This is a genomic window from Spiroplasma kunkelii CR2-3x, from assembly GCF_001274875.1.
In the GTDB taxonomy this organism is placed as follows: domain Bacteria; phylum Bacillota_I; class Bacilli_A; order Mycoplasmatales; family Mycoplasmataceae; genus Spiroplasma; species Spiroplasma kunkelii.
The window spans coordinates 980,412-1,038,082 of the sequence record NZ_CP010899.1 but is presented as its reverse complement, the minus strand read 5'-3'; the positions used below and the strand labels follow the sequence as shown (position 1 = coordinate 1,038,082).

The following is a 57,671-nucleotide window of genomic DNA, read 5'->3' as shown; positions in this document are numbered from 1 at the left end:
AATATGGATATTCTTAAAAAATCTAATAGTAATTATTTTGTTAATGATGTTAAACAAAATTTTTATTCGTTGGATAATTTATTTTTAATTTTAGATTATTTTTATTTTAATGTTTTAAGAGTTATATTTGATATTTCTAATTTTAGAGAATGTATTTATTTTACATCTGATAATGGTAGTTTAGGTTTTGTATTTTTTGTAAAAAATGGTTTTTTATTATATCCAAAATCAATGGTTTTTAATATTTTAAGATTTACTGATACAAATATTTATTATTTAAAACCACAAGTGCAGTTGTATAATGCCTATACGATAAATAGTACTAATGATTATTTTTCTTATTATTCAAATTGAGATTATAAGACTGATATTTTACCTTCTAATAATGATAAATGAACTCAATCAATAAAATTATTAGATATGACAGATAGAACAAAATATCAAGGTTTTAATGTAATTAGATTTAATACAACTAGATTAACAGAGGATAGGTCTATTTCAATTAATGGTTTTAATTTTAGTCTTTATAATGCCACTGATTGAAATAATGAAATTAATAGTGGTAATATTTGAAAAATACCTTATAAAATTTGTAGTTGATATAATATTGCTTGTCATATTCAAAATGCAGCAATTTGGATTGTAAATAATTTGCCTGGTATGAAAGAAATTTATAAATTTGTTAATGGGATAGTACATGTGTTTATTAATGTACCTGAATTGTTTAATAATATTGGTAATTTGTTTGCTTTTGATATTACATTTAAGATTATGTTAAGTTCTATATTGGTTTTAGCAATGGTTAACGGACTTTTACGCTATTTTTAGTAGTAGTAAAATGTATTTTGTTAAGAAAAAAAGTAAGGTGGTTCGTGGATAAACCACCACACCACCTTACTTAAAGGGGTAAAAGTTGCGGAGCGACTTAGGGGCGAAGCCCCTTTTACTTGAATTAAGTAACACAACTGCCCCAAAGTAAAAATAAGTAAATTTGACAAAAGAAAAATAATAAAATATAGTTAAATTATGTATAGCAAATACATATAAATAAAAAAAAGAAAGGAATAATATATTATGAATATAAAAAAAATATTAAGTTTAATAGGAGCAACAGCTATAACAACAAGTGGAGCAGCACCTTTAATGGCAATGATGCCAAATAATAAAAGTTCAAATTTTTCAACAGCAGAAAGTAGCAGTTCTGTTACTGGTGGAGAAGATAAAATATTGAAAGATTCTTTATATAGAGATAATGAAAAACAAGAAACTTTTATTGCAGATTGAATTATTTATTTGTCTTCAAAAACAATTAAAAATTTAAATAAATTTTTAATTGATACAAGAGTACCATTTCTTGATATAAGAATTATTAATATGGTTAATTTTTTAAAATTAAAATTAAAAGAAATTAATGATAATAATGAACTTATTTTTGTGTCAAAAATAGAAGAAAATAGTATTTTTTATAGTAATCTTCTTGCTACATTTGGCAATATTTTTTCTAGTCCTTTAATAAATAGTATAAATGGTGTAATATTTACTGTAGATGATTTTGGAAATTTAGTTCATTTATTTAATCAATAGTATTTTAAATTTATTTTTAAACCGAAAAATTAATTAACAATATAAAAAACTAAAAATATAATCTAAATTAAAATAAAAAAACATTTATCAAAATGTTTAATGTATTTAAACCAATAAAAGTTTTCTTGAACGAAACTTTAAATATAAATAAATGTTTTTTATTTTTGTTTTAGAAAAGAAAATAAAAAATGAATGTAAATATCAATCCTTATAATTGTTTAACAGGAGAAAATTTGTATAGACCTTATATTGATAATAGTAATTTTGTTAATCAAAAATATTATGTTAAAAAAGTATATTATGGTCCTTATATTAAAACAGTTGTTTTACCGTTAGAATATATTAATAAATTTGGTAAGAGCAATCTAACTGGGATTAAAAATAGTTGTAAAAATCAAACTAAATTATTAAATAGTCGTATTCGTTCCCAAGCAAATTGTATTCGTAAAGCAATTCATAATTTTAGTGGTTGTAAAAATATGGGTTTTTTAACTTTAACTTATGATGAAAATGTCCAAGATATTAAAAAAGCAAATTATCATTTTAGATTATTTATTCGAAGGTTAAATTATTATTTTTCTAAATATAAGAAAAATAAATATAAAGATTTAAAATATCTTGTTGCTTATGAATATCAAAATCGCGGAACAGTTCATTTTCATATCATATTTAGTGAATATATCCCTAATAAAGTAGTTAGAAAATGTTGGCCTTATGGATATAATAAAAATTTACCAGTTGAAACCGGTACAAATGAATTTATTAGTAAATATGTTGTTAAATATATTGTCAAAGTCCAAAGTAATGAAAAAAAGCAAAAATATTTATGACTTAAATACCAAAGCATATTGTTTTAGTGCCAATTGTGTTGACTCAATTATTAAAGTTGGTGTTATTGAAATGTGTGAAATGGAATTAATCGCTTCATTAAAAGGTACAAAACATAATTTTATGTTTAATAATAAAGATGGTTATTTAATGGGTGTTAGCATTGATAGTGATTGAAATAAAGACTATTTTTGACAAATGAAAAAATATATTCCATATGATAAAAAACAATATCAACATTGAAAGGAACAAAAATTATTCTTTGAAAATTATAAAAAACGACATAAAAAAATTATTAGTTTAAACAACAATTTACTAATATAATAAAAATTTTAAAATTAAACATTTACATTTAGAATTATACATCTAAAAGTAATTTTTGTCATTAATATTTTAATAAATATTAATTTTTCAGTGTGTTTAAATAACTAAAACTGATATAATAAAAAAGTAGAGTTCTTGTTGATTGGGTACTCTACACTTTTATTTTATAGTAATTTTAGAAATATTTGACTTTAATTTAGTTATAGTATATAGGTAAGTTATTAAGTCATTAAAAGAGATAATGGTTTAATATTTAAATTGATAAACAACTTCATCCAATCAAAAATAATTAAATAATTTTCTCTTTTTTTAATTTATTTTTATTTTTTAAATTAAATTATAATTTTTTTGTTATTTAAGTTTGTTTATCAGTAGAACAGATAATATTTTTTATTAATTTTATTAAAAACAAATAATTTATATAAATGTGTGCGTCTTAGCAAATTATTTGTATTGTAAAAAAATAAACACTATTTATAAGTCTGATTATTATATTATTCAAAAATAGAAATGTGGTGAATAAATAATATGAACGACATTAGAAAAAAGATTAATATTTCTGAATATAAATAAATTTTTAAAATTGATGAAAACTTTAAAGACAAAAATATTATATCGTTTTACTTACCAATGTCTTTAAAACATTATTCTAAAATAATTCAAATAAGAGATAAGATTAAAATTTGGTCTTTTTCTGAAACAGTAAGATATTTAATTGATAATTGAGAAATTAACGATGTCTTAGAAATTGATAAGTCATTTTATAAAAAATTAGTTTCTAAAACAATAAAAATAACTCCTATTCAATATAATAAATTGCTGCATTTACAAGATACTTATAATTTACAATCTTTATCTAGTGTAATGTGTCAATTAGTAAACAATTAAAATATATAATTTAACATAAAAATTAAAAAAAATAATAATGGTTAGAATAATATAAAAATGTTGCTTCTCTATCACTGTTAAATATTGACTTGTCAAATGATATTTAATAAAGCAAAATGTACGATAAATAAATGTGTGTGAATCTTGTTGATTGGGATTTTTTAATTATTGATTAAATAAATGTAAATTAATTTAATGAATAGTTGGAAAAAGGAAAATATGATATATAATAAAATCATAAAAACTAAATTATGCTTTGTACTAGTCCTATAAAGTGTTATAATTTTCACGATAATAAACATCAAAAAAATATCAATATTAAGACATAGATTAGATGATTAATAATCTATGTCTTTTTTGTTTATATAAAGCGTTTTAAGGGGCAAATTAGACCTTAAAAGTAAGCAGTTATATTTATTTTTATAATTATTATTATAAAAAATAAAATTAAAATCAGATACAAATACAAGCAAATAAATACAGACACAGACAGAGACAAACAGATAGGCAAACAACACACGGGGAGGACATAAAGTCCCTCCTCCGTGTGTTGTTTGCGGGGTACAGGTAGCGAAGCGACCTAGGGGCGAAGTCCCTTTTACTTGATTAATTAAGTAACACAACAGTCCCAAAGATTTTTTAAAGAAATTTGACAAAAGAAAAATAATTAAATATAGTTAAATTATGTATATTAAATACATAAAAATAAAAAAAGAAAGGAATAATATATTTATGAATATAAAAAAATTATTAAGTTTAATCGGAGCAACGGCTATAACAGCAAGTGGAGGAGTGTCATTAATGGCAATGAGTCCATATCCTTCTTTTTCAAGTAGTAGCATCATTAATAAAAATGCTACTATAGATTTTAATACAAAGGATTTTTGTATTAAACATTCTATTCTTGAAGATGAATTATTATTTGACTGTAAAATTAATTTTACAGAAGAATTAGGTATTAATTCTTTAGATGAATTAAAAGAAAATTTTACTGGTTTTTATTTTAAAAATTTTAATATGTTTTTCTCTGTTTTAGACCAAGATTTAAATCAAGATACATATAAAGTTATTTTTCAAAAACCTAACGGATATTATCATTTTATTAGTCTTTCAGATAAAGAAAAAGATAACTTTAATTTAAAATTTTATAAATATAATCCAAATATAAATTATGAGGTAGAAATTATTTATAATTTAAATTTTATAGAAAAAAATGGTAACTTTTATTTGAATATGTCCTTTAGAGTAGAAGGATATTCAGAAAATAATAATTCAATTAAATTATTTATAGAACCAGAAAAAATACTAACTTTTATAAAAAATGTTTAGTTTTATAAATATTAATTTTAAAAAATGTATCGTGTATATTCAAGTTCCAAATTTATATCTCTTGTTAATTTGATGATAACATCATTTAAAATAAATGCAACTATTTTTTAAAAAATTAAAATATTTTATAAATATAACTTAATTTAATCATATTTAAGCACACTAAAAAGGATTTATTAAGAATTTTAATAAATTTATTTAATATTTTGTAAAAACATTTCTTTTGCACTTATTCAATTTAAACAGGGCCGTAATTTTTCATTAATTACATCATTAATTACTCAATTTAATCGTTTCTGACTAACTTTATTAAAATCAGTTCTCCTATGAAATCAATGTCTCAATTCACTATTCATATATTCAATTAAAGGTTTTTGACGAGGTTTACCAGCTTCACAAAAATATACTTGTGTTTCAACAAACATTTCTATTTTTCTTCATTTATAAAATTCTCTTCCTCTATCAGTTATTACGCCTTTTATTTTACCCATTAAATTATTTACTTTAACTAATTCTTTAAACTTTTTAAAAACCTCATTAGCAGTATGATTTTCTAATTTTATTGCAAAATATTTTCTACTTGATTGTTCTACTAAAACTAAAAGAAAAGATTGATGATTTTTACCAACCACCGTATCCATTTCAAATCATCCAAAATTAGAAAGTTTATTTTCAATATCTCAAATTGATTTAAAATTAGTTAATTTACCACGATTATCAACTTTTCCTTTTGTTTTATATTTTTTACCACGATGTCGCAAATTCTGTTTTAAAAAACCATAAAAACCTAAACGAATTCATTTATACAATGTTTTAACACAGGCAGGAAATTTAACACCAAATTTTAAAAAATAACGATAAATTAATTCTCTTGGAGAATCATGATATTTATTAAATCTAATTTGAATAAAATTAATCTGTTCTTCTGTAAATTCAGGTAGTTTTTTAATACATTTTTTTCGTTTTTTATAATAATCTTTATGTGCTACAACTGCTGTATAATCTTCTATTTTTTTAAATCTATTAATTTCTCTTTTAACAGTATTAATATCTCTTCCCGTTTGCCTTGATATTTCAGATAAATTAATTGTTCCATTTTTCTTTTTACAAGCATTAGAAGATAATAAATCTTTAAAAAATCTTCGTTCATCAAATTTTACATGTGTATAATCTTTCATATATTGTATCTCCAATCTTTTAAAGTTATTTATACACTATTTTTTAAAAAACTATTGACAATTATTTTTAAAGTTATAAAATTAAAGTATAAAAAGTTTCAAATTTGTATCTCTAAAAACTTGTTTTACAAAAAAGACTTGAAAAAGTCTTTTTTTAATTTTAAAATAAATATAATAAAAATAATATTAAGTTCTTTAATACATTTTGCTACGTTTTTAGTTCTTGATAAGTTTGTTATTACTCTTTTATTTAAACATTATGATTAAATAATAGCAATTTTAATATGCAAAAAGGAGTAAAAAATGAAAGAATTTAATCCAAAAACAGCAAGTTTAGCAACTTTTTATCGTAAAATAGAGCAATTTTGAGAAAATAAATCATCTGATAAACCATATACTTTAAATGATTTAACCAATGAATTCAATCTTTCTCGTCATTGAAGACAAGAAATTTATCGGAGCGAAAAGATAGTTCCTTTGCTTGAACGACAAGTTGATAAAATTGAAAGTGAATTAATTAAAGCAATGGTTAAAACACCTGATGGAGTAAAAACATATTGACAACGAGCATTTAATTATAAATATTCACTACAAGAAAAACAATTAGAACAAGAATTAAACTTAAATAATCAACAGCCAATAATAGTTAATTTACAAACTGATATTAGAGATATTAAAAAAGAGAGTGATAATGATGCTTAATCATTTTACTTATTTGTTAGAAACTCCTTATTGGTTATTACAAAATAGTAGTATTGGTAATAAATATCCCTTTGCTAAAAAATATGAATTAGTTAATGAAATTAATCAAATTGGAACACGATATAGTGGTAAGACTATTTCAAATATTAAAATGTTTGGTGAATTATTAAAAATTAGTTTATTAATTAAACAACGAATTTGTATCATTGCTAGCATGTATTGGAGTAAAGATTTAAAAGATAGTGTATTTCAAAATATATGAAATATGTTAGATGAAAATCATATTCCTTATACTATTAATTTATCAAATTTTACTTTTACTTTATCAAATGGTAGCAAAATATATTGTAAAGGTTTACATTCACCAAGTCGAAAAGAAAAATTAAAAGCTTTTGCTGATTTGAATAAATATAAATTAGTTATTGATTGAAGAGAAGAATGTGACCAATTTCAACAAAAAGATTTAAGTGATTTAGAATTTGCTATTCGTGGTTATCAAAATAAAATAACAATTAATACTTGTAATCTTGAAAGTTTAAAAAGATATATTGTTGGTTATTGTAATGAATTATTACCTTTTAATGAAGAAATAATGCGTAGTAAATATGAACAAATTAAATACATCGAAAAATGAAATATGAAGATTATTATTCATTATTCTAGTTGAAGACTTAATTATGAATTACCACAAGATAAAGTTAATGAACAATTAAGATTAGAACAATTAGATATTGAAAGAGCAAGAGTATGAAGTTGAGGTTTACCAGGTAATACTAGTGGTTCAATTTTTGCAAGATATATTTATATTATGCAAGCAACAGATATTATTCAACCAACAAAATTATTGGGTGGAGTTGACTTAGCAAACTCTACTAGTCCAAAAGGACATACAACAGCAGCTATTTTTTGACTATATAATTTATTTGATAAAAAAGCATATAAAGTCGCAGAATATACTCATTCAAATGCTACACAACAATTTAAAGGACCATTAGAACAAGTAAAAGATATTTTAGAGTTTTATAATAATCAATTAAATCAATATTTTAATTTAATACAACAAGGTATATCAATTAATGTTGATGATAGTGCTTATGCAATATTATAAAGTTTAAATCGAGAAAAATATAATTATAGTTTTGGTCAATATATGACATTTAAACCAGCACAAAAACAAAAATTTAAAGTAAAGCATCGTATTGAAGCATTTACAATGTTAATAAATACTAATCAATTAAAATGATTATGAGAAAAATGTCCTGTAAGTAAAAATCAATATGAATTAATTCAATGAGAAGATAAAGAAGATTCAAGGGAAGAAAGAATGCTAGACTTATATGATGATACATTTGATAGTTATTTTTATGCTTTACACTTTGAATTAATACCAATGGTTAAACATAATAATTCACCAGATTATAAATTATGGCAACAAAGGGAGTGAATAACTTAATGAAAAAAGATATTTATGTAATACATGATGAGCGTGTAATAAATGCAAAAAGACCATATATGTCTGTTTGTGGACAAGTTAAAAAAAGACTTTGTCAAGAATTAAAAAAAGATAATATTGCAATATGTAAATTAAATTTATATAACGAATATATTAAAAAATATAAAAAAGTTAAAGTATGTGTAAAAGTTTTATCAAATGAACCTAGTTTATTAACTGTAAATATAATTAATTATGGACTTATTTTAAAATTAAAGGAGCAAAATAATAATGAATAATAGTACATACCCTTCTTTACCAAACTTAAATGATATTAATAGTGTTTTAAAATATTATAATTATGATTGAACAATTAATTTAGCAAATATTATTGCTCGCCATCAAATGCGTTTAGTAAATGGTAAAGATATATTATTTAAGTCTCATCGTAAAGACATTTTAGAAAAATTAAATTGATGATATGAAACTTATAAAATAAAAGAGAAATTAGATAAAAATGAATTAACAGCAAGTTTAATGGGTAAAACTATTTTTGGTTTATCAGAAACTAGTGATGGTAATATTGATTTATGAATTAATCCATTTAACTTTACTTCAAGAGTAAGTAAAATAAATGAAATTGAACAAGGTGCTGATATTTGATTAAATTATCATCAATCAGATAGTGGTTTTATTTTAAATTTAATTTGTACTAAAGATAAAATAATTATTAAAGGTTGACCTAAAAATAATGAAGTAGTTGTTGGTCAAAGTAAAACAGAAATTAAAGATGATGTTAAACCTATTTTAGTACAAGAATTTAAAAATAAATTAGGTATTATTCCTTTTTGAGAAATGATAAATGAACCTAATCCATTATTTTTATCAACATCAACTACATTAAATCCATGACCTACAATGTCAAATTGTTATAAATTACAATTTGATTTAGAAGATAGTTTTAATATTAAATCAAAAGAAAGATATGCAAATCGTACACACTGATATGGTCAATTAGATGATAATTTAATGACTGCTTATAATAATGGTAATAAAAAAGTATTACAAGATGTATTTGGTGATATTTTTATTCAATCAGGTCAAACAGCAGCAGATGGAACATCATCTCAATCTTTACAAGTAGTACAAGGTACACCAATTTTAGAAACATATACACAAGACTAAAAATCTATTATTGAACAAGTATATATAGCATCTAATTTTTCTAGTCCTTTTGGCGATGCTTCAGATAGTGAAGAAAATAAAACACAATCATTAATAAAAAAAACAAAAGACTTAGAAAAACAAGCATATTTACAATCATATCGTAAACAATATTATACTAAGATGTTTGATATTGTTTTAAAATATTATGGTTTATGAGATGGTAATGGTGAACGGCCTTATGGTTTTGATTTTGTTAGTGCTAGTTTAGTTGACCAAATGCGACAAAATGAATTAATTACTGCTAGATTTAGACAATGGAACAATGGAACCAATAAGAGCAATTACTGAATATGATAATATTGATGAATTAGAAGCAACTAAATATTATGAAAAAATTGAAAAATGACAAGATAAAATGCAAACCAAAGAAATAGAACATAATAATAAATTACTAGAATATGATGAAACTGGTAATAATCAAAATGCCTTACAAGGTAGAACAGAAATTAAGGAGGATTAAAAAATGAGTAGAATTAACCCAGGTGTTATGGAAGAATTAAGAAGACAAGCCCATGATACTTTAATAGATATTAGAGAAAATATACGAGATAATAGACATTGAATGGTATTTCCTTTTAATGTTTATAGTTCATATATTCCTGATACAGAAACAGGCTGAAAACCTAATAATGCAAAACCAAGTGATTATGGTAGTTATTCACGCATATTTGATAATATGGAAAGTACGATTGCTCAATGACAAGGTAGTTTAAAAATAGTTCAAAAATATAAAGGTAAAGAAATTAATATTTTAAATATTGATGATTTTAAAAAGCAACCAGTTGACTCAACAATATGAGCCAATTAAGGAAACACCTTTTGCGATAAAATTAAAAGATGAAAATGAAAATAATTATTGAAAATTAATTGATGGTGAAAATATTTATGATATTAATAGAATGTTAGAATATTTAAAACAATATAAATTAAGTTATTTTATAAATAATGATAATAAAGCAGATAATTTTTATACAAAAGAAGTTAAAGTTGGTAAATATTGAGATGCTTATATGATTGATGATAGAAGTTCAATTCAATTTGGTGAAGCCAAATTTGAACAAGTATTTACTCAGCAATCAACAGAAAGACAATATACTTTATTAATTTTAGATGAAGATTCTGAAAAATTAAATATTAATGATTATTATAATTTTTATACTGTATTTAATGACCGTGGTTTAAATATTGGTGGTGGTGATATTAATTCTGCCCCACAAGATAGACAATGATTATATCCATCAAATGTTATTAATTATTATTCACCTTATGATGGTAGTTTTTTATGACAAGAAATTACTTTTTCAAGTATTAATGACAAAATTAGTCATAGTGGTTTATCAGTACGACAATTTATACAAACAAGTGCTCCTGGTGAAGGTTATTGTTTTCCTAAAATAACTTATGATGAAAAACTAAATAAAGGTATTGTTGAATTAGATAATATTTTATTAAAAGACCCTGGTGTTAGAGCAATGGCAGTTAAATTTTATGGTAATCCTATTTTATTTGATATGCTTGTTATTGGTCGACCAATTATTAAAGGTGAATTTAATAAAAAAGTAATGAATTCTCGTGATTTATTAATGTATAACATGTATCCTGCTCCACCTGATAAAATAAATACTTATGCATTACCCGAAGTAAGTTGATATAATATTTAAGGTATACAACCAACAATTATTACTGGTTATAAAGATTGAAAAGAACATATACAATCAATGTCTGATTTTTGAATTGAAAAAAATAATGAAGGTATGGTAATAACTGATAAAACAACATCAACTGCAACTAATCCAACCGTTGGAACAACTATTAATGAAGAAGGTGCAAATTCTAAACCTTATTGGTCTAAACATTGAAAAATAACACCACCAGCAAAAGTAAAAGTAAATAGTGGTAATGTTGATAATATAATTAGTACACATAATTAGTACACAAGCATCATCATATTTTAGAAGAAAAGATGAATTTGGTAATACAGTAGGACAAGTTCAAATTGAATATAATAAAATGGGCTCATGTAATATTTGAGATATTTTAAATATGAATAATTTTATTAATCGTCAAATTACTACATTACCTTTAAACTATACACAAAAATTAGTATTTAATCCTTTTACTATTCCTGCTGTTGGTAAATTCTTAAATTTTGTTTCATTTGGTATTCCATGAGATTGAATTGGTAATTTAACAATTACTCAAGATGATAAATGACCTAATTTTCCATGACTTAATGGGTTTATGAGTGGCGCTAATGTTTATAGTTTTTATAATGATGCTTTTTGAGGGTCTAAATCTGCTGCTGCTGGTTATTTACCTTTTGAAATATTTAGAGAACAAGGTAATGATAAAATTGGTGCTTTAATTGGTGCTAATGCTACTAGTTTTAGTTTTACAACTTTATTAACTGATAAATTTAAAGGTACTGTTTTAAATAAAGATTGTACACCAACTAGTGAATTAGTTTATTCAACTTATAATTTAAAACAATTAAATAAAAAAACTAATAGAGTTTATTTAATTAATGAACAAACCAAAGCAGTTGATGCTCAAACACCAGTTAGTGATAGTGAAAAAGATAATGATTTAGAATTTTTACAAACACCAAATGGTGTAAATTGTAGTTATATATCAGTGATTGTTGAAGCAAAGTTATCACATTATTATTGGAGTATTTCACCATACAGAATGAGCAAAAGAATTACAACAACAATTTCCTGAACAAACAATTGTTTCTTTATCATATGATTTGTCTGTTCCCGAAAATTGTTATGCTTTATTTGAAGAAATAAAACAGTATCATATTGTTTTATTTATTAATAATGCTGGTTTTGGGAAAAAAGGTCTTTTTATAACAATTCCTTTAGCAGATGAATTAAAAATGATTAATCTAAATATTAAAGCAGTCCATATTTTAACTAAACTTTTTACGCAATATTTTATTGAGCAGAAAAAAGGGCAAATTATTAATATTTCTTTCCTTATATGCTTTAGCATATATTTTAAGTTTATCTGTTGCTATTAATAATGAATTAAAGAAAACAAAATTACCAGTTCGTGTAGTTACTATTTGTATTGGAGCCACACAAAAACTGCGTTTTTTAAAAATTCTGATTTTAAAAATAAAAAAACCTTGCCAGGTTTAATGTCATTAGAACGATTTATTAAAAAATTTTTACCAAAAGCATTAAGAATAAAAAGAAAAAAATATTTAATTATTGGTTAAAAAAATCGTTCTTTGAAACGTTTATTTCGTATTATTCCACAAAAATCTACATTAAATTATACATATTTAATTCAAACTAAAGATTAAAATTTTATATATGGATTAATTTATGCCATAAATTAGAAATTCTTTCGGATTAAAAAATATATTTTAAAATTATTGTTAACCCCCTTGATTTTTTTTTTTTTTTTTAATAACATAAAAGATATTTCGAATATATATGATATTAAAATATATATAAGATATTTGGGGTATAGTTATTTTTAAAAGGATGGATTTAAAGACTATGAAAAAGCTATTAGCAATGTTGGGAGTTGCAATTTTTAGTGTGGTTAGTGTTGGTTCTGTTATTAGTTGTAAAAATGCTTTAAACAATAATCACGATAATAATGAAAATGAAATTGACTATAATGGAGATTTAAAAATTTTAAATGATATAACAAAAGCAGCATCAAATGAGATTCAAAAATACACAGCAGAAAAAACTTTAATTGATACTAATTCTTACTCAAATATTGATTTTGAAAACTTATTTTCAATGGTAATAAATGATCACCAAAAGGAAATATTAGAGGAAGAAGATGATAAGGTTGCACCATTTTTAGCAACTCTTAAAACTGGTTTTATGGCAGTTTTTAATAATATTAATCAAGAAATTACTAATAAATATTTAAACTATTATCCAAATAGTTTTCCGCTGAATATTGAAGCAGATAGTGTAAACTTTATTTTAAATTTTATTGATATTGAAAAATTAGGTAAACTAGCATATATTAATACGGAAGGTTTAAAAGCTGTTCGTTTAGATTTTAAATTTAATGTTAACATCAAATTTAAAAAATTAGAAACAGTTGTACCATTTTTAATTCAATATACTATTACCAATGATATTGATAAAATGCAAAAAATTTTAAAAGCAGTAGTAGAACAAATATCAAAGTCAATCATTAAATTTTTTAATGAGAAGATGTCCGATGATATTATTGTTGATAAAAATGAAACTTTCAAAAGTATTTATGATAATTTTGATTTAAATTATGCTTATGATCACAGTATGTTAGATACAATTGTCCAAAAAGAATTAGAAAAAGGATTAAAAGAAGATGATACGTTGGGAGAACTTGGAGAAAATATCACTTATGCTAGTGATGAAAAAATCTTAATTTTATTAAATTCAATTATTAATCCAGATACAAACGGTGTGATACCAGTCTTGCCATATGATGAAAAATATTCCTGGGTTAATACTGGGTATGCTCCAGACAAATTAACACCTGAAAATTTCTTAGAATTTTATGGTGAAAAATTAAATATTTTAACTGCTTCAACTGCTGAAAAATTACAGTTAGGACAGTTTAAAATTAATTTAGCAAAAATTTTAGTTGCTGGATTACCGTTATCAGGAATTTCAGTAAATGACAATAAACCAATTTATATTAATGTAGGAATAACACGAGCAGGAATGATCAAAAAGATTGAGAACTTTGGACGAATTATTGCTGCGTTTTATAAATATTTCCAAATTACATGAGATATTATTGTTCATATGGAAGGGGTTATTTTCTTACCAATTAAAAAATGAGAAACATTAAATAATCAATTTGCAAAAAATCCTGATTTATCGCTTCAAACAATTTGAAACAATTATTTAAGAGAATTTAAGGAACAACCTGAAATTAAAATTTTACCTGATATTGAAAAGTTCTGAGTTACAGCTCATAACAAATTTAATGTTGACATTGGTACAGATCGTGCATTTACTTGACATTATGGATGATATAATGAACTTAAATTTCGTTTTGGTGTTAATCAAACAACGAATAATATTTATTATACACCTTGACCAATTGATAAATATCGAATTTCGTTTAAACCAGAAGACTATGTTTATCCATCATCATAAGATGTTAATTATGATAGGTTAAGAACAATAAAGTTTACTTTATTGTTTTTTATTTATAAATTATTGAATTATGTAAAATGAAGTGCAACAAATTTTTATTAATTTAATTAAATAATATAATAAAAATTTGTTGCACTTCATTTTACATAATTCAATAATATTTTACCCAATAAAACAATAACTTATGATCCTACTAATACTACTAATACTATTGAAAAAAATAAATATTCAATGAAAGATTTAATTAAAGAGCCTAATTTAGTTGAGATTCCATCTAATTCAATAAATGATATTCGTAATGCGCTATATTATAAAAATCCGACTTTAAATCAAGTTTTAATAAACCTTGGAAATATTAACAGACAATAATGAAACAACATTACATAGAGTATTAAAAGAAAAAAAACATTATGCTAAATATTGATTGAATTAAGTTTCAAGATATTAAGAAAGATTATGCTGTTATAGTGCCTGATTCTAGTAAAAAAGATAATAATTATATTGGAAGAAGAATTAAAGTATTTTTTAAATTAATCTAAATTTTGTAAATTTGTTTTAAAAAAATTATATTAATTAAAAGTAATAATGCAGTGTTTATCATATTATACATTAGTACTTTTTTTAAAAAATGTCCTTGTTTTTTTTCTTAAAAAAAGTTATAAATAGAGTAAGCAGTTGTATTGTTATAAAAATTTATTTACCAAAATTTTATCAAAAAGATGGATATATAAATTATCAAAATAATATTATAAATTTTGTTTATTAAATAATATAGTTAAAAGAATCAGGGAATTAACTAGAAGTTAAACGATAATTAGAAGTTTATTATTTTCGTGTTTTCAAATTTTATTATTCTGAATATATAACACATAATTTTACTACTTGATTTAAAAAAATATTATTTTTAAATATTTAAGAAATAAGATAAAACTATGAAATCATTATTTCTTAAATCTATTAATTATTAATAGTTAGTAATTCCTTTTATATTATCTATTTTTACAAAACTATAAACAATAATTTTAAAGTAAACGAAATAATATAATAACTAGTTAGCACTAATCAAAATGTTAATTAAGAAAATATGATATTTTAGAAATTATTAAAAATTGATTTAAATACTAAAACAAAAAAGAAAGTCATTTAAGTTTCTAACCTTTGTATAATTCTATTATCTCTTAATCATTTTTGTTGCTAATTAAATTGGTACAAGTAAATTTTTAGCAATTGCGGTATTAAAACCATCTTAGTTTTATTACTAAGTTATCACAAAATAAAATTATAAATTTAGTAATAAAATAAAATTAAATTTAGTAACAAAAAAAGTATTACTCCCTATTGGACTTAAATAATATTTCTAACTTTTAAAAATAATAATAAATTTAAAAATTTCCTTTTAAAAATAGAAAAAATATTAATTTTCCATTCCCTTTATATATATAACTTCATATATAACTTCAGATAAGAAAGAAATAATATTTAAGTCCTTATTTTATATTGATTAATTTAATGTTTAAGAAAGGATAGAAAAAACATGAAGGTTACACCAATTATTTTAGGAACATTAGGAGCTATTAGTAGTGCAATACCTGCAATTAATACATTTAATACAAGTAAAAATCCAACTACCGTTGAAGTAAGTAGTATAAAATCAAATAGTGATAATTTATGAAATGATTCATTCCGTGATCAAATTGAAAATATTAAAAATAAACTTGATAATATGGATAGTTCACTTACTAATTCAAGCAAAATATTAGAAGATCTTAATCAAGAATCATCAATAATTTCAATGGATGATTTGCAAGAAATTTTTAATGCAATAATGGGTGAAAATGATAGAGAAGATATTATTGAAGAAACAATTCAAAGTGCTTTTGCAGAAGCGAGTTATGACAGTATTACCGTTGGAGAAACAATTGAAAGTGGTCTTTTAACTGGTTCATTAGGAACAGTTGTAACAGCATTAGGGTTAGCAACAGCCATTGCATTAGTAATATATGGTGGATATTATACTTACACAAATTGAGATGATATTAAATCTTTTTCAAATAAAGCTGTTAATAATGCTAAACATTATATTTCAACAACAACAGATTATTTAAAAAGTTAACTATCTTTTTAACATAACAATTTTTAAAACATGATAATTTTATATAAGAAAGGATAATTAAATATGAAAAAACTAATAGTTATTTTTGGGGCATTAGGACTTAGCATCAGTGGCTTAAATGGGGCATTAATGGCAATTCCTGCTTTAAATCCTTCAAATCAAACTGTATCACAAGAATTTATTATTAAAGATATTATGGGGGATATATCAAATTCAGAATTATTATCATCAAATATTTACCCGTTATTAAATTCAGATAAGAAACCATCTAAAGTTAAAACTAATTCTGGTTTTAAAATGTTGAAAAAATTTCAGAATTTTACTAAAAAAGTATATAAAGAATTTAAAGCAGATGCTAAAAGTCTTGTTAAGAATGGGAAAAAGATTAAACCGATTGAAAAAACTGTTGTAAACAAAATTGTTGCAACTGAAAAAATCATTGGTAAAAAAATTATCCCGCCTAAAGCTATTGAAACAGGGCTAGATAAAGTTGAAAAAATATCGGAAATTGGTATTAAAGATATTGTAAAAAGAAACCATGGGATTAAAAACTTTTTTACAAAAAAAAGTAATAAAGTAAAAAAAGTTGTTTTTAAAATATTTCCAAAAAAAGATGTTGTGAAGAATTTTAAAATTTTTCTAGAAACTCACGGTAAAAATATTAAGACAGGAATTAAAAAAGGACCACGAATATTAGGGCAAGTAGTAGGTCAATTTACTAATGGTTTAGTATGTTCTTTATTTGGACTTGCGCCAGGATCAATAAGAATAGCATTAGGTTCAGCAATCATTGGCGCAGTTGGCTACTATGCTTACAATCATCCTGATGAAGCAAAAAGTTTTGCTAGTTCAGTATTTGATACAACAAAGAATACTGCATCTTCAACGGTTCAGTTTTTAAAAACTTGATGACCATTTTAAGATTTTTATCTAAAAATAAATAAAAAAAGCAATTTATGAATAGGCATCGTGTACGATGAAGCGGCAAAAAAGCAACTCTTGTTAGAGTTGTTTTTTATTTGAAATAAAACAATTCCTAAAAGGAAGTAATTATAATTAAAGAACAAAAAATATGTGATGTTAATGATTGTTATCAAATAATATCATTCATTACTGAATAATTTTTATCAAATAAAGTTTTATGAATTTGTGAAAAACATAGAAATTTATTGAATAAAGTAAAAGAAAAAACACAAAAGTGGTTTTATAAACGCTTAGAAAATTCAAAAATTATCTTTGATTATGAAACTGGTTTGTTAAAAATTTGATTTTATAAAACTTAATGCAGAGTGGGACGTTTATTTAAAATAACTAAGTGCTTCCATAAGAACATGAGTTTATACTCATTCCCACAGCCGGCCGAGGCAAGTACTGAAATAATGTATGAGAAAAAAGGTAAATCGGGTCTGGATATTATTTTTAATAACTTGCGATAGTCGTGATAAGTTCAGGGTTAATATCAAACGACAATAAAAATAGAGATAGTAACTTTACAATTAAATCTGCGAAAGATTTACTTCTTAGAAATGGCGAGGGTTAAAACAACAAAACCAACATTTGGCTCTTCAAGGTGTGAGTAAATTTAATTTAAAAACTGAACGCTTTGATCTGAAAATGGTGCAAATGAAGAGAGACATATTTTCTGGCGTCAAACAAATAAAAATAGTTGTATATTTACAAAATACGAAATATAGAACAACAAATTAAGGAGGTAAAATGAAAAAATTAAATAAAACTTGTATTAAAAAAAGATATTGAGCATATTACTTTAAATGTAATCAAGAAAATAAATTAAATGAATTAATGCGTAAAAGTTACCTGGTTTCACAAGATGAAATTACTGATGAACATTGAGCATTAGGTAAAAAAAATTAGGATTAAAAAATCTATGAAATGTCAAAGAATTAATTGTAATAATAAAAATGCTTATTTTGGAAATAATTATATTGAAAAAATTGGTGATAAATTAGAGTGAAATTTAGGTTATAAAAAAGAAATTATATTATGTTAAGAACATTGATTACAAACTTATCAATTAGAAAATTTAATTATAAATAAAAAAATATGAGGAATTAAATTATGGAAAAAAGATACTTATTAGTAATGAAATATGAAAATGAAGTTATAACTAAATCATTTTATAAATTAGAAGAGGCAAAAATTACTGCTAATGTTGAAAATCAACAAGAATGATTAACAACTATTATTGATTTAGAAGATGAAAATATTAAATGACAAAGGATGTGAATAATATGTGAAAAGATGAAGATGGCAAAGTTTATACTGAAGAAGATTTATTTAATGAAGCATTAGAAGAATGCTTGCTATTCAGAAGAGAGTGCTTATTACTATATTGAAAAATTAATTATGGAAAAGAATTTGGAGGAATTATAAAATGAAAACATTACAATATATGATTAAAGATTTAACAGGAGTTACTGTTGAAGAACAAAAAATAAATGAATATTTAGATTTACAAGATGCTGATTTATTTTATGCTAAATTACAATATATTGTTTTACGTAGGGCTGATTTAAAAAATATTGAAATTACAAAAAACAATTAGAACAATTAACTTTTATTAAGGAGGAATAATAATGACTAAAATAATTAAAGAATTAATTATAAAAATAAAACAAGAAATTAAATTGTGTAATAGTTCTTTAGCATTAAGAACATTAGAAGATTTAATAAATAAATATGAAAATGAGCTTGTTGAAAAAGAAAGAAAAATTGATTTGTTATTAATAGCAAATAGAGAAATTACTTACTCAACTAAAAGTAGAGAATATAATCAACAACAATTATATAAAGAAGATTTTGAAATTATATATTGATGTAAAATTCACGATGTACCACATGTATTACCGGGCAATATTCAACTCCATACTCTTGCTCTTTCAATATCTAATTGTTTTAATCTTTCTATCTTATTTTTTCTTCTTGTGGTAATAAATAATTTAATCTTCAATTTGTATAATGAATAATAATTTTAATATTTCATTTTTAAATATACTTAATTTGCTCATATTTACTACGCATTATTTCTTCATTAAAAGGTAATAATTCATTACAATAACCAACAATATATCTTTTAAATTTTCAGGATTACAAGTATTAATTGTTATTTTATTTTGATAACCACGAATGGCAAACTCTAAATCACTTAAATCTTTTTGTTGAAATTGATCACATTCTTCTCTTCAATCAATAACTAATTTATATTTATTCAAATCAGCAAAAGCTTTTAATTTTTCTTTCCGACTTGGTGAATGTAAACCTTTACAATATATTTTGCTACCATTTGATAAAAAATAATTTATGACTGCTTACTTTTAATGTCTAATTTGACCTTTAAAACGTTTTACACAAACAAAAAAGACACAGATTATTAGTCCTAATCTATGTCTTATATTGAGATTTTTTTGATGTTTATTCTCGTGAAAATTATAACACTTTATAGGACTAGTACAAAGCATAATTTAATTTTTATGATTTTATTATATATCATATTTTCCTTTTTCCAACTATTCATTAAATTAATTTACATTTATTTAATCAATAATTAAAAAAATCCCAATCAACAAGATTCACACACATTTATTTATCGTGCATTTTGCTTAAATATCATTTGACAAGTCAATATTTAACAGTGATAGAGAAGCAACATTTTTATATTATTCTAACCATTATTATTTTGTTTAATTTTTATGTTAAATTATATATTGTAATTGTTTACTGATTAACACATTACACTAGATAAAAATTGTAAATTATAAGTATCTTGTAAATGCAGAAATTTATTATATTGAATAGGAGTTATTTTTATTGTTTTAGAAACTAATTTTTTATAAAATGACTTATCAATTTCTAAGACATCGTTAATATCTCAATTATCAATTAAATATCTTACTGCTTAATAAAAAGACCAAGTTTTAATCTTATCTCTTATTTGAATTATTTTAGAATAATGTTTTAAAGACATTGGTAAGTAAAACGATATAATATTTTTGTCTTTAAAGTTTTTATCAATTTTAAAAATTTCTTTATATTCAGCAATATTAATCTTTTTGCTACGGTCGTTCATATTATTTATTTACCACATTTCTATTTTTTAATAATATAATAATCAGACTTATAAATAGTGTTTATTTTTTTTACAATACAAATAATTTGCTAAAACGCACACATTTATATAAATTATTTGTTTTTAATAAAATTAATAAAAAATATTATTTGTTCTACTGATAAACAAACTTAAATAACAAAAAAATTATAATTTAATTTACAAAATAAAAGTAAATTAAAAAAAGAGAAAATTATTTAATTATTTTTGATTGGATGAAGTTGTTTATCAATTTAAATATTAAATCATTATCTCTTTTAATGATTTAATAACTTACCTATATACTATAACTAAATTAAAGTCAAATATTTCTAAAATTACTATAAAATAAAAGTGTAGAGTACCCAATCAACAAGAACTCTACTTTTTTATTATATCAGTTTTAGTTATTTAAACACACTGAAAAATTAATATTTATTAAAATATTAATGACAAAAATTACTTTTAGATGTATAATTCTAAATGTAAATGTTTAATTTTAAAATTTTTATTGTATTAGTAAATTGTTGTTTAAACTAATAATTTTTTTATGACGTTTTTTATAATTTTCAAAGAATAATTTTTGTTCCTTTCAATGTTGATATTGTTTTTTATCATATGGAATATATTCTTCCATTTGTCAAAAATAGTCTTTATTTCAATCACTATCAATGCTAACACCCATTTTATAACCTTGTTTATCAACAAACATAAATTTATTTTTTGCACCTTTTAATGAAGCAATTAATTCCATTTTGCACATTTCAATAACACCAACTTTAACAACTGGGTCGGTGCAATTATCACTAAAACGATATGCTTTAATATTTAAATCTTTAAGATTTTTTGATTTTATTTTATCTTGTGTTTTAACAAAATACTTAGTTAAATATTTAATAATATATTTATTAGTACCTTTTCTAACTTTAATTTTTTTATTCATTCCATAAGGTCAACATTTTCTAACTACTTTATTAGGTATATATTCACTAAATATGATATGAAAATGAACTGCTCCGCGATTTTGATATTCATAAGCAACAAGATATTTTAAATCTTTATATGTATTCTTTTTATACTTAGAAAAATGATATTTTAACTTTTTAATAAATAAATTAAAATGATAATTTGCTTGTTTAATATCTTGCATATTTGCAGCATAAGTTAAAGTTAAAAAACTTAATTCTTTACAATCACTAAAATTATGAATTGCTTTACGAATACATGCTCCCTTTGGTCTTACACAACCATTAACTAGTTTCTTATCATTCTTACCAGTGTTTTTAATTCCAATAGGATTGCCACAATTATTGCGAATTGCTTACAAAGGTAATAAAACATTTTTAATACTATCAGTATAAAAAATTTTTTTAAATAATAATCTTGTTTAAAAGAACTCACATCTATTAAATTATCTTGAGCTAAATTACTATTCATCTTAACACCTAACTAATTAAAAAACCATTAGTTTACTCAAAAATTTTTTTCAAATCTCAAAAAGTTTTCAACATTTAAGAAACTTTTTATTAAAAAACCATTTTTTTAAAAAAATACAAAAACTAAATTACCATTATCAGATGTAGAATAAATAAATTCTCTAAAATTAGAAATATCAAATATAGTTCTTAAAACATTAGAATAAAAATAATCTAAAACTTGAAATAAATTATCCAATGAATAAAAATTTTGTTTAACATCATTAATAAAATAATTACTGTTAGATTTTTTAAGAATATCGATATTAAGCAATTCTTTATAATTAAAATTTAAAACTAAATAATTCATATCAAAATGTTTATAACTTTGATTGGCAATAATTGGCATAAATAAATATTGTATAATTTCTCAATTAAAAGTAAATTCATATTTTATATTGTTTTTATAAATAAAAATATTTAGCAATTTATTTGGGGTTTTATAATTAATAATTAATCTACCCAAAGAACCCTTAGAAATATCTTTTGGATTTCAACTTAATATATAATTTAAAGCAGAATTTTTAATTCTATTAAATCAATAATTATCATCATTTTTATCAGCACTTACATTTGGAATAAAAGAAGTTATAATTCCAAAACTAAAAGCATAATTACTATGGTCTAAACCTTGCATAAAATAATCTTGTCGCAACATTAAAGTAGACTGAAAATTATACTCATTTGCTTTTGCATAAGTTAAATCACTAAAATTATCATTATTTATTGTTTCTACTTTACAAACATTACTAATATAATTTATAATTGTAACACTACAAAAAAGAAATATTCAAGCAAATAATATTAAATAAATATTAAATAAAAATAATAAATATATCTAATAATCGTTTTCACATTGTTTTAACTACCTAAACAATAAAAATAATTCCCTAACTAATACCCATAATAATAATTCCAAACGCCATATATAACTGAAAAATAGAATGTGTAGCAATAATAAATAACTGTGCTACTAATTTATAAAAATCATTAGCAGACTACAAATAATGTTTAACAGTTGAAAAACCTAAATCTATTGCTACAACAATATTAGCAATAAAACCAAACTCAACAGTCAAACCAATAACAAAGAAAAATATTAATTTTAACATTATTTATCACTATCCTTATTGTTACTTTTAGAATTATTACTTATATTTTTAATTCCATTAGATATTTGTTTACTTGCTTGTAAAGAAGAACAAGAAACTGAACTTAAATCACGAGAACTATTAACTAATAATAAAATAACATTTATAACGCTACCAATTACTCAAATTACAAATAAAGGAATATTTGTACCCGGCAATTTTAACGCTCACATTTAATTCATAATCTTCATAAAAATATCAACTATGGCATTAATAGCACCATTTCATATATCATTAACAATAAATTAATCATTATCTAACTCCCCCAAATTTTTTAATAAATGTTCCATGTCCATCTCTCGTAATTCTTTAATTGTAATATCTTTTTTAACAAATACTAGGTCAATTTTGTTTAATATAACTTGGTACTTTATCATTTTTTAAATCACGCATAAACTTTAACCATTTCATAATTCCATTGTACCAGTTTTATCATTTTTAATAGGACTATTTTCTTTAATATCTATTAATTGTGTTAAATATCTGTGTTTGTTTTTCATACAGACATCTTCTTTCTTTTAAAAAACTATATAGTTTCTTAAAAGATTTCAGGCTTGAAACTTAAATATAAAAAATGATTAATTAAAAATAATAATACAAAATTAGTGTTTTTTATTTTAATAAGTTTATAAATAAGCATAAAAAAAATTTAATTATATCTAAATTTCGTATTAGGAAATTTTTTAAGATTTGAAATTTCAAACATAATAAAATGTTTAAGTTAAATTAATAATACAATAAAAATTAAAATTGTCAAATTTCAAACACAAAAATAAATATATTGTAAAATATACATCACCATCTTGTTTTTTTGTTTTAATTAATTTGTGGTAATTGTTCGCAAATGCAATTGCCACATTTTTTTATGAGTTTTTACTCATTTTTTTATTTTTAACACCTTAAATTAGTATTTTTATTAACAGTAAAATTATTATTTTTAACTGAATTTTTAAATATTTTTCTATCAGCAGAAACATATTTTTTATATTCTATAAACTTATCTAAACCATAATAACTATCACAACTAAAACCAATTTTATAACCATTTTTATCAACAAAAGAAAAATAATTTAAGTTATCTTTAACTGAATAAATTAAATCTTGTTCAGATAATTCAATAACACCAACTTTTACTTTGGGGTTCTTACAATTTTTACTAAATTGATACGCTTTAATGTTTAAATCATAATGATTTTGATTTTTATTATAATTTGCAGTTTTTATAATATATTTAGCAAGATATTTAACAACATCTTCATTTGTATCAGTACGAACTTTAATATTTTTATTAATACCATGTTTTCAGTATTGTTGTATAACACTATTAGGTATTTTTTGACTTAATTATATGAAAATGAACTACTCCCCGTTGTTGATATTAATTAATAAGTAGTTAAAGATTTTAAAATTCCTTTATGATGTTTTGATCTAATAGAATTATTATATTAATAGTTTATTTTTTGAAAAAATAATTTTAAATCACTCTTGCATTTTTTAATATCTATTTAATTTTTTCCATAAGTTAAAGTAAGAAAACTTAAATTTTTTGAATTTGAAAAATTATAATATGCTTTACGAATACAATTTCCTTGGGTGCGAATACAATTATTTCATAATCTTTTATCATTTTTCCCGTATTTTTAATCCCCGTTTTATTACGAGGGTTATTATTAATTAATTTTAACTGTAAGACAATATTTTTAACATAACTACCATAGAATACTTTTTTTAAATAATATTCTTTTTTAACATAATTTAAAGCATTCATAATTACATTATGATCTTTATTTATTAAATTATCTTAAATAAAAACATTATTCATTTTATAAACTCCTTACAAATAAAAAAAGCACTAAATTACATTTAAAAAGTTTTCGCAAATGAAACTATAAATAGTTAAATAGTTTAAAACTTTCAATATAATTCAGTGTTTTTATTTGGCAGTTACGATAGTTAATTAATTTAATTGATAGTTAATTTAATTTAATAAATAATTGTCAATAGTTTTTTAAAAAATAGTGTATAAATAACTTTAAAAAGATTGGAAATATAATATATGAAAGATTATACACATGTCAAATTTGATGAACGAATTTTATTTAAGGATTTATTACTTTCTAATGCTTGTAAAAAGAAAAATGGTACGCTTAATTTATCAGAAATAGCAAGACAAATGGGTCGTTCAATTAATATTGTTAAAAGAGAAATTAAAAGATTTAAAAACATCGAAAATTATACACCAGTTGAAGCACAAAAAGACTATAAAAAAGCGTAAAAAGAAATTATTTATCGTTATTTTTTAAAATTTGGTGTTAAATTTCCGGTTTCTGTTAAAACATTGTATAAATGAATTCGTTTAGGTTTTTATGGTTTTTTAAAACAGAATTTGCGACATCGTGGTAAAAAATATAAAACAAAAGGGAAATTTGATAATCGTGGAAAATTAATTAATTTTAAGTTAATTTGAAACATTGAAAATAAAGTTTCTAATGTTGGATGATTTGAAATGGATACTGTTGTTGGAAAAGACCATCAATCTAGTAATTTAATTTTAGTAGAACAATCAAGTAAAAAATACTTTGCAATAAAATTAGAAAATCATACTGCTAATGAAGTTTTTGAAAAGTTTAAAGATATTGTTATAAGTAATAATTTAATTGGGAAAATTAAAGGTATAATAACTGACAGAGGAAAAGAATTTAGTGAATGACGAGAAATGGAAATATTTGCTGAAACACAAGTATATTTTTGTGATGCTGGTTCACCACAACAAAAACCTTTAATTGAATATATGAATAGTGAATTAAGACACTGATTTCCTAAGGGAACTGATTTTAATAATGTTAGTCAACATAAATTATTTTTTAGTGTGCTTAAATATGATTAAATTAAGCTATATTTATAAAATATTTTATTTTTTTAAAAAAGAGTTGCATTTTTTAAAAATGATGTTATCATCAAATTAACAAGAAACAGAATTTGCTGCTTGTATTTACAGGATTCCATTTCCTTTTAATTTATAGAAAAAATGCTTTATTTTAATAAATTTTTAAGATATAATTAATAAGTTGTTAAACTTTAATTTATTCTGTTATATAAAATAATATTAATATGTAAATTCAACAGCTGTAATGTTAAAAAAAACAACTAAACTATTTATACTAAATTTTAAAGGAGACTAAATGAATTTTAATACATTAAATTTATACCCAGCATTACAGCGAATGATTGTTAAAATGGGTTATACTAACCTAACTGAAATCCAAGAAAAAGCTATTCCAGTTGCTCTTAATAATCAAGATATTATTGGTAAAAGTCATACGGGAACTGGTAAAACTGTAGCTTTTATTTTGCCAATTTTACAAAACTTAAATACGCACTTAAAACAACCACAAGCGATTATTTTATGCCCAACCCATGAATTAGCGAGCCAAATAATTGACCAGGTTCGAAAATTAGCAACTTATTTGGAAGGTGTAAATGCAACCTTAATTTGTGGTGGTTCACATATCCAACGTCAAATTTATGCTTTACGAAAAAGTAATATTATTGTGGGAACTCCGGGACGAATTGCTGATCATATTAATCGTAAAACATTACGATTAGATAAAATTAAAACAATTGTTTTAGATGAAGCTGATGAAATGTTAAAAATGGGATTTAAAAATGATCTTGATAAAGTATTTCAAAATGCTCCTAAACAATATCAAACATTATTATTTTCAGCAACAATGTCAAAACAAGTATTAGAAATTGCTAATAACTATCAAAATAATCCTGTTGAAATTGTTGTTACAAAAAATGTTATTGAACAAAATAATATTAAACAGCAATATGTAAATGCATTGTCTTATCATAAGGAAGATGTTTTAATAGCATTATATAAACATTTGCAACCAAAACGAAGTATTATTTTTTCAAATACAAAAGTTTTTACTAATAAAATTGCTGAAATGTTAACAAATAATGCTATTCCTTGTTGTGTCATTAATGGTGATAAAAGTCGTTATGAACGAGGGCAGGCAATGCGTTTATTTCGGGATGGTAAAGTACAAGTTATGGTTGCCACTGATGTTGCGGCACGAGGAATTGATATTGATAATATTGATTATGTTATTAATTACGATATTCCAATAGAACGAGAAAGTTATATTCATCGTATTGGAAGAACAGCACGTGCTGGTGCTACTGGTGTAGCAATATCAATTGTTTCAAAACGTAATGATTTAAGAGAAATTCAACATTTGGGTACATATCAAAAGAAAAAAATTGAGTTATTAGATATTACAACATATGATTTAAAACAAAAACCACAAGGAATAAAAAACATTAGTTCTAGTAATAAAAAAGCAAATTTTAATCAAAAAAATAATAGTTTTAAATATGAGTATTCATATTTAGATAATAAAAAGAACCAATATAATGCAAAAAAGAAATTTAATACCCAAGGTAATAAAAAATTAAAACAAAAAAAGCAAAAATTTGATAAATCTAATTTTAGTTTTAATCAAATTTAAGTTTGCTTATTTTTTAAAAAAATAAAAACAATAAATCAACTTTTTATAAGTTGTTTTTTATTTATTATTATTTTATATAAAGCAATAATTTGATTTTTAACTAGTATGATAAATTTAAAATCTATTGCTAATTTAAATTAAATGTTATAGGATAAAAATCGTATGTAATTTTAAAAAATAAGTATTATGGTTTAAAATAAATTGCCTTAATTGAATAAGAAAGAAAAATAGAATGGAAATTACTGCAGAAATTAAAATAGAATTAAAAAAGTTATAAATCAATTAAAAAAAGCATTAATAAATTTTTTAAAAAACTTGGTTTTAATAAAATTGAAACTAATAAAATATAAAGTAAGATTTCTAATGATGTAAATGAGTTAATAAATACATGCATAAATAGTAGATACTTTGAACAAATAGACTTACTTTATCAAACACCTAGTTTTTGACAAAATTCATAAAATAAAAAAAGTGTTAATGAATCAGTATAACCAACATTATCATGTTCACAAGAAACACCAATTTATGAGAATGTTCCTTTTGTTAATAAAGACCAAGGAAATAAATACAAAGAATTACTTGATGATGCTAATAATCTGTTATTACACGAAAAAGAAGACGCCGTAAATAAATTATTAGGGCAAGTTGAAGATACAGATGACATCGGAATAGAAAAATAAAATTATTTTATATTAAAATAATTTAAAAGACATTTTTATTGTAAAAATATTTGATTTAAAAAAGATAATATTTATTTTATTATCTTTTTTTATTTTGGACAAAGAGGATACCGTTCTGATTGTTAAGAGATTGAAAATAACATAAAATAATGTATAATTATTTCTGTTAGTTAAAAAATACTAATTTAAAAAGGGGATTACCTTATGAAGAAACAATATCTTTCAAAATTATCAGAACCAGAAATTCGTGCAATTTGAGATAATACTGCTCGTGGTGGTGGTCGCAATAATTTACTTTATTGTCTTGATATTGCAGGAGCTTTTATTAAAATGGGAGAATTAAATCAAGAAACAGAATTTGGATGAGTGATTGAACCATTAATGACACTAGAAAAAGGCGGTAAATTAGAAGTTAATAATTGTTTAGCAATGCATTGAAAAAATGCAAAAGCTCGACGAGAAACATTAAATGATTGAAAAGCAGTAGTCCAAGGTGTTACCAAAACAGACAATAAAAAAGAGTTTCAAAAATCAATTAATATTAAAAGTGATAAAATTATTAAAACAACAATTATGAAAGTTCATGAATTTCACTCAATTTGAGAAAAAAAATAATTTAATCTTGTTTTTTTATAAAAATGATATATTGTTAATTATTTGTAATTACACAATACCAAATGTGAAATTCTTGGTAAAGGAGATAAATAGGAATGAAAAAATTGTTCAGTGTCTTTGATGCAATTAGTTTCTTAGCTGCTCCGGTAACATACACAATTGGATGTAATCCAATTCCTGATTTACCTTATATTTCAAATAATCAAATTTCAGAAAATACTAAAAAAACTATTAATAGCCTTGTTTTGGATGAAAATAGTAAGGTTAACACATTATTTGATTATAATCTTGATACATGAGTAAAACCAACTTTTTTCCCAAAAGAAAATATTATGAATATTAATATTGAAAACAAAGATATTTTAAAACAAATGCAACTAACTATGTCGCAATTAAAAAAAATTCATAGTGAAGAAAATTTATTAAAAGATAGTTTAGAATATATGAGAAAAAGTTTACTGTCATCGCGAGATTTAATAAGTCAGCCGTGACCAACGGTTGTTGAGAAATATAATTGATATTTAGATAAAACAAGTAAAAATAAAACAGTAACTGATTTAGAAACTTTAGTATCTTATTATGATAATCCAATTTCAGAAAAATCAGATTTATATGACAAAAAACGTTGATTATATGTTGACAAACTGCGTAGTGAAAATGTAAAAGATTGATTTAAAGATTCTCATTCATGGACTTTAAATCCTACTAGCGAAAATTATAATGAAAACACAAAATTTGATCAAGGAATTTTTTATTATGTTTTACTTAACACTTACTTGCAAAAAGTGCAGACACATTATAATGTTCAATTAAAAAATATTTGAAAAGAATATAGCAACAAAAACGATAAAGAAAGCATTCAAAATATTATTAGTCATGATATTGCAGGAATCACTTTAACTTTTACGGTCTGAGATCCTGAAAAATGAACCAAATATTTTGTTGATGGCCATCCTGTTGTTAATAGTAACGAAAATATTTTTGAAAACTTACCAATTTTACCAATTGAACAAAAAATTGGAGTTAAATTAATTGTTGCAAATATCTATGGAACAGTTTCTAGTTATTTAATCGGAAGTTTTGTAATTTCTAATTTATTAGGAATTGAATAAATGAGGTTTACCATTCTTTCTAAAAAGAAATAAAATATGATAAAATATAATTGTCCGCAAGGACAGTTTTCTACGTTTATTATAACGTTAAGGTGTGTTTGGGGTTATTAACCGCTATATAAATCAGTAACTCTACACCCGAGCACTAAAAGCGGTTCAGAGTTATTTTTAAAATAAAGTAAAGACTAACAGTTGAATGTTAGTTTTTTAATTTGAAAAAAATAAATTATTGTAGAAATTACACACATTTTGTATTTTTGTTATTTTCTTGTAATTTTTAAAATGTCTGTGGTATACTACAAAAAAATAAATTATCCAATAAAATTTATAAAGAAATTAGTGAGGTTTTGATGGTGCAGAAAAAAGTTATTTTAATTGTTGGTCCAACAGGAAGTGGCAAAACTGATTTATCAATTAAGATGGCTCAGCGTTTTAATGGGGAATGTATTAATGCTGATGCTACTCAAATTTTTAATGGGTTAAATCTTGCAACAAATAAAATAATACCATCTGAACAAGTTGGTATTCCACACCATTTATTATCAACAATTGATTTAAAGGAGAATTATTCCATTAAGTTGTATCAAGAAGAAGGACGAAAAATATTAGCTCAATTATGAACTAAAAATAAGCTTCCAATTGTAGTTGGTGGTAGTGGGTTGTATATTAATGCACTATTAAAAAATTATCAATTTTCTGATCATGGTCGTAATTTATTAAAGACAAAAGAATATGAACATATTTCTAATTATGCTTTGTGAGAAAAATTAGCAGCAATTGATCCGCAAGAGAGTAATAAAGTTCATCCTAATAATCGAAGACGTGTTTGGCGAGCATTAGAATACTATTTCCAAACCGGAACATTAAAATCAGTTAATGATCATCACCATAATGAATGATATATTGAACCATATATTATTGGGTTATTACCAGATAAAACAGAACTGCATAAATATTTATCTGAACGGGTATTACGATTAACAGAGCGGGGTTTATTTGCTGAAGTTGAAGCAGCATATAAATATTGTAATTATGATTCAGAAAAACAAAGTATGAAAATTATTGGCTGTCCAGAGATTATTCGTTATTTAAAAGGCGAGCTTTCATATGATGCAACATTAGTAACAATGGTTCAAGCTAATAAAATTTATGCTAAAAAACAAATAACATGATTTAAAAATCAATTAACAAATGTTCATTGATATTTATTTTCTTATTCACAGTTTGATGATCTTTGTCAACAAATTATGGTTGAATTTAAAAATAGTAATTATTTAAAATAATAATTTATTTTTAATAACATTTTCTAAAAAAAATTTTAATTGTTTTTTTCTTTTTTTAAAGATTAAATAACTATTAAAATATTTAAATTTTGTTATAATGTGATATGTCAAAATATAAAAACGATTTAAGAATTAAAGAAAAAATTTAAAGTAGGTTTCTTTACTTATCAAGATAAATTTATATAACTTAATTAATAAATTTTTTAATATAAGGAGAATTAGTGCAAAAAAATATTTTAATATACTAAAAGTATTTTATAGTTTAATAAGTTATTGAAACAAAAAATAAAAAGGGTTACTTTTAATTCACAAAGTAATTACAATGGTGATTATTTTTAAGGGCACAAAATTAACATAACGAGAAAAGGATACGTAATGAAATTTATTGATGTTGCAACAATTAAATTATTTGCAGGAAAAGGCGGTGATGGTGCCGTTGCTTTTCATCGTGAATTATATGTACCAAAAGGTGGTCCTTCGGGTGGCGATGGTGGTAATGGTGGCAGCATTATTTTTGTTGGCGATGAAGGGATGAATACATTACTTGATTTAAAATATCAGAGAGAAATTAAAGCAGCCGATGGTCAAAATGGAAGCATTAAAAATATGCATGGTAAAAATGCTATTAATAAGTATATTAAAGTTCCGTTAGGTACATTAATTTATAATAATCAAACAAATGAAATTATTGATGATATTACTACTCATCAGCAAGAAGTTGTCTTAGCAAAAGGTGGCCAGGGTGGCCGTGGTAATGCTCGCTTTGCAAATTCTAAAAATAAAGCACCGACTATCTTTGAAGCTGGTGATTTAGGGGAGACATTAGAGATTCGTTGTGAATTAAAAGTTTTAGCTGATGTTGGTCTAGTTGGTTTACCGAATGCTGGTAAATCAACTTTATTAGCAAAAATTTCAAAAGCTAAACCACAAATAGCTGATTATCCATTTACTACCTTAACCCCGCAATTAGGAGTGGTTCAAGATCAAAAACATCATAGTTTTGTTGTTGCAGATTTACCGGGGTTAATTGCTGGCGCAGCAGCAGGTAAGGGACTAGGATATGATTTTTTACGCCATATTGAACGTTGTAAATTGATTGTCCATGTCTTAGATATGTCAGGGAATTATGGAACAGAAGATGTTTACCAAAATCATTTAAATGTTAAAACAGAATTAAAAAAATATAATTATAAATTAGAATTACGACCAGAAATTATTGTAGCAAATAAAATGGATCTTGAGATTGCAGCAAAAAATTTAATTAAATTTAAGACGCAAATTCCAACTGTAGAAATTATTGAAGTTAGTGGTTTAATGAATCAAAATTTATCATTTTTAATAAATCAAATTGGGGCAGCTTTGACAAAAATTAAGGATAATAAAGCATTATGGCAATTAGATGAAATAACATCAACGGAAGAAGATTATAAAGTATATAAGTATACCACACCAATTGAACAAGAGGTGGAAGTTGTTAATTTTGGCAATGGTGTTTGAAAAGTAGCGGGAGCAGCAGTTTATCAAGCTTATCATAAAACACCAATTACAACTTATGATAATCTATTATTATTTAATAAAAAATTACAAGATTTAAAAGTTTTTGAAATATTACGAGCAAAAGGAGCAAAAGCAGGAGATATTGTTCGCATTTTTGATTACGAATTAGAATGGTATGGATAATGATGAAAGAATTAAAACAATATTTGAGTTATTTAGTAAAATGAATTAAAGCAGAAGTAACAAAATCCAAATGCGAAGGGGTTATTGTTGGTTTATCTGGTGGAATTGATTCAGCTGTTGTTAGTTTATTAGCAAAACAAGCTTTTCCTAATCATCATTTAGCAGTTATCATTCCTTGTCATTCTGATTATTTTGATCAAGAATGTGCACAATTATTAATTAATAATCATCAATTAAATTATCATCTTGTTGATTTAACAGCAACATATAATAATTTAATTGCAACATTAGCTTTACCACCACATCAATTAGCATTTGCTAATATTAAACCACGGTTACGAATGACGACCCTATATGCTTTAGCACAAAGCCATAATTATATGGTTTTGGGTACAGATAATGCTGATGAATGACATGTTGGATATTTTACTAAATATGGTGATGGTGCTGCTGATTTAGTTCCTATTATTCACTTACTAAAATCTGAAGTTCAGCAAGCAGCACAACTATTAGGTGTGCCATCACAAATTATTTCACGTCCACCAACAGCGGCATTATGAACTAATCAAACTGACGAAAAAGAATTAGGATTTACCTATCAACAATTAGATTATTATTTACAAGGAAAATCGGTTCCAGCAGTTATTGCACAACGAATTAAGCAATTACATCAAAGTTCTGAGCATAAACGACGATTACCTAAAAAACCACCCAATATTTTTAGTTCGTTAATTTCTGTTAGTAAAAATTAAAATTGTTTTGCAATATCTTTTAGTAATTTCAAAGAAAGAACATTTTTTTGAAGTTAAGTTTTACAATTTGCAAAGTTATATATTCAATTATTACGTTATGTCTTTGAACAATTATAATATTTATTTTAAGTAAACTTATATTTAAATGAGAAATTAAAATTAACTAATGTAGATAATTTAGTTTTTTTAAATTTAAATATTACTACTAAACAGGTTTTATAAAAAATTATTTTTTCATTATTTATTATTAATTTGTTTTTATTACTTAATTTATTATTTACATATCATATTTTAGGAGTCAAAAACAGTTTATGATTTTAAAATGTGACTATTAATTATTATTTTGATAGCAAAATTAAGTAAACTAAAACAATTAATTTTAATTAGGATTTTTAATAAAATCAAGGAAACTAAATGTTTCCAACTTTATGATATAAAGTTAATATATTTTTGTTTAAAGTGGATTCTTTGCTTATTTTTGTTATATAATTAAAATAATAATATTGATATATCTGATGTGTAATTATAGTTTATACCAATTTAAATCGATTTAAAAGTAAAAATATAGTTTAAATAATGTAATTTTAACAATTAATGTTTTTTACCTTAATTGTTAATTTAATTATGTTAAATTGCAAAAATTCAATTAGCATATTATTATGTATTTATAAAATTTTATATTTAAATAAGCATGTTTCCGTATTTATTTGAAGAAACCTATTAAGTAATGTATTGTAAAGATGCAAGTAGGTAATTCTAACCTTGTTTATATGATATTATATCTTTTATTTTAAAATGCAATATTTTTTCAAAAAAAAAATTAAATATTAATATTTTGTAAAAATACCTCTTTAGAGGATAATAAACCTAAGCTCGGTTGAGGCTTTTCATTAATAATTTTTATAACTTTATTAATTTCTTTTTGAGTAACATTATTAAAATCAGTTTCTTTAGGTAAATATTTTCTAATATCTCTATTTATTCTTTCAACTTTAGGTTTTTGACGAGGTTTACCAGCATCACAAAAATATACTTGTGTTTCAGCAAATATTTCCATTTCTCGTCATTCACTAAATTCTTTTCCTCTGTCAGTTATTATACCTTTAATTTTCCCAATTAAAGCAAAATATTTTTTACTTGATTATTATACTAAAACCAAATTACTAGATTGATGGTATTTTCCAATAACAGTATCCATTTCAAATCATCCAACATTAGAAACTTTATTTTCAATGTTTCAAATTAACTTAAAATTAATTAATTGACCAAGATTATCTTTTTTTTCCTTTTGTTTTAAATTTTTTACCATGATATCGTAAATTTTGTTTTAAAAATCCATAAAAACCTAAACGAATTCATTTATACAATGTTTTAACAGAAACCGGAAATTTAACACCAAATTTTAAAAAATAACGATAAATAATTTCTTTTTACGCTTTTTTATAGTTTTTTTGTGCTTCAACTGGTGTATAATTTTCGATATTTTTAAATCTTTTAATTTCTCTTTTAACAATATTAATTGAACGACCCATTTATCTTGCTATTTCTGATAAATTAAGCGTACCATTTTTTTTACAAGCATTAGAAAGTAATAAATCCTTAAATAAAATTCGTTCATCAAATTTGACATGTGTATAATCTTTCATATATTATGTCTCCAATCTTTTTAAAGTTATTTATACACTATTTTTTAAAAAACTATTGACAATTATTTATTAAATTAAATTAACTATCAATTAAATTAATTAACTATCGTAACTGAACGTCACTACTAAAATAAATATTGCAAAATTAAAAATAATATATTAGAATAAAAATAACTTTCAAATATAAACACTGAATTATATTGAAAGTTTTAAACTATTTAACTATTTATAGTTTCATTTGCGAAAACTTTTTAAATGTAATTTAGTGCTTTTTTATTTGGAAAGAGTTTATAAAATGAATAATGTTTTTATTTAAGATAATTTAATAAATAAAGGTCATAATGTAATTATGAATGCTTTAAATTATGTTAAAAAAGAATATTATTTAAAAAAAGTATTCTATGGTAATTATGTTAAAAATATTGTCTTACAGTTAAAATTAATTAATAATAACCCCCGTAATAAAACGGGGATTAAAAATACGGGAAAAATGATAAAAAATTATGAAATAATCGTATTCGCACCCAAGGAAATTGTATTCGTAAAGCATATTATAATTTTTCAAATTCAAAAAATTTAAGTTTTCTTACTTTAACTTATGCAAAAAATCAAACAGATATTAAAAAATGCAAGCGTGATTTAAAATTATTTTTTCAAAAAATAAACTATTAATATAATAATTCTATTAGATCAAAACATCATAAAGGAATTTTAAAATCTTTAATTACTTATTAATATCAACAACGGGGAGTAGTTCATTTTCATATAATTAAGTCAAAAAATACCTAATAGTGTTATACAACAATACTGAAAACATGGTATTAATAAAAATATTAAAGTTCGTACTGATACAAATGAAGATGTTATTAAATATCTTGCTAAATATATTATAAAAACTGCAAATTATAATAAAAGAATAAAAGTCAAAATCATTATGATTTAAACATTAAAGCGTATCAATTTAGTAAAAATTGTAAGAACCCCAAAGTAAAAGTTGGTGTTATTGAATTATCAGAACAAGATTTAATTTATTCAGTTAAAGATAACTTGAATTATTTTGCTTTTGGTGATAAAAATGGTTATAAAATTGGTTTTAGTTGTGATAGTTATTATGGTTTAGATAAGTTTAGAGAATATAAAAAATATGTTTCTGCTGATAGAAAAATATTTAAAAATTCAGTTAATAAAAATACTAATTTAAGGTGTTAAAAATAAAAAAATGAGTAAAAACTCATAAAAAAATGTGGCAATTGCATTTGCGAACAATTACCACAAATTAATTAAAACAAAAAAACAAGATGGTGATGTATATTTTACAATATATTTATTTTTGTGTTTGAAATTTGACAATTTTAATTTTTATTGTATTATTAATTTAACTTAAACATTTTATTATTTTTGAAATTTCAAATCTTAAAAGGTTTCCTGATACGGAATTTAGATATAATTAATTTTTTTTATGTTTATCTATAAACTTATTCAAATAAAAAACACTAATTTTGTATTATTATTTTTAATTAATCATTTTTTATATTTAAGTTTTAAACTTTAAAGAAATATTTTAAGTAATTTAATTAAATTATTTAAAAGAAAGGAGATGTCTGTATGAAAAACAAACACAGATATTTAACACAATTAATAGATATTAAAGAAAATAGTCCTATTAAAAATGAAAAAACTGGTACAACGGAATTATGAAATGGTTAAAGTTTGTGCGTGATTTAAAAAATGATAAATTACCAAGTTATATTAAACAAAATTGAACGTAGTATTGTTAAAAAAGATATTACAATTAAAGAATTATGAGAGATGGGCATGGAACATTTATTAAAAAATTTGGGGGAGTTAGATAATGATTAATTTATTTGCTAATGATGTATGAAATGGTGCTATTAATACCATAGTTGATATTTTTATGAAGATTATGGATTGAATGTGAGCGTTAAAATTGCCGGGTACAAACATTCCTTTATTTGTAATTTGAGTAATTGGTGGCGTTATAAATGTTATTTTATTATTAGTTAATAGTTCTCGTGGTTTAAGTTCAGTTTCTTGTTCTTCTTTACAAGCAAGTAAACAAATATCTAATGGAATTAAAAATATAAGTAATAATTCTAAAAGTAACAATAAGGATAGTGATAAATAATGTTAAAATTAATATTTTTATTTGTTATTGGTTTGACTGTTGAGTTTGGTTTTATCGCTAATATTGTTGTGGCAATAGATTTATGTTTTTCTACTGTTAAACATTATTTGTAGTCTGCTAATGATTTTTATAAATTAGTAGCACAGTTATTTATTATTACTACACATCCTATTTTTCAGTTATATATGGAGTTTGGAATTATTATTATGGGTATTAGGGGGAATTATTTTTATTGTTTAGGGAGTTAAAACAATGCGAAAACTATTATTAGATATATTTATTATTTTTTATGTAGTGTTACAATCATAAATTATATTAGTAATGTTTGTAAAGTAAAAACAAGAAATAATGATAATTTTAGTGATTTAACTTATGCAAAAGTAAATGAATATGATTTTCAGTCTAGTTTAATGTTGCGACAAGATTATTTTATGCAAGGTTTAGATCCTAGTAATTATGATTTTAGTTTTGGAATTACAACTCCTTTTATTTCAAATGTAAGTGCTGATAAAAATGATGATAATTATTGATTTAATAAAATTAAAAATACTGCTTTAAATTATAGATTAAGTTGAAATTCAAAAGATATTTCTAAGGGTTCTTTGGGTAGATTAATTATTAATTATAAAACCCCAAATAAATTGCTAAATATTTTTATTTATAAAAACAATATAAAATATGAATTTACTTTTAATTGAGAAATTATAAAATATTTATTTATGCCAATTATTGCTAATCAGAGTTATAAACATTTTGATATTAATTATTTAGATTTAAATTTTAATTATAAATTTTAATTATAAAAAATTGATTAATATGGATATTCTTAAAAAATCTAACAGTAATTATTTTATTAATGATGTTAAACAAAATTTTTATTCATTGGCTAATTTATTTCAAGTTCTAGATTATTTTTATTCTAATGTTTTAAGAACTATATTTGATATTTTTAATTTTAGAGAATGTATTTATTTTACATCTGATAATAGTAATTTAGGTTTTGTGTTTTTTGTAAAAAATGGTTTTTTATTATATCCAAAATCAATGGTTTTTAATATTTTAATATTTTCTGATACAGATATTTATTATTTAAAACCACAAGTGCAGTTGTATAATGCTTATACGATAAATAGTAGTAATGATTATTTTTCTTATTATTCAAATTGAGATTATAAGACTGATATTTTACCTTTTAATAATGATAAATGAACTTAATCAATAAAATTATTAGATATGACAGATAAGTCAAAATATCAAGGTTTTAATTTAATTAGATTTAATACAACCATATTAACAGAAGATGGGTCTATTTGAATTAATGGTTTTAATTTTAGTCTTTATAATACTACTGATACTACTGATTAAAATGGTGAAATTAATGATGGAAAAATTTGACAATTACCATATAAAAAAGGTGCTTGATACCGCTTAGATATTAACATAGAAAAAGCGGCAATTTGGATTGTACATAATTTGCCTGGTATGAAAGAAATTTATAAATTTGTTAATGGAATAGTACATGTGTTTTGATATTACATTTAAGATTATGTTAAGTTCTATTTTGGTTTTAGTAATGGTTAACGGACTTTTACGCTATTTTTAGGACTAAATAATGTAATGTCATTGGTAAAAAAGTAAGGTGGTGCGTGGATAAACCACCACACGACTTTACTTAAAGGCGTAAAAGTCGCAGAACGAATTAGGGGCGAAGCCCCTTTCCTTGTTAAAAAAGATAAATTTATCTTTTTCTTAGAAATTTTATTTTAATAGATAAATATTTATTAGAATAAGGTATCACCAACCGAATATTTTACGCGGTCTTTACAACGCAATAAAAATAAAATATAAAAACAACACTGTATCATATAGTTTAGATAAATTTCATCTTACAAATATATTTAAAAAAACATATCCCTATCAAAGTAAAAATAAGGAAAATAGAGAAACATTTCATAAAGCAGTTGATTATTTTTATAATGTTAAATATGAAGAATTAATACAATGCTTAGAAAATAGTAAATCTTTTATAAGTGATGCTAAATTAGAATTTTTAAATAAAGCCATTACATTAATTAAAAATAATAAAGATGGCATTGAAAATCAAGCATTAGAATATAATATTGGTTGTCATATGGAGATTGATGTTTCACATTTTATTAAGGCTGTTAAAGGACGAGGGGCAAAAATATATTGTAAAGAAACATTTAATAATATGTTAATTTCTTCAATGTTAAGACTTAATAGCAAAATTAATGAAGTTAAAATTGAAAAAAATACTAAAATTAAAGAAAAAATTAAATTTAATATTTTTTATTTAAATCAAAGACAAAACCAATTTTTATCTTTATAAAAAACTTTTTAAAATTAGTAATAACTTTAAAAAGTACTTTTTAGTATGGGAAAAATCATAATTAAAAATTATATTTTTAAAAAAGGTTGAATTTTTTATAAACTTTGTTATCATTTATTCATAAGCGAAACATAATTTGTTTCTAATTACTTATTTTATATAAAAACCTAAGAATAATGAATACTATCGGTTTTTCCCCTTATTTTATGGTACATTTAATAAGTGAGGTGAAATTAAAAAAATGAAAGCATTTGATTATGAAGACATTCAATTAATTCCAGAATTATGTGTTATTAATTCTCGAAAAGAATGTGATACAACCGTTAAATTAGGAAAACATACTTTTAATTTACCTGTCGTACCTTCAAATATGGCAACGGTAGTGAATGAAGAATTATGTGAAAAATTAGCAGAAAAAAATTATTTTTACATTATGCATCGTTTTAACGTAGATCAAGTTAAGTTTATTAAACATGTTAAAAATAAAAACTTGGTTACATCAATTTCAGTTGGTGTTAAACCAGATGATTTTGCACTAATTGAAACATTAAAAAAAGAACAATTAGTACCTGACTATATCACAATAGATATTGCTCACGGTCATGCTTTTAGTGTAAAAAAAATGATTGAACATATTCGCAGCCATTTAGGTCATGAAACATTTATTATTGCAGGTAATGTTGGAACACCAAAAGCTGTTCGTGATTTAGAACAATGAGGTGCTGATGCAACAAAAGTTGGCATTGGACCCGGAAAAGTGTGTATTACTAAATTAAAGACTGGTTTTGGTAATGGTGGATGACAATTATCGGCTGTTAAATGATGTAGTAAAGGTAGTTCAAAACCAATTATTGCAGATGGTGGATTACGAGTTAACGGTGATATTGCGAAATCAATTCGAATGGGCGCAACAATATGCATGATTGGTAGCTTATTTGCTGCTCACCAAGAATCACCTGGAAAACAAGTTGAAAATAATGGTATTAAATATAAAGAATATTTTGGATCAGCAAGTGAATATAATAAAGGTGAAAAACGTTATGTTGAGGGTAAAAAAGAGTTAATTGAGATTCGTGGCAGCATTTTTGAAACATTACATGAAATGACAGAAGATTTACAATCATCAATTTCATATGCTGGTGGTAAAGATCTTTCGGCCATTAAAAAAGTTGATTATGTAATTTTAAAAGATAGTAATTTTTAAAAAAATCCCATTTAAAATAGGATTTTTTTTAACGAAAACTACGTGATTGTTCTTGTTTATAACGTCTTTTTTCTTTTTTGCTCATTCAGTGTTCACGTTTTCGGGCTTCTTTTCTTTTAACTGAAGAAACCTTGTTAAATCGTTTTAACGCTTTGTCTAGCGGTTCTCCTGCTTTGACAACAACAGTAGCCATAATATTTCAACTCCTAAAACTATATTAAAAATATATAAATTAACAATATCATATTATCACACTTTTTTAACAAAACAAACTTTTCTGATTTTATGTATGCATAAAATTAAAATATTTATTGGAATATAAATATTTTAATTAATTTCTTTAAATTTCCTACCATATCTTAATCTTAATGGCACATCAGACATTAAAAATGGTTTATGAAGAATTAAAAGAGACACAAAATGGAAATAATTAAAAAATTAGTAGATGAAAAATTTGATTATTTAATAACAGAAAGGAGAAAGTTTATGTGTGAAATTTTGAACTGTGAAGCAGGATGCCATGCTCGAACACAAAAATACAAACCCAGGTTTGATTTTCGTGCTGAATTTTCTAAAAAAGAAGATGGCAGTTTTTATGAACCGCATAAACAAAATAATAAAAGGAAAAATATTTCAAACTATCGAATACATAAAACATCAATTCAATTGTATAACAAATGTGGCAATGAAGTAATTAGTTATATTGGTATAATTCCGTAATTGAGTTATTGAACTAGATCTATAAAAGATAATGTAAAAAAGAGTCAAATAAAAAATATAAAGGCTATATGTTATTTCATGATCTAATTGATTTAGAATTATATGATTATGAAATTTGAGTAGCTTATGAAAATAACTTAATTAAAATTTTTGATAAATCAATTGAAGAAAAAAAACTTAAACGTTGAAATAATTTAAAAGCAAAAATTGTTAAAGAAAAAGAACAAGAAAAAAAACCAGGACATTGTCCTGAAAAGTAAGAAACAAGAAACCCCTATTAGTAACACCGATCCACCTGATGAAGTTGATTTAGAACAATTATTGAAAGATTTATCAGCGTTATAAAGGAGCGGTAATTTAATAAAGACTATGTCTAAAAAATTATTATATCATAGCAGATTTTTATTTTTGATAAACATAAAAATTATAAAAGAAATGACAAAATAAATTACAAAAAGAGTAACAAATGTAAATGAGGGGTAAAATGAATAAATTCGCTACTGATGACAAAAGAAATCAAACATCAATTGGCATTGATCAAACCGGAATAGGAACTACTGGTATATTTTTAAAAACTGTAAATTGTAAATACCAACCGATAAAAAGTTAACTATTAATTTAATTAACTTTTTTAAGTTAATTATAGGAGGTTGAAATTTGAAATTATGCAAACAAAGCAATATTTTATTTTGCAGTCTCTAGTGAAAAAGTATGGTAAAGATAATGTTATTAATACTGTTAATAAGATTGCAAAAAAATATTAAAATTAAAAAGTAAAGAATAAATTATTCCGCGTAATTTATTAGCAGATAATTTATTCAATAGTGTTTTTTAATGGAGCAAAGCAATAACGAGCGGAGCGAGTTTGCAAATTTCAATTTTTTAATTTATGAAAGGAGATGTATTATGCCAACTTGATTAACTACAATTAGACCTTGTTTGGGAAATTTTACATCAAGACAATATTTTAAAAAAATTTTTTCAAATTAAATTAATATTTGTGTATGATTAATAAAATCTATTTTTTTGTTATATTTAATTTTAAAATATTAAAAATATTATTTTTAATTTGTTATTTTTTATAATTATTGATTTTTATTTTTAATTTGTTATATTTTTATTAACTTTTTATCGTTTAGTTTTACAGTATACAAACATATAAAACCAAATGACCTATACGTAAACATAAACAATTGAAATCTGATAATCCAGTTGAAGCTGCATTAAAAATACAAATGCATTAAAAATACAAAGTGAAATTAAAAAATTTTAAGAAGTTGCACTTCGATTACAGTATGCCTTTCAAAAAGTTTAACTGTTACTAAAAATATTAATGGTGAAGATGTAGTTACAAAGTCATTTTTTAGATTTAATTTATTTGAAAATTAATAAAAAAGTGGTATACTTAATTTAAAGATAGAACTGGTATTAAATGTATATGGTTTCCACAAAAAGAATAAAAAAATATCTTTTAATCATATTAAAACCAGCATATAGTTAATTATGTAATTGTAGAAAGGAATAGTGATTATACAAATGATGAAAAGAAATTTTGGTTTTACTAGATTTTGAATTGTGTTATCAAGTATTGTGGGTATTGTGGGAATGGCAATAGCAGGAGGAGCTTACTTTTATTACTTAAGCCGATATAACAATGGGACTTTTCTTGGTGATATCAACGTTGCAAATACTTGATTAATGAATTCATATGCTGATTTAACAAGTGTTAAAATTGTACTTTTACTAGTAGTGATTTTTTCATTTTTCACAACAATAATTTGTAATATTGGATTGATTCGTTATGCAATTAGCAGTACTGATGCCGAATTATGTGTAAACAAATGAAGTTTATCGGTATTATCGTTATCAATTGGTGGTTTTTTTGTACCATTTGCATTAACATGATTACCAGATACTGATGTTAAAGCAACAAAAAATGTTCGCGTTGTTATTGTCCGTTATTTAGGGATTGCTTGATTAGTATCATCTCTTGCTAGTATTGTTGCAATTATGATTTTTTATAACAAGGCAACAGATAAAACTTGAGTTGGAGACTCAAAACAAAATTTTACCATTATGATGGGAGTTTTATCTGTTGTTAGTGTTTTAAGTTTAATTTTTGTCCCTTGATTTTATAGTAATAAAGTTGTTGCTAATATGATGGCTGAAACTTCTTATGGAAAATGATTACGTTTCGTTTCAACTGTTTATACTATTTTAGTAACAATAATGTTAGTGATCCAAATTATTACGGCGTTATTAAAATTAATTGAAGTATTTGGTCGTATATTCCAAAAAGGAGAAAATGGACTAGCAATTTTCGCTAATATTTTAAATTTTACTGCAACATTAATTGGAACAATCTTTATGATTTATCTAATTACAAAAGTAATTAAAGGATTATGACGTCGTGAAGATGGTTATATGATTAATATTCCACAATATAAAGCATCTGACCATATGCAACGTCCTTATTAATAAGATTTTTAAAATGGATTTTATAATAATATGCATCAAGCATATTCAAGCAGTAAGTCTTGTCTCTTGTTAATATGATAATAATATCATTTAAAATAAATGCAATTCTTTTTTGAAAAAATTAAATTAATTTATAAATATAGCTTAATTTAACCATATTTAATCATACTAAAAAGTATTTATTAAGTAATTTTAATAAATTTATTTAATATTCTGTAAAAATAATCATCGCCTTATATCTCTATTTATTCTTTCTACTAATGCTTTCTGATTAGGTTTATCAGCATCACAACAAAAACCATTAATTGAAAAAATTAACCGTGAATTTAGAAAATTATTTCCTTCTGGAACTGATTTTAATAATGTTAGTCAACAAAAAATAAATTAAGTAGTTAATGTTATAAATGATAAACTCCGACCGTGTTTAAATTGAATAAGTGCTAAAGAATTAGGTCAAAATGAGTCATTAATTAATATTCGTAGTAGATTAAAATCTATTTTAGATGTATTAAATACTAATGTAAAACTAAACGATAAAAAGTTAATAAAATTATAACAAATTAAAAATAAAAATCAATAATTACAAAAAATAACAAAATAAAAATATTATTTTTAATATTTATTTTCAAAATTATAAAATTAAACATAACAAAAAAAATATATTTTATTAATCATATACAAACATTAATTTAATTTGAAAAAATTTTTTTAAAATATTGTCTTGATGTAAAATTTCCCAAACAAGGTCTAATATTAGCCTTTGACTTATCACGACTATCACTTGTTAAAGTGTCTATTATTTCCAGTCTATTTACTGTTGGGTTATACCACCAAAATATCTATTAAATTGTTGGATTATTTTCAAATAAAAAAAATAACCATTTAACAAGAGTTGTTTTTTACTGCTTCATAGTACATGATGCAATATTATAAAATCCATTTTTATTAGTGATTTTAGATAATAGTGATTTTAGATAATATAATCTTTTTAAAAAAATAAAATTAATAATATTTTAATTGACAAAAATTATTGTTTTATATAAAATTAAAAAGGTTTCAACACAATAAGTATATTGTGTCATCGGGTGTTAGCTCAGTTGGTAGAGCGCCCGCTTTACAAGCAGGTGGTCAGCGGTTCAAGTTCGTTATACCCGACTATTAATGATTCCTGCTGGCTTAGCTCAATAGGTAGAGCAACTGACTTGTAATCAGTAGGTTGGGAGTTCGATTCTTCTAGCCAGCACCATTCTTTGGAGGGGTAGTGAAGTGGCCAAACACATCTGACTGTAACTCAGCTCCTTCGGGTTCGGGGGTTCGAATCCCTCCCCCTCCACCATCTTTATGTATATTTTGGGCTATAGCCAAGCGGTAAGGCAAAGGACTTTGACTCCTTCATGCGCTGGTTCAAATCCAGCTAGCCCAGCCATTGTCTCCTGTTAGCTCAGTTGGTAGAGCAACTGGCTTTTAACCAGTGGGTCAAAGGTTCAAGTCCTTTACAGGAGACCATTTATAAAAATATGTGCCCGAGTGGCGGAATAGGTAGACGCAACGGACTTAAAATCCGTCGGTTTTACAACTGTACCGGTTCAAGTCCGGTCTCGGGTACCATTTATTTTATTTTAAAAAAAATTGACATTATGTTAATACAGTGATATATATTACAGTGGTATATATTACTGTAGTTTAGAATAAAATTTAAAATTAAAATGCAGGTGTAGTTTAATGGTAGAACTTCAGCCTTCCAAGCTGACTGTGAGGGTTCGATTCCCTTCACCTGCTCCATGATATTAATTGTTAGTTTAACAATTTTTTTATGTTAAAATAAAAAGATAAGAGGCAAAAGAGGAGTTAGTGATTGTTATGAAAATCATTAAAAATGATAATAAAAAAAAGTCTACTAGTAATTTAGAACATTTACCACCAGAAATGCAACATGATTTAGAATTTCATGCTTCACGCACAGCTTTTTGAAAAAGTCTTCTATTTTTAATCATTGAAGCTGTAGGACCATTTTTATTATTGTTTTTTTTAACTTCGCCTGACTTAAGTTTTGTCTACCATTATGATGTTGGCATTGGAATTGGTTTTGGTTTAACAATGGTTTTTAGTGTTTTTTTATTAACTTGTTTAGGGTTTTATTTTTATTTTCATCAAGCTGACCAGTTTACCTATACTATTGCATTATCTTGAATGTTATATGGAATTTATTTAACTGGATATTGATGAGGATGAGATAAGATTTTATATCGTTGCTTAGTATCATTTCTTTTTCTCTTAATTGCTATTTTTATTGGTACATTTATGACCGTATGAATGCGTAATCTTCGTGGATATTTTCAAATAAAAAAAAGTAAGAAACAATCAGAGTCATTAGTTATTAATAAAAAAGAAAACAATAATTTACCAGTTGCTTCATCGGTAACAAAGAAAGAACCTTAATTATTTTTTTGTAAATTAGTTAATTTTAAATCAATAATTGTTAAGAAAATTTTTTGTTTTGTCTGTTCATACATGTAATTAGCTCAGTAAATTCATAGAATGTTTTGGTAATACATTCATGCTAGTACTTTTTCTTGTTGTTGTGATGTTAAATTAAAAAGATTAAATCAATAAGCTCGTTCAGCTTTTGTTGTTAATGTTTCAGAAGCAAATGAAGCAATATCAAAAAATTTATCATTTAGCATAGCATATTCAAAATCAATTAAATAAAGCTTTTGGTTTAAAAAAACTAAATTACCATTATTTAAGTCATTATGGCATAAAACAAGTTCTGTTGGTTGCAATTTTAAATAATCAAGTTTCTCTTCATATGGAGCTAAATTTACCAATTGTTTACAAATTGCTGTTTTTAATGTTATTAAAAATTGCTTAGGATTAAATGTTTTAATTTGATTATTTGGATTAATTTTATTTTCTCATAATTGTTTAATTATTGTAGCAACTTGGTTTAATACTTGGTTTGTAAGTTTAACCGTACTAAGTGATTGTAAAGTTGGGTAGTATGGTGTAACCAAAAAGAAATGATCACCATCATAGCCATAATCTACAATTGGTAATGTTAAATCGGCATTTTTAATTTGTTCTAAAACAAAAATTTCATTTTGATGATCAATGAATAAATTAGTAAAAGGATTACTATAACGTATAAAAAGATTATCAATACTTTGATAATTTTTGTTAGTAATACCTAAATTTAATTTTGCTTTAATTTGGTATTTCATCATATTTCTGACTTCCATTCTGTCTGATTATTAATTTTATTATACAATATATATAGTTAAGAAAAGCGGCGAAATAAAAAATGAATGAAATTTAAATTGTTACTAGTAATAATAACAAAGTACGTGAATTTAAAGAAATGTTTGAAGGTATTAATATAATTGTTAAATCATTGTTAGATTTAATAGTTTATTTAAGCAAAATGTTAAATAAGCCATTATTAGCGGATGATTCTGGATTAGAAATTATTGGTTTAGGAAATTTTCCTGGTGTTAATATTCGCTTTTGAGCAGAACCAATTATGGATATTATGGATATTATCAATAATTTATTAATTGAAAAATGTCGTTCACTAGAAGAACGTGATGCACAAGCAGTTTGTGTTTTTATGTTATCTTAATCCAAGAACAAACGAAACAAGGTATTTTCGAGTAATAACAAAAGGTCTTATTACTGAAAAACAATTGGTAATAATGTTTTTGGTTATGATGCTTTTTTTCTTACCAGAAATTGGTCAAACTTATGCTAAATTAACTGTAGAAGAGAAAATCAAAGGCTTTTCAAATGTTTAAAAAATGATGACTAGGAGGAAAAGATGAAGACAACAAAAAAAATTAACATTATTTTATTTGAACCAGAAATTGCACAAAATGTTGGAGCCATTATGCGAACTTGTGTTGCAATTAATGCTAAGTTACATTTAATTGAACCATTTGGATTTATTTTTGATGAACGATTTATTGCTCGCAGTAGTGCAAATTATGTTGAGTTTGCTGATTATGAAATATATAATGATTGAAATCATTTTTCACAATTAAATCCAAATCTTAAATTATATTGTGCAACTCGTTATGCACAAAAACCACATAGTGCAATTGATTTTACAAAGGAAGAAAAAGTTTTTATTTTATTTGGGCGTGAATCAACTGGTACTCCAACAACAATTTTGAAAGAACATTTATCACGAACTTTTCGTATTCCAATGTCAGAAAAAGTCCGTAGTTTAAATGTTGCTAATACAGTTGGGATTGTTGGTTATGAAATTATGCGGCAATGAGATTATCCTTGTTTATCAAAAGTTGAAATTCAAAAAGGGGCTGATTTTTTAAAATAAAAATAACAATGCTTTTTGTGAATTTTTATAACGATATAATTGCTGACCGTGTTACATATTTAAGCAGTTTTAACTAACATTACCTAATATATTATTAACTTAATACCAATTAGCCATTTCTTTTGAAGTGGCTTTTTATAAAAATAAATTAAAATTTAATAGCAAGGAAAACAATAATTTCAAGAAAAAGAGGTTAAAAAAAGGTTTTTTTAAGTAATTATTTTTTTATAAAAAAAATTAATATTTTTGCTAAAAACACTTGCAAAAAAATGAGGATTTTATATACTTATAAAGGTGTCAGTTAGTAGTAATTTATTACTTAATTGTAAATAAAATACTTACTTACATTATAAAAAACAATACTAAAAATATGAAAAAAAAGTCAAAAGTTATTGACAATAAACGCATAATTTTGTATAATTTAAAACATGTTTTGCTGACACAAGAACGATCTTTGAAAACTAAACATAACAACAAAAGATAATCATTTAATCAATGAATATTCGTCATTAAAGCTAGGAACAAAAACGATATTTTTAATGAGAGTTTGATCCTGGCTCAGGATGAACGCTGGCGGCATGCCTAATACATGCAAGTCGAACGGGGTGCTTGCACCCAGTGGCGAACGGGTGAGTAACACGTATCTAATCTACCCATTAGCGGGGGATAACAGTTGGAAACGACTGCTAATACCGCATATGACATTTTCTGGAATCAGAGAATGTTAAAAGGTCCGTTTGGATCACTAATGGATGAGGATGCGGCGTATTAGTTAGTTGGTAGGGTAATGGCCTACCAAGACAATGATACGTAGCCGAACTGAGAGGTTGATCGGCCACATCGGGACTGAGACACAGCCCGAACTCCTACGGGAGGCAGCAGTAGGGAATTTTTCACAATGGGCGAAAGCCTGATGGAGCAATGCCGCGTGACTGAAGACGGTCTTCGGATTGTAAAGGTCTGTTGTAAGGGAAGAACACTAAGTATAGGAAATGATACTTATTTGACGGTACCTTACCAGAAAGCCACGGCTAACTATGTGCCAGCAGCCGCGGTAATACATAGGTGGCAAGCGTTATCCGGATTTATTGGGCGTAAAGCGTGCTCAGACGGTTTAACAAGTTTGGGGTCAAATCCTGGAGCTTAACTCCAGTTCGCCTTAAAAACTGTTAAGCTAGAGTATAGGAGAAGTCGATGGAATTCCATGTGTAGCGGTGAAATGCGTAGATATATGGAGGAACACCAGTGGCGAAGGCGGTCGACTGGCCTATCACTGACGTTTAGGCACGAAAGCATAGGGAGCAAATAGGATTAGATACCCTAGTAGTCTATGCCGTAAACGATGAGTACTAAGTGTCGGACTAAGTTCGGTGCTGCAGCTAACGCATTAAGTACTCCGCCTGAGTAGTATGCTCGCAAGAGTGAAACTCAAAGGAATTGACGGGGACCCGCACAAGCGGTGGAGCATGTGGTTTAATTCGAAGCAACGCGAAGAACCTTACCAAGGCTTGACATCCAGTGCAAAGCTGTAGAAATACAGTGGAGGTTAACATTGAGACAGGTGGTGCATGGTTGTCGTCAGCTCGTGCCGTGAGGTGTTTGGTTAAGTCCAGTAACGAGCGCAACCCTTACCGTTAGTTACTCCATTAAGTTGAGATACTCTAACGGGACTGCTAGTGTAAGCTAGAGGAAGGTGGGGATGACGTCAAATCAGCATGCCCCTTATGTCTTGGGCTACACACGTGCTACAATGGTCGGTACAAACAGTTGCGATCTCGTAAGAGGGAGCTAATCTGAAAAAGCCGATCTCAGTTCGGATTGAGGGCTGCAACTCGCCCTCATGAAGCCGGAATCGCTAGTAATCGCGAATCAGCAATGTCGCGGTGAATACGTTCTCGGGTCTTGTACACACCGCCCGTCACACCATGAGAGTTGATAATACCAGAAGTCGGTATTCTAACCGCAAGGAGGAAGCCGCCCAAGGTAGGATTGATGATTAGGGTGAAGTCGTAACAAGGTATCCGTACGAGAACGTGCGGATGGATCACCTCCTTTCTATGGAGTTAATACTTTATAGTAATTAACTAGTTTTAATGACCGTTATGTTTAGTTTTCAGAGATTAGTTTCTCTGACAATAACAAGTAAATGTTATTGGAATTGTTCTTTGAAAACTAGATAATAGACATCTAGTTATTTTAATCACTTGATTAAAATAACAATAATTCAAAATTTCTGTTATTTTTAAAAAATAACTAAAATTTCACAGTTATATTTGTAAAAGATTCTCAAAAAACTGATTTAAAATCAGGTCAAATAATTTATAAAACTTTGAAGTTACAAAGGGCGTATGGTGAATGCCTTGGGAATAGGAGACGATAAAGGACGTGACTACCTGCGATAAGGTTCGGGGAGCTGGAAGTAAGCTTTGATCCGGACATGTCCGAATGGGGAAACCCGGTGAGATTAATCTCTCATCATCCTATAATGAATAAATAGTTATAGTGAAGGTATACCTAGGGAATTGAAACATCTTAGTACCTAGAGGAAAAGAAAGCGAAAGCGATTCTCTTAGTAGCGGCGAGCGAACAGGGAATAGCCCAAACCAGATTTATCTGGGGTTGTAGGACCATAATAGTAGAGTTACAAAACTTGTTTATAGTAGAAATAGTTGGGAAACCATGCCACAGAGGGTGATAGCCCCGTATATGAAATAGACAAGACTCGAAATGGTATCCTGAGTACGGCGAGACACGTGAAATCTTGTCGGAATCAACGCGGACCACCGCGTAAGGCTAAATACTACCTATTCACCGATAGTGAACCAGTACCGTGAGGGAAAGGTGAAAAGCACCCCGGGAGGGGAGTGAAAGAGTACCTGAAACCATATGCCTACAAGAAGTCGGAGCCCGTTAATGGGTGACGGCGTGCCTTTTGTAGAATGAGCCGGCGAGTTATGATAGCATGCAAGGTTAAGTAGAAAATACGGAGCCGTAGTGAAAGCGAGCCTTAATAGGGCGTTTAGTATGTTGTCATAGACCCGAAACCAGGTGATCTAGCCATGAGCAGGTTGAAGTTGAGGTAAAACTTAATGGAGGACCGAACCGACGTTCGTTGAAAAGACCGCGGATGACTTGTGGCTAGGGGTGAAATTCCAATCGAACCTGGAGATAGCTGGTTCTCCCCGATATAGCTTTAGGGCTAGCGTCGAGGTTAGCAAGTTGGAGGTAGAGCACTAAATGTATGATGGCCCCACCTAGGGGTACTGAATGCAATTAAACTCCGAATGCCAATTTTGTATACTCGGCAGTCAGTACATGGGTGATAAGGTCCATGCACGTAAGGGAAACAGCCCAGATCATCAGCTAAGGTCCCAAAATTTATGCTAAGTGTGTAAGGATGTGAAGTCGCTTAGACAGCTAGGAGGTTGGCTTAGAAGCAGCCACCCTTTAAAGAGTGCGTAACAGCTCACTAGTCGAGTAACTTTGCGCCGAAAATGTACCGGGGCTAAGCATAATACCGAAGCTATGGGTTTTGTATTTATATACAATATACAGGGCGGTAGGGGAGCGTTCTAACAGGTATGAAGGTAGACCGTGAGGACTGCTGGACTGGTTAGAAGTGAGAATGCCGGCATGAGTAACGTTTGAGGGTGAGAATCCCTCATGCCGTTTGACCAAGGTTTCCTGGGCAAGGTTCGTCCACCCAGGGTTAGTCAGGACCTAAGGCGAGGCCGAAAGGCGTAGTCGATGGACAACAGGTTGATATTCCTGTACCACCTATAGAGCGATGGAGTGACGGAGAAGGATAGTATATCCCGGTTATTGGATTCCGGGTTAAGCACAAAGAGGGTAAGGTTGGCAAATCCGCCTTACATAACCTTGAAGTGTGATGAGGAGCGAACGGTTCGCCTAGTAGCGAAGTATATGACTCCATGCTTCCAAGAAAAGCTTCTAGTACTATTTATATGGTGCCTGTACCTAGAACGAACACACGTGGTCAAGGAGAGAATCCTAAGGCAAGCGAGATAACTGTAGCTAAGGAACTCTGCAAAATAACCCCGTAAGTTAGCGAGAAGGGGTGCTCATATTACTATGAGCCGCAGTGAAGAGGAAGGGGCAACTGTTTAGCAAAAACACAGCTCTCTGCAAAGTCGTAAGACGACGTATAGGGGGTGACGCCTGCCCAGTGCTGGAAGGTTAAGGGGATTAGTTAGCATTAGCGAAGCTTTGAACCGAAGCCCCAGTGAACGGCGGCCGTAACTATAACGGTCCTAAGGTAGCGAAATTCCTTGTCAGGTAAGTTCTGACCCGCACGAAAGGCGTAATGATCCCTTCGCTGTCTCGGCTGCAGACTCGGTGAAATTTTAGTACCTGTGAAGATGCAGGTTACCCGCAACTAGACGGAAAGACCCCATGGAGCTTTACTATAGCTTGATATTGGGTTTTGATATAGCATGTATAGGATAGGTGGGAGACTTTGAAGCAGCAACGCTAGTTGTTGTCGAGTCACCCTTGGAATACCACCCTTGTTATGTCAGAATCCTAACCTAGATCTGTAAGCCAGATCAGAGACAGTGTCAGGTGGGTAGTTTGACTGGGGCGGTCGCCTCCTAAAATGTAACGGAGGCGCCCAAAGGTACCCTCAGTATGGTCGGAAATCATACATAGAGCGCAAAGGTAGAAGGGTGCTTGACTGTGAGACTTACAAGTCGAACAGGAGCGAAAGCTGGGCTTAGTGATCCGGCGGTCCTGTGTGGAAGGGCCGTCGCTCAACGGATAAAAGTTACCCTGGGGATAACAGGCTGATCTCCCCCAAGAGTTCACATCGACGGGGAGGTTTGGCACCTCGATGTCGGCTCATCGCATCCTGGAGCTGAAGTTGGTTCCAAGGGTTGGGCTGTTCGCCCATTAAAGCGGTACGCGAGCTGGGTTCAGAACGTCGTGAGACAGTTTGGTCCCTATCTGTTGTGGGCGTAGGAAATTTGAAGAGATCTGTCCCTAGTACGAGAGGACCGGGATGGACACACCTCTGGTGCTCCAGTTGTCACGCCAGTGGCACAGCTGGTTAGCTATGTGTGGAAATGATAATCGCTGAAGGCATCTAAGCGAGAAGCATACTTTAAGATGAGATTTCCCATCCTTTATGGAGTAAGACCCCTTGAAGACGACAAGGTTGATAGGTTGGATGTGTAAGCACGGCGACGTGTTCAGCTAACCAATACTAATAGGTCGAGGACTTCAAAAAAGCGAGAGCTTATTTACAAATTTTAGACAGTTTATTATCTAGTTTTGAGCGGATAATTTCCCTCAGATATAATCTGGTGCTTATGGCATAGTGGACACACCCGTTCCCATCCCGAACACGGAAGTTAAGCACTATTACGCCGATGATAGCCGCAAGGTGAAAATAGGTCAGTGCCAGGTTAAAAAAAGGTCAAAACCTTTTTTAAAAATATTTTTACTTTCTTAGTATTTTAAAAGAGAAGATTGATGATTTTTTACCAACAACAGTATCCATTTCAAATCATCCAACATTAGAAAATTTATTTTCAATGTTTCAAATTGACTTAAAATTAGTTAATTGACCACTATTATCAGATTTTCCTTTTGTTTTATATTTTTTACCACCATACTTAATTTAAATTTGTTTGATTTACAAGCAAAATTAAAGAGTTTTTTAAGTAAAAATTATAAAAATAAATATTATAAAATAATAAAGCAAAAAATATTCTCATATATTAATTAATTTAAAAATTTTATCAATAAAATTATTAAAACTAGATTTTTCATTTTTAGAAGTTTTATCCATCATTTGAAAAACACCTTTTTTATTTTTAATTACTTTTCTTGTTTTAGTTGATTTTTCTTCATCAATACCAATATTCATAGTTGAAAAAAATATTTTCTTTTCAACTCTTTTTTTATTTTCTCGCATAGGAACAAAAGCTCCGTCAATTTGAATATATAAAACATTATTTGTAATTTTAATTTTATTGTTATTTTTATTGCTAATATAGTTAATTTTTTCTAAATTGGCATTCTTAAAAATATTAGATATTGTTTTTTCACTAATTTTAGCATTTTCTATTGTATGCAAAATATCTTTATATCTTTTTCCATCACCTAAAAATGAAGTAATTTTATTTATTAAATTTTGTTCATTTCTTTGGTATTTTTTTAAACCCAATTCCTCATCTAAAGGATAGCGATTTATATTTTTTTTCTTATCATCATATTTGACATATAATCTTCTTTTCAAAGGAATATCTCCATATTCTGTTTTAATTGTTTTTGGTAATTTTGATACTACCTAGAATAACAAAAGTTTTAAAATTAGCAAAAGAAACTAAATTACTTGAAAAATTAGGAATAATAACTGCTAAAAATTTAGAAGATGTTGTTAAACAAGTAACAGGTAAAAAGATTTTATTTAATAAATTAATATTTGATTTTACTAAACAAGCAAATAATGAGACTTTATTATACACAATTGGTAAATTAGCACGTAATGATTTTTCTAAGGGTTTTAAAATTTCTAATTTAGAAAAAATTAACAATCTATTAAAAATTGAAAAAAACTTACAAAAAATAAGCCCAAAGTTGGTACAAAAAGCACCACGATTAAATAAAAAATATAAAGGATATGTTGATAAATGGTTGTTTGAATATGGTTTAAATTTTGAACAAATAACAAAAATTAGTACCGATGAATGATATAAAATTATGACTGATTTGCATAAAAAAGGCATTGCTAAAAAATTATTATTAAATGTTAATTTAATGCGAGCAAATAGAATAGGCATCCTGTACGATGAAGCGGCAAAAAACAACTCTTTAACAAGAGTTGTTTTTTTATTTAAAAACAACCATTAAAAGGAGATGAAAAAAATATGTCTAAAAATACTTTTATTAAATGTAGTAAATGTGGAACACAAAGCAGTTTCATACAGTGGTGCATTCATAACTATTAATTGCAAGAAGAAAAATAAAATCGTGTGCGTAGAGGTTAAATAACTTTTAAGAACTGGGTAAGGATTTCTTAATTAATCTACTAGTGGGGACTTGATGAGGAGGTACTTAATACTACAAGTAACTACAAAATGTAGAACATTGTAGTACTTTGTAGTTAATTGTAAAAAGGAGAATTTAAAAATAACTATGAAAAAGAAAATATGTTTTAAAAAAAGATATTGAGGTTATTGCTTTAAATGTAATAAACAAAATAAATATATTCTTACACACGATGAAATTACTGATGAACATTGAGCATTAAATACTAGAAAGAATTAGGAGGAATTAAATTATGGAAAAAAGATACATATTAATATCAAAAATTTCATTTGATATAGATGACATTGGAAGTGTAAATACAGAAAAATTCTATACATTAGCAGAAGCAAAGGTTGCTGCTAAGCGTGATAATAAAGGCGGATGATTAACAACCATTATTGATTTAGAAAATAAAAATATTGAATGGCAAGGAGATAAATAATATGAAAGAAATTAGAAATTTACAATTATCAGAATTTCAAAAACAAGTTATTAATAAATTAGATGATGAATACTGATATGAAAATAATGTCGGTTATGAAAATAGTATTACAATTTTAAATAAAGAACTGGAATTTTTAATAAGAATAAATAAAACAGATGACACTGCATCAATAAATGAAAGTTTAGAATCTTGTAAAAGCAGAATTGAAAAAAGTTTAAATAACCATAATCAACTTGTTAAAGATGAAGAAAAAAGAATTAAATTATTAGAACTTATATTAAAGGAGAATAAATAATATGAGTATTGATGAATTTTATGAAAAATATCAAACCAAAGAAGATGAAAATTATTCTAAATATGATTTTACCGCAGGTCATTATTATGTTGAAAATGATTGATCATTAAATTTTAAAGAATTACATCTTGATAAATATAATATTGATGAATTTAAACAGTTAATTGAAGATTATGATAATAATCGTAAAAATTGAGAAAAACCGAAATTTGTAAAGATTGTGAAAGAAGAAAAAGAAATCAAGAATCTTGTAAAGAAGGGAATGAATAATATGTATAAAGATGAAAATGGAAATATTTATACTGAAGAAGATTTATTTAATGAAGCATTAGAAGAATGTCATTCAGAAGAGAGTGCTTATGACTATATTGAGACATTAATTGAAGAAAAGAATTTGGAGGAATTATAATATGAAAATATTAAAAGATATGATTAAAGATTTAACAGGAGTTACTGTTGAAAAAGAAAAATTAAATCAATATTTAGAAAGTGAAAGATTAGATTTAGAAGGTGCTAATTTAGAAGGTGCTAATTTACAAGGTGCTAATTTATGAGATGCTAATTTAGAAGGTGCTTATTTAACTGGTGCTAATTTATATGGTGCTTATTTAACTGGTGCTAATTTAGAAGGTGCCGATTTAGAAGGTGCTGATTTAAAAGGTGCTGATTTAGAAGGTGCTAATTTAAAAGATGCTTATTTATGTGGTATTAAAATCACAAAAAAACAATTAGAACAATTAACTATTGAGGAGGATGAATAATGACAAAAACAGAATCAATTAAATTTGATAAATTACAAGAAGAAAATGAAGCACTTAAAAAAAGAACTTGCTGAATTAAAGAAGATTTTGATGAATATTGTCAATATGTAAATGGTCGAAGAGAAGATACTTTTATTAT

Annotated in this window: 70 protein-coding genes, 7 tRNA genes, 3 rRNA genes and 4 pseudogenes (2 of these 84 cut by a window edge); 69 read left to right on the top strand and 15 right to left on the bottom strand. The window is 25.3% G+C overall.

Annotated elements, in window-relative coordinates:
- The 6 genes from SKUN_RS05690 to SKUN_RS05665 all read left to right on the top strand — a co-directional run.
- Positions 1 to 828 carry the 3' portion of a spiroplasma phage ORF1-like family protein gene (locus tag SKUN_RS05690; protein WP_053391212.1) on the top strand. 198 nt of this gene lie to the left of the window's left edge, so the window shows 828 of its 1,026 coding nt (coding positions 199-1,026); its start codon lies off the left edge, out of view; its stop codon occupies positions 826 to 828.
- A gap of 246 nt (positions 829 to 1,074) precedes the next feature.
- A complete protein-coding gene (locus SKUN_RS05685) occupies positions 1,075 to 1,584 on the top strand; it encodes a hypothetical protein (protein WP_053391211.1) in 510 nt (169 codons plus the stop codon).
- Positions 1,585 to 1,772: 188 nt separating this feature from the next.
- Positions 1,773 to 2,441 carry a rolling circle replication-associated protein gene (locus SKUN_RS05680; RefSeq protein ID WP_053391210.1) on the top strand — a complete coding sequence of 223 codons (669 nt, stop codon included), beginning with the start codon at positions 1,773 to 1,775 and terminating at the stop codon, positions 2,439 to 2,441.
- Positions 2,389 to 2,736, top strand: a complete 348-nt coding sequence (locus SKUN_RS05675) for a hypothetical protein (protein ID WP_053391209.1) — start codon at positions 2,389 to 2,391, stop codon at positions 2,734 to 2,736. The genes SKUN_RS05680 and SKUN_RS05675 overlap by 53 nt, the downstream gene beginning before the upstream one ends.
- Positions 2,737 to 3,366: 630 nt before the next feature.
- The gene (locus SKUN_RS05670) at positions 3,367 to 3,624 is read left to right on the top strand and encodes a hypothetical protein (protein WP_053391208.1); all 258 of its coding nucleotides are present in this window, start codon (positions 3,367 to 3,369) and stop codon (positions 3,622 to 3,624) included.
- 732 nt (positions 3,625 to 4,356) lie between these two features.
- Entirely contained in the window at positions 4,357 to 4,953 is a 597-nt protein-coding gene (locus SKUN_RS05665) for a hypothetical protein (RefSeq protein WP_053391207.1), read from the top strand.
- A 194-nt stretch (positions 4,954 to 5,147) separates the two neighbouring features.
- Here the strand turns inward: SKUN_RS05665 and SKUN_RS05660 are convergent, their stop codons facing one another.
- A complete protein-coding gene (locus SKUN_RS05660; RefSeq protein ID WP_053391206.1) occupies positions 5,148 to 6,131 on the bottom strand; it encodes an IS30 family transposase in 984 nt (327 codons plus the stop codon).
- A gap of 303 nt (positions 6,132 to 6,434) precedes the next feature.
- Here SKUN_RS05660 and SKUN_RS05655 point away from each other — a divergent pair, with 303 nt between their 5' ends.
- The 23 genes from SKUN_RS05655 to SKUN_RS05585 all read left to right on the top strand — a co-directional run bounded on the left by SKUN_RS05655 (position 6,435) and on the right by SKUN_RS05585 (position 19,721).
- Positions 6,435 to 6,833, top strand: coding sequence for a hypothetical protein (locus tag SKUN_RS05655; RefSeq protein WP_053391205.1), 399 nt, complete (start codon positions 6,435 to 6,437; stop codon positions 6,831 to 6,833).
- The gene (locus SKUN_RS05650) at positions 6,823 to 7,941 is read left to right on the top strand and encodes a PBSX family phage terminase large subunit (RefSeq protein WP_053391204.1); all 1,119 of its coding nucleotides are present in this window, start codon (positions 6,823 to 6,825) and stop codon (positions 7,939 to 7,941) included. Before SKUN_RS05655 ends, SKUN_RS05650 begins: the two co-directional genes overlap by 11 nt.
- A gap of 42 nt (positions 7,942 to 7,983) precedes the next feature.
- The gene (locus tag SKUN_RS05645) at positions 7,984 to 8,286 is read left to right on the top strand and encodes a hypothetical protein (RefSeq protein ID WP_053391203.1); all 303 of its coding nucleotides are present in this window, start codon (positions 7,984 to 7,986) and stop codon (positions 8,284 to 8,286) included.
- A complete protein-coding gene (locus SKUN_RS05640; RefSeq protein ID WP_053391202.1) occupies positions 8,286 to 8,564 on the top strand; it encodes a hypothetical protein in 279 nt (92 codons plus the stop codon). Before SKUN_RS05645 ends, SKUN_RS05640 begins: the two co-directional genes overlap by 1 nt.
- The gene (locus SKUN_RS05635; protein WP_053391201.1) at positions 8,557 to 9,450 is read left to right on the top strand and encodes a hypothetical protein; all 894 of its coding nucleotides are present in this window, start codon (positions 8,557 to 8,559) and stop codon (positions 9,448 to 9,450) included. Before SKUN_RS05640 ends, SKUN_RS05635 begins: the two co-directional genes overlap by 8 nt.
- A gap of 162 nt (positions 9,451 to 9,612) precedes the next feature.
- Positions 9,613 to 9,789 carry a hypothetical protein gene (locus SKUN_RS09395; protein WP_158500799.1) on the top strand — a complete coding sequence of 59 codons (177 nt, stop codon included), beginning with the start codon at positions 9,613 to 9,615 and terminating at the stop codon, positions 9,787 to 9,789.
- On the top strand, positions 9,755 to 9,952 hold the full coding sequence (locus SKUN_RS05630; RefSeq protein WP_053391200.1) for a hypothetical protein: 198 nt from the start codon (positions 9,755 to 9,757) through the stop codon (positions 9,950 to 9,952). The genes SKUN_RS09395 and SKUN_RS05630 overlap by 35 nt, the downstream gene beginning before the upstream one ends.
- Positions 9,953 to 9,955: 3 nt before the next feature.
- A complete protein-coding gene (locus SKUN_RS05625) occupies positions 9,956 to 10,300 on the top strand; it encodes a hypothetical protein (RefSeq protein WP_053391199.1) in 345 nt (114 codons plus the stop codon).
- Positions 10,275 to 11,153 (top strand): hypothetical protein, encoded by an 879-nt coding sequence (locus tag SKUN_RS05620; protein WP_053391198.1) that lies wholly within the window; start codon positions 10,275 to 10,277, stop codon positions 11,151 to 11,153. Before SKUN_RS05625 ends, SKUN_RS05620 begins: the two co-directional genes overlap by 26 nt.
- A gap of 57 nt (positions 11,154 to 11,210) precedes the next feature.
- Positions 11,211 to 11,423, top strand: a complete 213-nt coding sequence (locus SKUN_RS05615) for a hypothetical protein (protein WP_053391197.1) — start codon at positions 11,211 to 11,213, stop codon at positions 11,421 to 11,423.
- Between the two features lie 79 nt (positions 11,424 to 11,502).
- Positions 11,503 to 12,312, top strand: a complete 810-nt coding sequence (locus SKUN_RS10810; RefSeq protein ID WP_235510980.1) for a hypothetical protein — start codon at positions 11,503 to 11,505, stop codon at positions 12,310 to 12,312.
- A complete protein-coding gene (locus SKUN_RS10805; RefSeq protein WP_235510979.1) occupies positions 12,242 to 12,517 on the top strand; it encodes an SDR family NAD(P)-dependent oxidoreductase in 276 nt (91 codons plus the stop codon). The genes SKUN_RS10810 and SKUN_RS10805 overlap by 71 nt, the downstream gene beginning before the upstream one ends.
- Positions 12,435 to 12,638: a hypothetical protein gene (locus tag SKUN_RS10800; protein ID WP_235511394.1), complete on the top strand. Its 204-nt coding sequence runs from the start codon at positions 12,435 to 12,437 to the stop codon at positions 12,636 to 12,638. Before SKUN_RS10805 ends, SKUN_RS10800 begins: the two co-directional genes overlap by 83 nt.
- Positions 12,639 to 13,004: 366 nt before the next feature.
- Positions 13,005 to 14,621 (top strand): hypothetical protein, encoded by a 1,617-nt coding sequence (locus SKUN_RS05605; protein WP_053391196.1) that lies wholly within the window; start codon positions 13,005 to 13,007, stop codon positions 14,619 to 14,621.
- 231 nt (positions 14,622 to 14,852) lie between these two features.
- Positions 14,853 to 14,990, top strand: coding sequence for a hypothetical protein (locus tag SKUN_RS09390; protein WP_158500798.1), 138 nt, complete (start codon positions 14,853 to 14,855; stop codon positions 14,988 to 14,990).
- Between the two features lie 41 nt (positions 14,991 to 15,031).
- Entirely contained in the window at positions 15,032 to 15,160 is a 129-nt protein-coding gene (locus SKUN_RS11410) for a hypothetical protein (protein ID WP_268794814.1), read from the top strand.
- Between the two features lie 995 nt (positions 15,161 to 16,155).
- Positions 16,156 to 16,734, top strand: coding sequence for a hypothetical protein (locus SKUN_RS05600; protein WP_053391195.1), 579 nt, complete (start codon positions 16,156 to 16,158; stop codon positions 16,732 to 16,734).
- Between the two features lie 63 nt (positions 16,735 to 16,797).
- Positions 16,798 to 17,655 (top strand): hypothetical protein, encoded by an 858-nt coding sequence (locus tag SKUN_RS05595; protein ID WP_053391194.1) that lies wholly within the window; start codon positions 16,798 to 16,800, stop codon positions 17,653 to 17,655.
- A 795-nt stretch (positions 17,656 to 18,450) separates the two neighbouring features.
- The gene (locus tag SKUN_RS09385; RefSeq protein WP_158500797.1) at positions 18,451 to 18,609 is read left to right on the top strand and encodes a hypothetical protein; all 159 of its coding nucleotides are present in this window, start codon (positions 18,451 to 18,453) and stop codon (positions 18,607 to 18,609) included.
- Positions 18,610 to 18,622: 13 nt separating this feature from the next.
- Positions 18,623 to 18,745, top strand: coding sequence for a hypothetical protein (locus SKUN_RS11405; protein ID WP_268794813.1), 123 nt, complete (start codon positions 18,623 to 18,625; stop codon positions 18,743 to 18,745).
- 68 nt (positions 18,746 to 18,813) lie between these two features.
- Positions 18,814 to 19,047 carry a hypothetical protein gene (locus tag SKUN_RS05590; RefSeq protein ID WP_053391193.1) on the top strand — a complete coding sequence of 78 codons (234 nt, stop codon included), beginning with the start codon at positions 18,814 to 18,816 and terminating at the stop codon, positions 19,045 to 19,047.
- An 82-nt stretch (positions 19,048 to 19,129) separates the two neighbouring features.
- Positions 19,130 to 19,300: a pentapeptide repeat-containing protein gene (locus tag SKUN_RS08885; RefSeq protein ID WP_144416776.1), complete on the top strand. Its 171-nt coding sequence runs from the start codon at positions 19,130 to 19,132 to the stop codon at positions 19,298 to 19,300.
- Positions 19,301 to 19,331: 31 nt separating this feature from the next.
- Positions 19,332 to 19,721, top strand: coding sequence for a hypothetical protein (locus SKUN_RS05585; RefSeq protein WP_053391192.1), 390 nt, complete (start codon positions 19,332 to 19,334; stop codon positions 19,719 to 19,721).
- Between the two features lie 54 nt (positions 19,722 to 19,775).
- Here the strand turns inward: SKUN_RS05585 and SKUN_RS05580 are convergent, their stop codons facing one another.
- From SKUN_RS05580 to SKUN_RS10795, 7 genes are all read right to left on the bottom strand, one after another.
- Positions 19,776 to 19,967: a hypothetical protein gene (locus SKUN_RS05580; protein WP_053391191.1), complete on the bottom strand. Its 192-nt coding sequence runs from the start codon at positions 19,965 to 19,967 to the stop codon at positions 19,776 to 19,778.
- A 683-nt stretch (positions 19,968 to 20,650) separates the two neighbouring features.
- On the bottom strand, positions 20,651 to 20,821 hold the full coding sequence (locus SKUN_RS09380; RefSeq protein ID WP_158500796.1) for a hypothetical protein: 171 nt from the start codon (positions 20,819 to 20,821) through the stop codon (positions 20,651 to 20,653).
- Between the two features lie 526 nt (positions 20,822 to 21,347).
- Positions 21,348 to 22,007 carry a rolling circle replication-associated protein gene (locus SKUN_RS05575; RefSeq protein WP_456299948.1) on the bottom strand — a complete coding sequence of 220 codons (660 nt, stop codon included), beginning with the start codon at positions 22,005 to 22,007 and terminating at the stop codon, positions 21,348 to 21,350.
- A 374-nt stretch (positions 22,008 to 22,381) separates the two neighbouring features.
- Positions 22,382 to 22,972: a hypothetical protein gene (locus tag SKUN_RS05565; protein WP_053391188.1), complete on the bottom strand. Its 591-nt coding sequence runs from the start codon at positions 22,970 to 22,972 to the stop codon at positions 22,382 to 22,384.
- A 453-nt stretch (positions 22,973 to 23,425) separates the two neighbouring features.
- Positions 23,426 to 23,638 (bottom strand): hypothetical protein, encoded by a 213-nt coding sequence (locus SKUN_RS05555; protein WP_235510978.1) that lies wholly within the window; start codon positions 23,636 to 23,638, stop codon positions 23,426 to 23,428.
- 72 nt (positions 23,639 to 23,710) lie between these two features.
- Positions 23,711 to 23,842 carry a hypothetical protein gene (locus tag SKUN_RS11400; protein ID WP_268794812.1) on the bottom strand — a complete coding sequence of 44 codons (132 nt, stop codon included), beginning with the start codon at positions 23,840 to 23,842 and terminating at the stop codon, positions 23,711 to 23,713.
- A 1,160-nt stretch (positions 23,843 to 25,002) separates the two neighbouring features.
- Positions 25,003 to 25,233 carry a hypothetical protein gene (locus tag SKUN_RS10795; RefSeq protein ID WP_235510977.1) on the bottom strand — a complete coding sequence of 77 codons (231 nt, stop codon included), beginning with the start codon at positions 25,231 to 25,233 and terminating at the stop codon, positions 25,003 to 25,005.
- Positions 25,234 to 25,521: 288 nt separating this feature from the next.
- On the opposite strand from SKUN_RS10795, the pseudogene SKUN_RS05540 reads away from it, so the two are divergent.
- Together SKUN_RS05540 and SKUN_RS05535 are read left to right on the top strand one after the other, a co-directional pair.
- A pseudogene (locus tag SKUN_RS05540) lies at positions 25,522 to 26,325 on the top strand (IS30 family transposase); the annotation flags it as partial.
- 322 nt (positions 26,326 to 26,647) lie between these two features.
- Positions 26,648 to 27,982, top strand: a complete 1,335-nt coding sequence (locus SKUN_RS05535; RefSeq protein WP_053391185.1) for a DEAD/DEAH box helicase — start codon at positions 26,648 to 26,650, stop codon at positions 27,980 to 27,982.
- 523 nt (positions 27,983 to 28,505) lie between these two features.
- Here the strand turns inward: SKUN_RS05535 and SKUN_RS09875 are convergent.
- Positions 28,506 to 28,646: a hypothetical protein gene (locus SKUN_RS09875; protein ID WP_200902983.1), complete on the bottom strand. Its 141-nt coding sequence runs from the start codon at positions 28,644 to 28,646 to the stop codon at positions 28,506 to 28,508.
- A gap of 220 nt (positions 28,647 to 28,866) precedes the next feature.
- Here SKUN_RS09875 and SKUN_RS05530 point away from each other — a divergent pair, with 220 nt between their 5' ends.
- The 5 genes from SKUN_RS05530 to nadE all read left to right on the top strand — a co-directional run bounded on the left by SKUN_RS05530 (position 28,867) and on the right by nadE (position 34,104).
- On the top strand, positions 28,867 to 29,277 hold the full coding sequence (locus SKUN_RS05530; RefSeq protein WP_053391184.1) for a hypothetical protein: 411 nt from the start codon (positions 28,867 to 28,869) through the stop codon (positions 29,275 to 29,277).
- Positions 29,278 to 29,372: 95 nt separating this feature from the next.
- A complete protein-coding gene (locus SKUN_RS05525) occupies positions 29,373 to 30,389 on the top strand; it encodes a hypothetical protein (RefSeq protein ID WP_053391183.1) in 1,017 nt (338 codons plus the stop codon).
- 350 nt (positions 30,390 to 30,739) lie between these two features.
- Positions 30,740 to 31,672, top strand: a complete 933-nt coding sequence (gene miaA, locus SKUN_RS05520; protein WP_053391182.1) for a tRNA (adenosine(37)-N6)-dimethylallyltransferase MiaA — start codon at positions 30,740 to 30,742, stop codon at positions 31,670 to 31,672.
- Positions 31,673 to 32,047: 375 nt separating this feature from the next.
- A complete protein-coding gene (gene obgE, locus SKUN_RS05515; protein ID WP_053391181.1) occupies positions 32,048 to 33,352 on the top strand; it encodes a GTPase ObgE in 1,305 nt (434 codons plus the stop codon).
- Positions 33,352 to 34,104 carry an NAD(+) synthase gene (nadE, locus tag SKUN_RS05510; protein WP_235510976.1) on the top strand — a complete coding sequence of 251 codons (753 nt, stop codon included), beginning with the start codon at positions 33,352 to 33,354 and terminating at the stop codon, positions 34,102 to 34,104. Before obgE ends, nadE begins: the two co-directional genes overlap by 1 nt.
- An 820-nt stretch (positions 34,105 to 34,924) precedes the next feature.
- Here nadE and SKUN_RS05505 read toward each other — a convergent pair.
- A pseudogene (locus tag SKUN_RS05505) lies at positions 34,925 to 35,750 on the bottom strand (IS30 family transposase).
- A gap of 1,047 nt (positions 35,751 to 36,797) precedes the next feature.
- On the opposite strand from SKUN_RS05505, the gene SKUN_RS10790 reads away from it, so the two are divergent.
- From SKUN_RS10790 to SKUN_RS11390, 6 genes are all read left to right on the top strand, one after another.
- Entirely contained in the window at positions 36,798 to 36,959 is a 162-nt protein-coding gene (locus SKUN_RS10790; RefSeq protein ID WP_235510975.1) for a hypothetical protein, read from the top strand.
- Between the two features lie 519 nt (positions 36,960 to 37,478).
- Complete coding sequence (locus SKUN_RS11395; protein ID WP_268794811.1) at positions 37,479 to 37,610, top strand: hypothetical protein; 132 nt, start codon at positions 37,479 to 37,481, stop codon at positions 37,608 to 37,610.
- The gene (locus SKUN_RS05495; RefSeq protein WP_053391179.1) at positions 37,603 to 37,896 is read left to right on the top strand and encodes a hypothetical protein; all 294 of its coding nucleotides are present in this window, start codon (positions 37,603 to 37,605) and stop codon (positions 37,894 to 37,896) included. The genes SKUN_RS11395 and SKUN_RS05495 overlap by 8 nt, the downstream gene beginning before the upstream one ends.
- A 410-nt stretch (positions 37,897 to 38,306) precedes the next feature.
- Positions 38,307 to 38,693: a hypothetical protein gene (locus SKUN_RS09870; protein ID WP_053391178.1), complete on the top strand. Its 387-nt coding sequence runs from the start codon at positions 38,307 to 38,309 to the stop codon at positions 38,691 to 38,693.
- A gap of 10 nt (positions 38,694 to 38,703) precedes the next feature.
- On the top strand, positions 38,704 to 39,111 hold the full coding sequence (locus SKUN_RS09865) for a hypothetical protein (protein ID WP_200902982.1): 408 nt from the start codon (positions 38,704 to 38,706) through the stop codon (positions 39,109 to 39,111).
- 18 nt (positions 39,112 to 39,129) lie between these two features.
- Complete coding sequence (locus tag SKUN_RS11390) at positions 39,130 to 39,261, top strand: hypothetical protein (protein WP_268794810.1); 132 nt, start codon at positions 39,130 to 39,132, stop codon at positions 39,259 to 39,261.
- A 606-nt stretch (positions 39,262 to 39,867) separates the two neighbouring features.
- Here the strand turns inward: SKUN_RS11390 and SKUN_RS11385 are convergent.
- The gene (locus tag SKUN_RS11385; RefSeq protein ID WP_268794809.1) at positions 39,868 to 39,990 is read right to left on the bottom strand and encodes a hypothetical protein; all 123 of its coding nucleotides are present in this window, start codon (positions 39,988 to 39,990) and stop codon (positions 39,868 to 39,870) included.
- Between the two features lie 37 nt (positions 39,991 to 40,027).
- Between SKUN_RS11385 and SKUN_RS05475 the strand changes: the two genes are divergently transcribed.
- Positions 40,028 to 40,246, top strand: coding sequence for a hypothetical protein (locus SKUN_RS05475; protein ID WP_053391176.1), 219 nt, complete (start codon positions 40,028 to 40,030; stop codon positions 40,244 to 40,246).
- A gap of 241 nt (positions 40,247 to 40,487) precedes the next feature.
- On the top strand, positions 40,488 to 41,450 hold the full coding sequence (locus tag SKUN_RS05470; RefSeq protein WP_053391175.1) for a GMP reductase: 963 nt from the start codon (positions 40,488 to 40,490) through the stop codon (positions 41,448 to 41,450).
- 28 nt (positions 41,451 to 41,478) lie between these two features.
- On the opposite strand, the gene rpsU is transcribed toward SKUN_RS05470, so the two are convergent.
- On the bottom strand, positions 41,479 to 41,643 hold the full coding sequence (gene rpsU, locus SKUN_RS05465) for a 30S ribosomal protein S21 (protein ID WP_004028656.1): 165 nt from the start codon (positions 41,641 to 41,643) through the stop codon (positions 41,479 to 41,481).
- Positions 41,644 to 41,870: 227 nt separating this feature from the next.
- Between rpsU and SKUN_RS05460 the strand changes: the two genes are divergently transcribed.
- The 13 genes and pseudogenes from SKUN_RS05460 to SKUN_RS05410 all read left to right on the top strand — a co-directional run bounded on the left by SKUN_RS05460 (position 41,871) and on the right by SKUN_RS05410 (position 47,087).
- Positions 41,871 to 42,170: a hypothetical protein gene (locus SKUN_RS05460; RefSeq protein ID WP_053391174.1), complete on the top strand. Its 300-nt coding sequence runs from the start codon at positions 41,871 to 41,873 to the stop codon at positions 42,168 to 42,170.
- A gap of 68 nt (positions 42,171 to 42,238) precedes the next feature.
- Positions 42,239 to 42,430, top strand: a complete 192-nt coding sequence (locus SKUN_RS05455; protein WP_053391173.1) for a hypothetical protein — start codon at positions 42,239 to 42,241, stop codon at positions 42,428 to 42,430.
- Between the two features lie 224 nt (positions 42,431 to 42,654).
- A complete protein-coding gene (locus SKUN_RS11380) occupies positions 42,655 to 42,780 on the top strand; it encodes a hypothetical protein (protein WP_268794808.1) in 126 nt (41 codons plus the stop codon).
- 926 nt (positions 42,781 to 43,706) lie between these two features.
- Positions 43,707 to 44,648, top strand: coding sequence for a hypothetical protein (locus SKUN_RS05450; RefSeq protein ID WP_053391172.1), 942 nt, complete (start codon positions 43,707 to 43,709; stop codon positions 44,646 to 44,648).
- A 286-nt stretch (positions 44,649 to 44,934) separates the two neighbouring features.
- Positions 44,935 to 45,204, top strand: a pseudogene (locus tag SKUN_RS11905) (hypothetical protein); the annotation flags it as partial.
- Positions 45,205 to 45,730: 526 nt separating this feature from the next.
- Positions 45,731 to 45,803: transfer RNA gene (locus SKUN_RS05445), tRNA-Val, on the top strand.
- Between the two features lie 15 nt (positions 45,804 to 45,818).
- Positions 45,819 to 45,894: transfer RNA gene (locus tag SKUN_RS05440), tRNA-Thr, on the top strand.
- Positions 45,895 to 45,900: 6 nt separating this feature from the next.
- Positions 45,901 to 45,984: transfer RNA gene (locus SKUN_RS05435), tRNA-Tyr, on the top strand.
- A 15-nt stretch (positions 45,985 to 45,999) separates the two neighbouring features.
- A tRNA-Gln gene (locus tag SKUN_RS05430) sits at positions 46,000 to 46,074 on the top strand.
- Between the two features lie 4 nt (positions 46,075 to 46,078).
- Positions 46,079 to 46,154: transfer RNA gene (locus SKUN_RS05425), tRNA-Lys, on the top strand.
- A 15-nt stretch (positions 46,155 to 46,169) separates the two neighbouring features.
- A tRNA-Leu gene (locus SKUN_RS05420) sits at positions 46,170 to 46,256 on the top strand.
- 100 nt (positions 46,257 to 46,356) lie between these two features.
- Positions 46,357 to 46,430 (top strand) — tRNA-Gly (locus SKUN_RS05415).
- 78 nt (positions 46,431 to 46,508) lie between these two features.
- The gene (locus tag SKUN_RS05410) at positions 46,509 to 47,087 is read left to right on the top strand and encodes a DxFTY motif-containing membrane protein (RefSeq protein ID WP_053391171.1); all 579 of its coding nucleotides are present in this window, start codon (positions 46,509 to 46,511) and stop codon (positions 47,085 to 47,087) included.
- Here SKUN_RS05410 and SKUN_RS05405 read toward each other — a convergent pair.
- Positions 47,084 to 47,872 (bottom strand): phosphotransferase, encoded by a 789-nt coding sequence (locus tag SKUN_RS05405; protein ID WP_083436113.1) that lies wholly within the window; start codon positions 47,870 to 47,872, stop codon positions 47,084 to 47,086. The genes SKUN_RS05410 and SKUN_RS05405 overlap by 4 nt on opposite strands.
- Positions 47,873 to 48,006: 134 nt before the next feature.
- Here SKUN_RS05405 and SKUN_RS10785 point away from each other — a divergent pair, with 134 nt between their 5' ends.
- From SKUN_RS10785 to rrf, 5 genes are all read left to right on the top strand, one after another.
- Positions 48,007 to 48,267, top strand: coding sequence for a non-canonical purine NTP pyrophosphatase (locus tag SKUN_RS10785; protein ID WP_235510974.1), 261 nt, complete (start codon positions 48,007 to 48,009; stop codon positions 48,265 to 48,267).
- A gap of 195 nt (positions 48,268 to 48,462) precedes the next feature.
- A complete protein-coding gene (locus SKUN_RS05395) occupies positions 48,463 to 48,981 on the top strand; it encodes a tRNA (cytidine(34)-2'-O)-methyltransferase (protein WP_053391170.1) in 519 nt (172 codons plus the stop codon).
- 535 nt (positions 48,982 to 49,516) lie between these two features.
- A 16S ribosomal RNA gene (locus tag SKUN_RS05390) occupies positions 49,517 to 51,036 on the top strand.
- Positions 51,037 to 51,309: 273 nt separating this feature from the next.
- Positions 51,310 to 54,226: ribosomal RNA gene (locus SKUN_RS05385) — 23S ribosomal RNA — on the top strand.
- 72 nt (positions 54,227 to 54,298) lie between these two features.
- Positions 54,299 to 54,405, top strand: a 5S ribosomal RNA gene (gene rrf, locus SKUN_RS05380).
- Together the 16S, 23S and 5S rRNA genes form the textbook arrangement of a ribosomal RNA operon.
- Positions 54,406 to 54,466: 61 nt before the next feature.
- On the opposite strand, the pseudogene SKUN_RS10780 reads toward rrf, so the two are convergent.
- Together SKUN_RS10780 and SKUN_RS05375 are read right to left on the bottom strand one after the other, a co-directional pair.
- Positions 54,467 to 54,619: pseudogene (locus SKUN_RS10780) on the bottom strand (IS30 family transposase); the annotation flags it as partial.
- Between the two features lie 39 nt (positions 54,620 to 54,658).
- Positions 54,659 to 55,240, bottom strand: a complete 582-nt coding sequence (locus SKUN_RS05375) for a UPF0236 family transposase-like protein (protein ID WP_053391169.1) — start codon at positions 55,238 to 55,240, stop codon at positions 54,659 to 54,661.
- 41 nt (positions 55,241 to 55,281) lie between these two features.
- Between SKUN_RS05375 and SKUN_RS05370 the strand changes: the two genes are divergently transcribed.
- The 7 genes from SKUN_RS05370 to SKUN_RS05345 all read left to right on the top strand — a co-directional run.
- Positions 55,282 to 55,854, top strand: a complete 573-nt coding sequence (locus SKUN_RS05370) for a hypothetical protein (RefSeq protein ID WP_144416774.1) — start codon at positions 55,282 to 55,284, stop codon at positions 55,852 to 55,854.
- 285 nt (positions 55,855 to 56,139) lie between these two features.
- The gene (locus tag SKUN_RS11375) at positions 56,140 to 56,271 is read left to right on the top strand and encodes a hypothetical protein (RefSeq protein WP_268794807.1); all 132 of its coding nucleotides are present in this window, start codon (positions 56,140 to 56,142) and stop codon (positions 56,269 to 56,271) included.
- Between the two features lie 13 nt (positions 56,272 to 56,284).
- Positions 56,285 to 56,473 (top strand): hypothetical protein, encoded by a 189-nt coding sequence (locus SKUN_RS05365; RefSeq protein WP_053390763.1) that lies wholly within the window; start codon positions 56,285 to 56,287, stop codon positions 56,471 to 56,473.
- Between the two features lies 1 nt (position 56,474).
- Positions 56,475 to 56,771: a hypothetical protein gene (locus tag SKUN_RS05360; RefSeq protein WP_053391167.1), complete on the top strand. Its 297-nt coding sequence runs from the start codon at positions 56,475 to 56,477 to the stop codon at positions 56,769 to 56,771.
- A gap of 1 nt (position 56,772) precedes the next feature.
- Positions 56,773 to 57,180 (top strand): hypothetical protein, encoded by a 408-nt coding sequence (locus SKUN_RS05355; RefSeq protein WP_053391166.1) that lies wholly within the window; start codon positions 56,773 to 56,775, stop codon positions 57,178 to 57,180.
- A 1-nt stretch (position 57,181) separates the two neighbouring features.
- Positions 57,182 to 57,532 carry a pentapeptide repeat-containing protein gene (locus tag SKUN_RS08490; RefSeq protein WP_200902981.1) on the top strand — a complete coding sequence of 117 codons (351 nt, stop codon included), beginning with the start codon at positions 57,182 to 57,184 and terminating at the stop codon, positions 57,530 to 57,532.
- Positions 57,532 to 57,671, top strand: the 5' portion of a protein-coding gene (locus SKUN_RS05345) for a hypothetical protein (protein ID WP_053391165.1). Its footprint extends 49 nt past the window's final position; only the first 140 of its 189 coding nucleotides appear in the window; the start codon lies at positions 57,532 to 57,534; its stop codon lies off the right edge, out of view. Before SKUN_RS08490 ends, SKUN_RS05345 begins: the two co-directional genes overlap by 1 nt.